The following is a 57671-nucleotide window of genomic DNA, read 5'->3' as shown; positions in this document are numbered from 1 at the left end:
CCGTCGCCTTGTTGGAACCAAGGAGGCCGTAGCTGTCGTTATATCCGCTGCCGTCCACACTCTCCGTCATAATGTCGTCGAGGGAAAGAACCTTAACGGCGCCCGCCTTAAGCAGCATGTTCTTTGTCCTTTTCCTGGTATGGATGTCACAGTTTAACACGGTCTTTGTATAGTCCAGAATCGCTTTTGCGTTATTGGCAAAAATAATCTCGACTTCAGCCCCTGTTTCCTCAATCAGTTTCTTATAGTAATCCACATAATCCACGCCTGTAAACTCGTGTTTTCTGTAGCCGAACAGCTCACGGTATTTCTCCTCCGTCAGCACGTCGCTCCACGGATTCACTCCGCTCTCATCCATCTGCTCCGGGGTAATCAGATGATTGCCCACTTCATCGGAAGGATAGCTGAGCATCAGAATCACCTTCTTGCAGCCCATGGCAATTCCTTTTAAACAGATGGAAAAACGGTTTCTGCTCAGGATTGGGAAGATGATTCCCACTGTCTCGTCGCCGAATTTATTGTGCACATCCTTTGCGATCTGCTCTATGGTCGCATAGTTGCCCTGCGCTCTCGCCACTACGGCCTCCGTCACAGCCACCACATCTTTATCGCGCAGTGAAAAGCCCTCGCTCTCTGCTGCTTCCAATACTGAATCTGCCACAATCTGAACCAGATCGTCCCCCTGTCTGATAATCGGGGCACGGACGCCTCTGGAAACGGTACCAATCAGTCTATCCATCTTCCATTCCTCCATACGTATAGTGTTCGCAGCCATCCAATCTGCACCGCGGGGCACGCTCCGGGATAATCCCCGCGAACCGCAGCACTCCGGCGGAAACCGGACAGTTGCTTTATCTTCAATATTATCTCCCTCTATCAGGGATTTTCACAAGAATAACTCTACCATATTTTAGAAAGGTTGTCACGTCCTTTATGTGAGGAATCCCAGTCTTAAGTCCCCTCTCCTCATTTACTGGAAAATAGGGCGATAAAATGTTACAATAACAGGGGCAATTAAATCCGCTTATAACCGGGGACCGCTTAACGGCGGGCGCCGGCTCTGCATACAAAGGAGTTAAAATATGAAAAAACTGGCAATCGTGGCGTATCAGGAATATACGGGCCATCAATACGCGGAGACGCTTAAAAAGCTGTTCGGAACTTCCGTGGAGGTGGCTTTTTATTCCATCTACAGCGATCTTTTAAAAAACCTGGAGGCCGATATTGTCGTGGCTTCCACCTATACCGTCTGCGAACTGTTGAAACAGTATGTACCCGATTTTGACAACATCACCATCGCCAACATCACGCTGCAAAAAAAGTCTGTTGCCCGGCTCCGGGCGATTCCGGAGGGGACGCAGGCTCTGCTTGTGAACGTTTCCCTGCAGGACGCCATTGATACTATCTCCCTGATCCACCGATGCGGCATCAAGCATATTGATTTTATCCCGGCCTACCCGCCCATTTCACCGGATCTCTCCTGTGGCCTGGCCGTCACTCCCGGTGAGATAGACCTGGTTCCGCCAGGGGTAAAAAAAGTGATCGATCTGGGCGAGCGGGTGCTGTCGATGAAGACCATCATTGAAATCGCCATCCGCCTGAATACCATCGAAGTACTCCACCGCCCCATTTTCCGGCAGTACTTCGACAGCATTATTTCCACCGACACCAGTGTCCTGGGAATGCTCGATCAGATCAATTTCCTGGAACAGCAGCTCAAATTTGTGACGCAGGTGTTCGATTCCGGCATCATGAGCCTGAGTGAACAGGGAGACATCATCTACGTCAACGATTCCGCCGCAAGGCTCATCGGGCAGCCTCCCCAGTATATGATAAGAAAACACCTGCACCAGGCTCTGCCCTCACTCTGGGACAGCAAAACCCCAATGGCCATTAAGGACAAGGTCGTCACTTTAAATTCCAATGTGCTTATCGTATCCGTTTATCCGGTCGAATATACCTCTGTACAGCAGGGCTTTATTGTCCTTTTAAAGAAATTTACGGATCTGGAGCAGGAGCAGTATAAGATTCGCAGGCAGATTATGGCCAGAGGGCATGTAGCAAAATACACGTTTGATGATATTGCCGGCGACAGCCTGGTAATCCGCCAGACCAAACAGCTCGCCGCCAAAATGGCGCGCTCCAATTCCTCCGTATTGATCTATGGCCAGACCGGAACCGGGAAAGAGCTGTTCGCCCAGTCGATCCACAATGCATCGCCGCGCAGGAACTTTCCGTTTATTGCCATCAACTGTTCGGCCATTCCCGAAAGTCTCCTGGAAAGCGAGCTGTTCGGCTATGCGGAGGGAGCTTTTACCGGAGCCAGAAAAGGCGGGAAATCCGGTTATTTTGAACAGGCCCACGGAGGCACGCTCTTCCTGGATGAGATCAGCGAGATGAATATCCACCTTCAGACCCGCCTGCTGCGCGTCCTTCAGGAAAAGGAGATTACGCGCATCGGCGGCGATTCCGTGATTAATGTGGATGTCCGTATTATCGCGGCCTCCAATATCAAACTGAAAACACTGGTCAACCAGTCGGCCTTCCGAAAGGATCTCTACTATCGTCTAAACGTACTGAGCATCCAGATTCCCACGCTGGATGAGCGCAGGGATGATATCCCGATTCTGGTTGAAAAGATGAAGGAGGGGCTGCATGCCGGTTTTTCCCTGACGCAGGATGCCGTAGAACTCCTTCAGAGCGTTCATTTTGAGGGTAATATCAGGGAACTTCAGAATCTGGTGGAACGGCTCAATTACTCCGATCGTCAGGTCATCGATGCCGATGAATTAAAACGGTATCTGGATCAGGACGTATTCGGGACAGACAGCGCCAGCCTGCAGGACATAGAAATAATCGAACGCTTTATTAAGGAAAACAGCCATCAGACAGACCGCATTCTCCCTATCCTTTCCATACTTCAGACAACGTGTCACAGCAGCCGTAAGCTGGGCCGGAAGACAGTTTTGCTGGAACTGGAAAAAAGCGGGATCTATTTATCCGAGCAGGAGATACGGACCATTTTCCAGACCCTTGCCTTCTACCGCCTGATCCGGATCACGCGCGGCCGGGGCGGAACATGCATTACAGATCTTGGGATGAAGGCGTACTACTATATCATGGAAAAAGGAGCGGCTCAGACCGAGTCGCCCCAATAACGGTAAAAGAAGTTTTCTGCATTGCGGTAACAGATAAGCTCTGTCAGCCGTTCGGAAAAGCCGTCCCTCTCCATGGCTTCGGCAAGTTTTACTATCTCTTTTACCCCATCGATTTCCAGTTCAATATCCATACCGTCAAAGTCGGCGCCGATTCCCAGCACTTCCTCGCCGCCGATGTTGATGATATGGCGGCAGTGGCGGAGCAGATCCGGGATGCGGCTCACCGGATCCTCAGATAAAAAGTCGGAGTAGAAATTTAATCCGATTATGCCTCCGCGGTCTGCAATCCGGCGTATCATATCGTCGCTTAAGTTGCGGCTCACCGGCCGCAGGGCGCGGGCATTGGAATGCGTTGCCATCACCGGCCTGTTTCCATACCGCATGACATCCTCAAATCCTTCGTCCGACAGGTGGGATACATCCGCTATGATTCCCAGCTCATCCATCCTGTTTAACACCTCCAGGCCGAATGCCTTTAACCCTCTGGGCTGGGACCGCGCCGCGCAGTGGGGGTAGCCCAGGCAGTTTTCGTGATTCCAGGTCATGTTAATCACCCGTATGCCTTTTTCATACAGTTCATCCAGGCGCTCTATCCTGTTTTCCAGAACCCCGCCTTCCTCCAGCGTCAAAAATCCCGATATCACTCCCTGTTTCTTATTCTCAGCATAGTCCTGAAAACTTCCTGCAAAACGCACCTTATCTTCGTATTCACAGGCCTGCTGCCGGAACAGATCGATCATGCCGAGCACATCCTGATAATGGCTCCCCAGACGCGGAGGCCTTTTAAGATTCAGAAAGCAGGCAAACATCTGAGCGGTATAGCCGCTCTGCTGCAGTGTTTTAAGCGATACGTGGCATTTATTTTCCCATAAATCCCCCAGCTCCGTTCCCTCCTGGTAAAACAGGCGGTTTAAGGTATCCGCATGAAAATCAATGAAATGCATTTCTTACTGCTCCTCTCCCATTTTTAAAATGTGAATTGATCTCTGGCCGGAAACAGACCGAACAGGCCGCCCGTATGGATAAACAGGATATTCTTACTGTCGGAAAAACGTCCCTTTTCGAACTCCTTCGTAAATCCGTACAGACATTTACCCGTGTAGACCGGATCTAATATGACGCCCTCCTTGCGGGCAAAGTCGCGTATAAAGTCGAGTTCTTCCTTACGGCTGAGCGCATATCCCCTTCCGACATAGCCGTCCAGAATTTCAACTTCCTCCGGGCGGATCTCAACCGGTTCATCCAGATACCGCCCGGCCTCCTCCACGATCTCGGAGACACGTTTCTGAAAGAATTCTGCGTCGTCGCAGACATTCACTCCTGCGATCCGTTTGTTCAGTCCGTACAACCGGTTTGCGAGACAAAGTCCGGCAAATGTCCCGCCCGATCCCACGGCGTCTATGATGGTGTCAAAGGTGACGCCCAGCAGTTTCTCCTGTTCCATGATTTCCTGCATACAGGTAAGGTAGCCGAAGGTGCCGATTCCGTTTGACGCGCCCTCGGGAATTATGTATGCCTTATGTCCTGCGGCGTTGTATTCCTCCGCTATTTCTCCCATAATTTCACCGCGTCTGGAGCGGTAGCTCTCCGCATCGATAATGCGCACATCCGCCCCCAGAATCTTATCTATAAAGTAATTTCCGTCTGCCGGCGGTTCCGGCTCACCGTTTCTGAGCACCAGACAGCAGCGAAGTCCCAGCTTGACTGCGACCGCCGCCGTGGCGCGGCAATGGTTGGACTGGAGCCCTCCGCAGGTGATAAGTGTGTCGGCTCCCATATTGACTGCCTCACCGACGGAATATTCCAGCTTGCGGATTTTATTGCCCGAAAACTCCATTCCCGTCAAATCGTCACGCTTGATAAAGACAGAAACGCCAAGCTCCTGTGAAAACCGGTTCAGCATTTCAATTCTGGTCGGCAGATTCGCCATTGGAATCCTGTTTGGAAAAGGTTTCATCATTATTCCCTCCTGTTATACTGATTCGCCTCCTGAACGGCGCCGCACCCAAATTCACGGTTACAGCACAAAATGGAAAAACCGGAGGACTTCATAATAGTCATTATGTTTAAATTCAACGGTATGTGCATCCGTTTTATATGCGCCCGGGTAATAGGAGGCGTGTTCCGCGTCAAAATGTTTCTGATAGGCAACAGTGACCCGGAATTCAGGGGGCAGGGGACTCATCGGACCGTCATGGCCCATCCTCAGCGCCCTCTCGGCGGCGTCCTCCAGCATCCGTTCCACCACCGCCGGATGCAGGCTGGCAACGGCTCCTCCGATTCCTATTTTCGTGCAGCACGTTACAATCTTTGGATTCGCAAGCGACGCCTTGTCGCAGATTCCGGCATCTCCTGATACAAAGACCGTGGGAATTCCAAGATATGCGGCCGCATAGGAAAACAGAGTCATCTCCGACGCCGGGGCTCCGTTAATGGTAATCTCCCTGATTCTCCTGCTGCTGATCGTGTGGGCCATCGGGTTTCCATTCTGTCCGGCTGCGTCGTGGTAGCCCACGAACATCACGGCATCATAGCTTTTATTAATGCCTCCCACCATGGAATACGGGTTTTTCACTTCCCCGCGTATCAGCGTGACCGGTTCCGGCAGATACTCATGCATAATATTAAGTCCATATCCGTGCGCATCCTTGACCGCCACAAAATCAGCCCCGGCAGACAGCGCTCCGCGGCATACGGCGCCCACCTCTTTACTCATCTGAATCATGCCCCTTGTATAGAGCTGCGGATTGTCGTTTCCGGCCTCCGTAAAGGACGCCAAATCCGCAATGCCCTCGATGTCTGCGCTGATAAATACTTTCATCGTTTTTCTCCTTCCCATGGAATCCGGCAAATCTCCAGGATCTCATGTTTTATCTCATACTCGTCTGCCCTTAAGGCCCGATGTCCGTACTCGCACTCCCCGTACTGGTTATCGGTCGGATCCTGGCGCATATGCTTTTTCGGCGGCGTAAACTCGTGCTGGAATGCAGAATTGGCGGGCATGCGGAACGGATCCAGATTTCCGAAGTAAAAGCGTCTTCTCTCTTCGTTGCCAACCCGGTGGGAACTCCCCCCGAACGACAAATCGGCAAACAGCCAGCCGTAGGGAGCGACATAGAACTGCGCCCAGTCATGGCCGCCGATATCATACGGCGCCGCAAACAGGCCAGATTGCCACCCGGCTGGAACCCCGCCGTAGCGGCACAGCGTGATGAACAGTAACGCCTGAATGCCGCAGTCTCCTTTTTGGTTTATGCCGGCATACTCTGCGATATTCCTGATGATGCTGTATTTTCTCACATAGGAATATCTGACGTTCAGCGTAATATAGTCATAAATTTTCCGGGCCTTTAAAAGCGGATTTGTCTCTTCCCCCACAATCTCCTCATACAGACTGCGGATAAACGGCGTAAACAGGATATGAGGAGCCTGTTCTTCCAGACAGAAGTCCGGCTGCTCCGCCTCCACGATGCCGGGATCCGGTTCCGTGTACGCCACATGGTTCTCATATTCATACTCCACGGTAAACGTGTCTCCCTTTACATAAGGCCTCTGAAAGCAGACGGTCCGGCTCCCAAAATCCTCCGGGGCAATTACCGCGTCGGACGGGATCCCTATCAGGCGGATCTTTCTCACCTGCGTTCCCGCATTTGGTATGGGCAGGTGCACGGTAATCCGGTCCCCTGTGTCCTCCTCCCCCTTTACCTTCAGGGTGCTCCTGATATGAATGCGGTAAGCATTTCCCCCGTGCTCCTTCATATCGTTCATATTCCGGTTGAGAACCGCCTGCTTTTCCTCCTGCTCCTCCTGATTCTGCGGCACCACCAGCCTGTCTGTTACGGGATGCTGCACCTTCAGAAGGTTCTCATAGAACGTGCGGATAAAGTACATCTGTCCGTCCCTGTAAATCCAGTCGAATACGCTCTGTTCAATCAGCTCCTCAAACTCCTCCCTGGTAAAATCACGGATGTTCAGGCAGAGGATGGCCAACGCCTCCTCATAGGAAACGGAATATTCAGCCTCCCAGATTGGGAGTTGGGCTTTCTGAAGCTCCAGGCACTTTCTGAGCGCCAGGGGAAGTTCTCCCTCAAGCCGTCTGTCGATCAGCTTAACCGCTTTCGAAAAATACCCTGCCTCCAACTGCCTTCTGATATCTTCCGGAAGCTGCACCGCCAAATACTTTATATTTTCCAACATGTCAAGTTACCTCCCTTTCTTAAAACTGGGTGAACAGCGCGCCAAAACCGCCCGAATGAAGGTAGCAGGCGCTGCCGTTTACGGTTCCTTTTTGCACCGAATCCACCATTCCGTACAGGGTTTTACCGGTATAAACTTTTTCGACAAAAATGCCCTCTTCCTTTGCCAGCTCATAGATCTGATTCACTGATTCTTTCGTGGGCCTGCCCCATCCTTCTCCTCTGTACTCCTCATGGACGGTAAACAGCGGTTCAAAACAGAATCCTTCGAGCTGTCCGGTCAACTGCTGCAGTTCTCCCAGAAAACCGTTGAGGATTTTTTCCAGCTCTGCTTTTTCATGCTCAACCGTCACAACATGTACGTGAAAGGGCGCCCCGGTCAGCGCTGCGCCGAATATGACGCCGGCCGCCAGCCCTCCGTTCCCGCCCGGGACAAAGAGATGGTCAAGCTGCAGTTCCTGGGCCTCGCACTGATCACAAAGTTCCACAACGGCCTGGACATATCCCAGGGAGCCAAGAGCTGTCGACGCCCCGTTTTTAATCAGGTAAGGATGCCTGCCCTGATTCTCCAGCTCACGGCAGAACTCCTCTACATACGCTTCCCTCTCATGATCCGGCATATCTCCGATATAGCGCATGTCCGCGCCGGAAAGAACATTGAGAAGCTGGTTTCCTTCCATCCGCTCCGGCCTGGCGTCATTGTGAATAATGATGCAGTCCAGATTCGCCTTATTGCATGCGGATACGGCGAGGGCGCAGAGATTCGACTGGCATTTTCCGGACGCTATCACAACGTCCGCTTTTTTTTGTACCGCGTCACCCAGAAGATATTCCAGGTTTCTGATCTTATTTCCTCCCGCTCCCAGTCCGGTGAGGTCATCCCTCTTGATATACAGGGGAAAACGGGATCCTGTTTTTTTCTGTATGTTTTTCACCTGGTGAAGCGGGGTTGGGAACGTTCCTAACTCCAGACGGTGAAAATCAGCCAAAACATTTTTTGCTTGCCGGGTATTCATATCCATCTCCATTCCGCCGCTGACGCAGGCGGCCTGATTATTTCATATTATTTAGTCGCGTCTTAAATTACCGGTTCATCCAGGGTCCGGACCGTGTCACACCAGATGGCAGGCCACAAAATGGCCCCTGGCAACTTCTTTGAACTCCGGCGCTCTTTCCCTGCACTCATTCTTTGCATAAGGACATCGGCTGGCAAATTTGCAGCCTGCCGGTGAATTCAGGGGACTCGGAACATCCCCTTCTAAAAGTATCTGGCTGGACTGCCTGGACAGGACGGGATCCGCAATCGGGATCGCGGAAAGCAGGGCCTTTGTATAGGGGTGCTGATTATGGTTATACAGTTCCTCCGTTTCGGCTATCTCCACCAGACTTCCCAGGTACATAACGCCGACACGGTCCGATATATGGCGCACCATGGAAAGATCGTGGGCCACAAACAGATAGGTTAATCCAAGTTCTTCCTGCAGATCCTCCAGCATATTGATTACCTGCGCCTGAATTGACACATCCAGTGCCGAGATCGGCTCATCGCAGATAATAAACTCCGGATTGACCGCCAGTGCCCTGGCTATGCCCACGCGCTGGCGCTGGCCCCCGGAAAATTCATGGGGGTAACGGCTGGCGTGATCCTTGTTCAGCCCCACCCGTCTCAACAGTTCCAGAATATATTCCTCCCTCTGCTTTCCGGAGCAGATGTGGTGGATATCCAAGGGTTCTCCCACGATGTCCGCCACCGTCATACGCGGGTTCAGGGATGCATACGGATCCTGGAAAATCATCTGTATTTTTTTACGGTACGGCATGAACTCTTTTGCATTTAAATGGGTGATATCGGCGCCGCCATACCGTACGCTTCCCCCGGTCGGTTCATAAAGGCGGCAGATGGCGCGGCCCGTGGTCGTCTTTCCGCACCCCGATTCGCCTACCAGGCCGAATGTTTCACCTTTGTCGATAAAAAATGATACGTTGTCAACGGCTTTTACATAGGAAATCTTCTGCTTCACCACGCCCTTGACCTTTTTAAAATACATGCTGAGGTTTTCCGCTTCAATCAGGTGATGCTGTTCCACGCCTCACACCTCCCTTCTGATTTTCATACTTAGCTACGGCAGGCGCCTTGGGATGACAGAGCCAACACCGAACGGCATGCTCTTCCCCTCTGTGGAATTCCGGTACCGTCCGCTCCCTGCAGACACCCATGGCGAATTCACAGCGGGGGTAGAATGGGCAGCCGGCGGGAGGCTGCAGCATATCCGGGGGAGTTCCTGCAATCGACTGCAGCCGTTCTCTGCTGCCTCCGGCCTTGGGAATAGATTTTAACAGCCCCATGGTATACGGATGAAGCGGAGAATAAAAAATGTCCTCCACCGTCCCTGTCTCCATAATCTGTCCCCCGTACATGACAATAATGCGGCTGCATGAACTTGCCACGACTCCCAGATCATGCGTGATCAGGATAATCGAAGTATTCGTGCGCTCCTTCAGGTCATTCAGGAGGCGGAGGATCTGCGCCTGGATCGTCACATCCAGCGCCGTGGTCGGTTCGTCCGCAATCAGAAGTTCGGGATTGCAGGACAACGCCATGGCAATCATGACGCGCTGACGCATACCACCGGAAAATTCATGGGGATAACAGTGGATGCGTTCCTCCGGATCGGGGATTCCGACCAGGCGCAGCATCTCAACCGCCCTCTCCATCGCCTGTTTTTTGGTCAGCTTCTCATGTTCTAATATGGCCTCGCTGATCTGGCTCCCAATCGTGAGAAGAGCATTCAGGGAGGTCATGGGATCCTGGAAAATCATCGCGATTTTGCTGCTGCGCATTTTCCGCATCTCTTTTTTATTCTTTTTAAGCAAGTCCTCACCGTGAAAGAGAATTTCCCCTCCCATAATCCTGCCCGGGTGCTGTAACTGCATAATCGACAGGGAGGTCACGCTTTTGCCGCTGCCGGATTCGCCGACGATGCCTACCGCCTCTCCTTTCCGGACCGAAAAGCTTATATCACGGATTGCCTTGACCTCTCCCACATGGGTAAAGAAAGAGGTTCTAAGGTTTTTTACCTCTAATAATTGTTCTTCCATGAAAATCACCTCTCTTTACTTTCTCTGTTTCGGGTCAAAGGCATCGCGCAGACCGTCGCTGAACAGGTTGAATGCCAGGATTGTGACGGAGATGGCAATGGCGGGAGTGAGCATCTGGTACGGATAGACGTATATTCCCGGAAGCGCATCGTTACAGAGTGTACCCCAGGAGGCCATCGGAGCGGAAACACCGAGTCCGACAAAGCTTAAAAAAGCCTCCGTGAAAATTGCATTTGGAATCTGCATAGCAATGGCTACCATGATGGCTCCCATCATATTGGGGATCAGGTGCTTGGCGAAAATGCGGCGCGTGGACGCTCCCAGTATTTTCGCCGCCAGTACAAACTCATTGTTTTTCAGGCTCAGGACCTGCCCGCGCACAATCCGGGCCATTCTGACCCAGTAGGTGAGTCCGAGGGCAATGATAATGGATTTCATGCCGGGTCCGATCACAACCATGATGAGAATTACATACAGCATCATCGGAACGGAATCCACCACATCCACGATACGCATCATCACATTGTCTACCGTGCCGCCCTTATAACCGGCAAAGCAGCCGTAAAAGACGCCTATCACAAAGTTGACGAGGGCGGCAAAGACGCCGACCGTCAGGGACATCCTGGCTCCGTATATCACGCGGATAAAAAGATCCCGCCCCAGCGAATCGCTTCCCAGAAGATACGTCTTATTCCGCATGGTGCGCGTTTCGGTCATAGCGTGGCCATCGTATGTAATACTGCATTTTTCTATCTCTTCTTCCAGGATTCTCTTGGCTTCCGCCAGGGAGATGAACGGAGTTTCCTCCCTGCCGTCAAAATAACCTGCCAGATAAGAGGCGGCCGACGTGGGAACGCAGTCTCCCTCCGACGCCGAGTACTTCTTTTCCAGTTTCCGGTATTCTTTCAATGCCTGTGTGTACATACTGTAATCGATTGACAGTATTTTCCCGTTCAGGTCAAAGGTGCTCTTCCTGGCTATCGTATCTTTATATGTGGGCTGCAGAAGCTCTATCAGAGTGCCGTCGGCCGCCACTTCAACCACGTCGTAGTTCTGTGTAATATAGATATTGCGCTCATTGGCCTCATCGGAGAGAGGATAAACCTCAAGTACCGGAGGGATATTAGAGAGCGTCAGGTTCTGTTCTTCGTAACTGTATTTCCAGAAAAAAGGAATAAAGACCGCGCAGAGAACCAGAATAATGATGACGACCATTGATATCATTGCTGTTTTGTTTTGTTTAAGCCGTCTCCAGCCATCCTGCAAAAAGGTCAGGCTCGGTTTTTCAATTTTTTCAGAATTCTTTTCACCCAATTCCAGAGGCTCCCAAAGAGAGTCCGGAATCTGTTCTATGTTATTATCCATGTGCACTCTCCTAGTCGTATTTGATTCTCGGGTCTACAAAAACATACATGATATCCACAATAAGCGTGCATACCACTAAAAATACGGCGAAAAACACCGTGATTCCCATGATCAGCGTATAGTCACGGCTGAGGATACTCGTTGTAAACAGGCTGCCGATGCCCGGAATTCCAAACACCTTTTCAATGACAAATGAACCTGTGACAACCATGGCAACCATCGGGCCGATATAGGTTACAACAGGCAGAATTGCATTGCGCAGCGCGTGCCTGGTGACAACTTTAAACTCGGAGATTCCCTTGGCTCTGGCCGTCCTTATGTAATCCTGGTTCAACTCCTCTATCATGGAAGTCCTCATCAGACGGGTGACAAAGGCCATGGAAAATACGGAGGTCACCAGGACGGGGCCGATATATCCCTTCCAGTCCGCCACGCCGAAGGCGGGAACCAGTCCCAGAATCTTGCTGAACAAAAACAGATACAGTGTCGCAAATACGAAGCTCGGAATTGTGGATCCCAGGGTCGATAACACCATCAGAAAGCGGTCCACAAACCGGTTCTGTCTGAGCGCGGCCAAAATTCCTGCCGCGATACCGAAAATAATAATCAGTATGGAAGAATAAATGCCAATCCGCAGGGAATAGGGGAAACCGGCCGCAATGATTTCATTGGTGGAAAGTCCCACTTTAATATAGGAAATACCAAAGTCACCGTGAAAATAATCCACCAGGTATTTAAAATACCGTTCATACAACGGCCGATCCAGGCCGTACTTTGCCTTCATGGCCTGTTGGAGTGTCACATCGAGAAATTTTTCGGAATCCAGAGGGCTGCCTGGAATTGCGTTCATCAGTACGAAAGTAATCGTCATGATAAACCATATGGTTATAAGAGCCGCCAGCACCCTCTTTATTATATATCTGGCCAAATCATTCCCTCCCTCAAAAGAGATCGGGAGCGCCCGCCCGGCGGGCGCTCCCAAACCTTCCTTTACAATCAGTCTACAAATTCTGCATTGCGGAAAATCCAGTTACCGGTCTTGGAAAACTCCACATTTGTAACAACATCCTCATTAATCAGCGCTTTCATTACATAGTAGTATATCGGGCAGGCGGGAGCCTCTTCCATCAGAATGGTCTCGGCCTGTGCCCAAAGCTCGTCTCTCTCTGTTCCCTGTGCCGCCATGGCCGCCTGATAAGTATCCTCAAACGCCTTCTGTCCCGGGTTCAGAGTATGGTCGTGGGGAGCGCTTGGATGTTCCGCATATCTCCACTGTGCATAGCATCCGGAGTCCAGCTTAAACTGTTTCATCATCTGGCTGGCGTCATAATAGCCTGCGCTCCAGCCCGAAAGGCTGATATCATATTTGCCGTCTGCTTTTGTCTGCAGAGCTACGCTCTTATCCTCATTGCGGAGTTTTACGGTAATGCCGAGATTTTCCTTCCACATCTGCTGGATTGCCTCACAAATCTTTTTATCACTCTCCCCGGTGTAGTATAAAAGCTCAAGTTCAGGGAATCCCTCTCCGTCCGGGAAACCGGCTTCCGCCAGAAGCTGTTTTGCCGTATCGACATCCGCTGAATCAGGTGAAATGCCGAATGCCGGTTCAGGCAGGCCGTTGGCCTGCAGCGTGCGGTAGGAACTGCCGTCCGTCTTCTGTGTCGTAATCGGAAGGAAACCGCTGGCAGGTATTTCTCCGGAGCGTGTAATCTGATCCGTGATCAGCTTGCGGTTAATGGCAAGGGTGAGGGCGCGGCGGACCTTGACGTCGCTTACCGGATCCCTGTCCACGTTGAAATCAAGGTATTTTGTTCCCGTAAGCGGTGAAACATACAGGTTGGGATCTTCCGCCAGGAGCGTTGGTATCTCTTCCGCCGGGATTACTTCGGTACAATGGATATCCCCTGCTTTATAGCCCTGAAGGGATGTGTTTTCATCATTGATCATGATTCCTTTGATGGCCGGCATCTTGATACTGTCTGCATCATAATAGGCTTCGTTCTTCACCATCAGAATATGGGAGCCGATCTGGTATTCACTGAGGATGAACGGTCCGTTACAAATAAAGGTTTCCGGGCGTTTTTCCCATCCCTCGCCAAGATCAACGCATTTTTTATTTACCGGACAGTAAATATCGGCTGAAATACGGTTCAAAAAGAATGGAGCCGGGTTCTTAAGTACCACTTCAAAGGTATAATCATCCAGGGCATGCGCCATCACTTCGTCGGCCGTGCCGGTTCCGGCCAGATACTCGGCGGCTCCGACCACATAGTCGGTCACGCCGGCTGCGGAAGGTGATGCTACGGCCGGGTCACAGAGACGTCTCCAGGTATATTCAAAGTCGTGGGCCGTCAGAGGAGTTCCATCCGACCAGTTGGACTTACGCAGGTGGAACGTATAGGTCAGGCCGTCATCGGAGACATCCCAGCTCTCGGCGACACCCGGTTCAATTCCATCCACACTCTGCCTGGTCAGTCCCTCGAACATTGAAATGGTAATATACTCGGAAAGAGTTTCCGAACTGAGGGTGGGATCCCAGGTTTTAGGCTCGCTTCCCATATTCCATACGAGAGCCTGCGGCTTCTCTGCCGCAGAAGCTGCCGGAGCTGCGGTAGATTCCGCCGGAGCCTGCCCGGAAGTCTCGGGAGCGGACGATTTCTGGCTGCATCCCGCCAGCACACCGCCAAATACCATAATTGCAAAAACACCGATTAACATACTGCTTTTTCTCATAAAAACCTCCTTGTTTGTTTTTGATAAAGGGAGACCTATGGTCTCCGCAACATCCTTTCTCATATCTGTAAACAAAGCAATATGTGTGCCAATTTTGTCTATTTTTTTATAACAAATACAAATATTATTCAAAAACAGCGTATTTTATTATTATTTTAATAGGCAAAATTATTTTCTATATGTATGTTAAATAATAATTTCCCTAAATAAAAGGAAAAAAAATTATGCTTTTTATAATTTAATTGGTTATTATTTTAAAAATAATAACCAATTAAGGCCATTCTGATACTCCACAGCCTCTCGCATCTCATCGTCTGACGGCAGCAGGATAACAGAGAACCCGGATACCGCCACATTCAAAAATGTGTGCGGTATCCGGGTTCTCTGTTATCCTGCCGACAGCACGCGTTTTCCACGCTACTCTTCCAGTACCTGAATTTCCAGATAATCGAAATCAATGGACTCTATAAAGTTGTCACTCGTAAACCGGGCCTTGTCATGGCGTTTGAATTCCCCGACCGTAGCGTCCAGCCAGACCGGATGCCCCAGGTCAAACTGGTAGCATATCTGATCCACGGCGTCAAAAATCATGGCCGTCCTGGACATGGAATAGTCGCCGTTGCAGATTACCGTGTCCTGCAGCATTCTGTTATCTTTAAATATTTTTCCCCACAAGCGGAACATGGCAGGTCTCCTTCTGTTGTGTAGTTTTGATAGAATAGTATCAGTCTTCTTCCGGCGCCATATCCATCCATTCTTTTCCCTCTACCATGCGTGTTACCATCATGGATGCAACCGTATCGCCCGTGGCATTGATCCAGGTTGCAGGAGGATCCACAAGGAATCCAATCGTTGCAATGATTGGGAATGCTTCCGGCGGGAAGCCGAACAGGTTGACAATCAGCATCTCTCCGATGAGGCCGCCGCCCGGAACGCCGGACATAACGACACCGCCCAGGATTGCGATACAGACACAGGTAATGTAAGTGCCGATCCCCGAGAAATCCTGGCCGAAGATGCCGAACAGGAACGATATCTTTAAGATAGAGGAAAGACAGGTTCCGTCCATATGCATCGTCGCTCCGATGGGAAGCACAATATCCCTGATATCCTTCGGCACGCCGATGGTTTTCGCCGCATCCAGATTAACCGGCAGCGTGGCGATGGAACTCTGGGTAGCCAGGGAAGTTACCGAGGCATTCAGAATATTCTTGAAGAACTTTCTCGTCCCCTTCTTCCCTCCGGCAAAATACGAGTATGCCGCAAATGCCACAAAGAAATACACGATGCACAACGGATAGTAAATAACCATCGCTTTTGCATAGGAGCCCAGAAGCTGAGGGCCAAACTCGCCAATCAGGGATGCAAAATACGCTCCCAGTCCGATCGGTGCATAATACATAATCAGTGAAATCATTTTCATCATGACTGCTGAGAGGGCCTCCAGGCCTTTGGCAACCATGCTGTTATTCTCTTTTCCCGTAAGGCTGACGCATACGCCGAACAGAACGGAAAAACAGATTAGCGGCAGCATATTAGCCTTGGAAAGCAGGCCGGAGAAATCATTCACCGTGAGCGCTTTTACGATCTGTTCGCCCAAGTTGACGCTGTCCAGCGAATCCGGAGCCGTGAGGGCGATGTTGACTCCCTCTGCCGGCGGGAATATCTTCACCATCACAATAATGGCGACAGACGCGATCGCTCCCGTCACAATAAAAACTCCCAGCATATAGCCCAGGATTTTCCCGAGCCGCCTCATACTGAGCATATTTCCGACCGCACTGGAGATCGTGATAAATACTAACGGCACCACCGCACAGAACATCAGATTGATAAAAATATCCCCGAACGGTTTTAATATTACCGCTTTGTCGCCAAATACAATACCTATGATACTGCCGATTGCGATACCCGCAATCAGCGTCAGAGGAAAACGATAATTTTCCCAGAATGTAGATTTACTTTTCTCCATCCCCCTGATACCTCCCTTTTCATCATGGCCGCCCTGCTACTGCCGGCCGGCGCGTTCCCGGGCAACGGCATCCTTAAGCTGTTCCATTGCCTTTTCCAATACCTGTCTCGGGCAGGCGGCGTTCAGACGCATATATCCGCTCAGTTCCCGGTCAAAATCACATCCGGCATTTAAACCGATACCGGCTTTCTCTATCATAAAACGGTTCAGCTCATCGTCCGGCAGTCCAAGTCCGCGGCAGTCCAGCCAGACAAGGTAGGTGCATTCCGGAAGATTTGCCTTAATCTCAGGGATATTTTTCTCACAGTATTCCTGTATATACTTCATGTTTCCTTCCAAATAGGGAAGTAACTGATCAAGCCACTCCTCCCCCTCGTTGTAGGCGGCAATTGTGGCTACCAGACTGAAGCAGTTATTCCTGTGTATCTCCAGATTGTGCCAGAACCTCTCAAACCTGGCCCGCTCCTCCTGGTTGTTGAAGATCACGGAGGATGCCTGCAGCCCGGCCAGATTGAACGTCTTGCTGACCGCCGTGCAGGTGATGGTGTTTGCGGCAATCCCGGGTGAAATGGATGCCATCGGCGTATGGCGGTTTCCCCACAGCATCAGGTCGGCATGGATCTCATCCGACAGGATTGGAACATGGTATGAAACGCAAAGCTCACCCATCCGTTTCAGTTCCTCCCTGCTCCAGGAACGTCCCACCGGATTCTGCGGGTTGCACAGGATAAATGCCTTCGGTCCCTGTTTCAGCTTCTCCTCAAAATCCTCAAAATTAATCTCGTAGCGGCCGTTCTTCTCGATCAGGCGGTTCGTAACAACACTGCGCCCCGCATTCTCCACCACCTCATAAAATTCAGGGTAGACCGGAGTCTGAATCAGGATGGTTTCACCCTCTCTGCTGAACTGGCGTACCAGGGCAGCCAGCGACGGAACCACTCCGCAGTTAAAGCTCAGGAGCGATTTGTCCACGTCCCAGCCGTTTCTTCTCTTCTGCCATCCCGCCAGGGCGTCCCAGTATTCCTCAGTCCTGGATACATACCCGAAAATACCCTGGTGGGCTTTCTCCACCAGAGCGTCCTCTATCGGTTTTGCAACCCTGAAATCCATATCAGCAATCCACAGCGGAATCACATTGTCAGTACCGAATTTTTTAATTCTTTCGTCATATTTGGCAGCATTATTGTGAGTTCTGTCAACGATCTCATCAAAATTATATATCACACGCACCGCCTCCCTTCCTGTTATAGTATATCAAGTTCGGTGTCCAATCACAATGTGAATTTTTCACGGAATTAATCCATAATACTGTTTTATGTCACTCTGTGCCAGGCGGAGCGCTTTGCAGGATATCTCATGTGTAAAAAGTATATAAATTTTTTTCCCGGCCTCCCGGAATTGCTTGAACCGCGTTCCTGCATATGATACTATTTAGGATAGCTGTCACATTAAAAATGGACGGGAATAAACAAAGACGCGCGCAATCTGCCGCTCAGGAAAGGCACCCTATGTATAAATACACACTGCCCGTCAGCAATAAGGATATTGTAGAAATTGTAAAGAGAGCGTTCAATCTGGTCGACAAGAGGCTCATCGGCCACGGTTCCCGCGTCTCCTATATTGTATTTCAGATGTTGAAAGCTTCCAGTGATTATACGCCAAGGGAAGTCCGCAACCTTTTGATTCTGGCCGCCCTCCATGATATCGGCGCCTATAAGACGGATGAGATTGACCGCATGGTGGAGTTTGAAACACGCAACGTCTGGAACCACTCCATTTATGGCTATATGTTTTTCAAGTATTTTACCCCATTTAAGGATGAGGCATCCGTTGTCCTGTTCCATCACACGCCCTGGAAGAAATTAAAGGATCTGGAACAGGTTCCGCTGGCTGCCCGAAGAGCCACACAGCTTATCAATCTGGCCGACCGCTTTGATATCTATCTCTCCCAGACAAAAGGGAAGAGGGACTATCACAATTTTCAAAATTATGTTAACAGAAATACACCGGGTATTTTCAGTCCCGAGGCATGTACTCTCTTTAACCATGCCGATTTTTCTTTTCTGTTCAGCGCGGCGACCGACTCTCAGACTGCCTTTCTCCTGTCCGATCTTCTGGAAAAAGAATTTGACCGGGTTCTGGAAGACGTTCCCTTTACGGAGGAAGAGAGAAATGCCCTGCTCAGGATGATGACTTATGCAATCGATTTCCGGAGCCCCCATACCGTCACCCACACGATCACGACAACGGTAATCAGCACCGAACTGGCCAAGATCTTCTGCAACACCGAGGAGGATATCAATGATATCACCTGCGGCGCCATGCTCCACGATCTGGGTAAACTCGGAATTCCCTCTGAGATACTTGAGTTTCCCGGCAAGCTGAGTCCCCAGGCCATGACCGTGATGAGAACCCATGTGGATTTGACGGAAATGATCCTGGGCGACAGTGTTACGCCGAAGGTGAGGGATATTGCGCTCCGCCACCACGAAAAACTGGACGGCTCCGGCTATCCCCGCGGACTGGACGGAAGCGGACTGACGACGCCGCAGCGGATCGTCGCCGTCGCCGACATCGTCAGCGCCCTCTCCGGCACCAGAAGCTACAAGGACTCGTTTTCCAAGGAAAAAACATGCTCCATTCTAAACGATATGGCCGGACACGGGCTGATCGACCCTGTCATTGTGGCAAGAATTGTCGAAAACTATGATGGAATCATGGGAACCGTCCGCGAGAAGGCGGAACCGATCCTGAAAATTTATCAGGAAATGCAGACGGGATATATGGCATTGCTGAAACAGCTTACGGAATATATGTAAAACAATGAAAAGCACGCTTCGCGGACTTTTCATTACCACTCAATAAGTCCCCGCGGCCAGGACTGAATACCTGGCTGCGGGGACTTATCTTACTTTTAATATTGACTCTTCAGGCTTGCTTTCGCTGTCTTGATTGTCTTTCTCTGTGAAATTACAGTCTCTTTAAAAGTTCTTCTCTTACCTTCTCATATCCCGGTTTTCCAAGGAGTGCGAACATGTTGCTCTTGTAGCTTTCAACGCCCGGCTGGTTGAACGGATTTACGCCCAGAAGGTATCCGCTGACTCCGCAGGCAAACTCGAAGAAATAGAAAAGCTGGCCAAGGCAGAATTCATTCTGCTCCGGAATGTTCACCTTCAGGTTCGGCACATCGCCGTCCGTGTGAGCCAGGATTGTTCCGTTCATGGCGCTCTTGTTTACAAAGTCCACATTCTTTCCGGCCAGGTAGTTCATACCGTCCGTATCCACTTCTTCCTCTTCCAGAATAATCTCGGCAGGGGAATCCTCCACATTCAGAACCGTTTCAAACATAATTCTGGAGCCGTCCTGGATGAACTGTCCCATGGAGTGGAGATCTGTGGTCAGGTCAACGGATGCAGGCATAATGCCTCTTCTGTCCTTGCCCTCGCTCTCGCCGTAAAGCTGTTTCCACCACTCGGATACATAGTGGAGGCTGGGTTCGTAGTTTGCTACGATCTCGACCATTTTTCCTTTTCTGTGGAGAATGTTTCTGATGGCGGCATACAAAAGGGCCGGGTTCTCCTCATATGGGGTTTCCAGGGCTTTTTTCCTTCCGTAAGCCGCGCCTTCCATCAACTGATCGATATCGGCTCCGCTCACTGCGATTGGAAGCAGTCCTACCGCAGTCAGAACGGAATAACGTCCGCCCACGTCGTCCGGGACAACGAAGGATTCATATCCCTCCTCATTTGCCAGATTTTTGAGAGCGCCTCTGGATTTATCGGTTGTTGCATAAATTCTCTTATTTGCCTCTTCTTTCCCGTATTTTTCAATCAGCATTTTCTTGAATACTCGGAACGCGATAGCAGGCTCTGTCGTTGTGCCGGATTTGGAGATAATATTGATGGAGAAATCCTTGCCCTCCAGCATATCCTGCAGATCTTTGATATATTTGCTGCTGATGCTGTTGCCTACAAAGTAAATCTCCGGTGATTTTCTCTTGTCTTTCGGCAGGTTATTGTAAAAACTATGGGATAAGAAATCGATGGCTGCTCTTGCACCGAGGTAAGAACCGCCGATACCTACCACCAGAAGTACATCTGAATCATCCTGAATCTTCTTTGCGGCTTCTTTAATTCTCGCAAATTCCTCTTTATCGTAATCTGTCGGCAGGTCAATCCAGCCCAAGAAGTCATTACCTGCGCCTGTCCTGTTTACGAGGATATCCCTGGCAAAAAGAACTGTGTCCTTTAAATTATCCATCTCCTCCTGATTTACAAATCCGGCTGCCTTCGAATAATCGAAGCTTACTTCTCTTCCCATTGTCTTCGTCTCCTTTACACATGCTGTGCGGACGCCCGGAGGGACCGCTCAACTTTGATAAAAACTTGTCTATGTTTCTTTCTTATTATATCAATGTGAGGGGTATTTATCAATGGGGAAATTTTGATGAAAAACGGGGACGCCGACAAGGAGGCCAGCATCCCGTTCTTGACTTTAGTACGGTACAACGGTACAATGGATGGAACCGGCGGGGATGGGTGGGCACAGGCCTGTTCCGACTGTTTTGGGTTGAGGCCGGGGCTTTAGGGGAGCTAACGTGAGTAAGAGGAGGATATGTGTTATGTCGTACGTTGATGAAGTTTACAGAAGGACGGTGGAGGATAACCCCGGTGAATTCGAGTTTCACCAGGCTGTCAGGGAGATTCTGGAATCTCTTAAACTTGTTATTGATCCAGATGAAAAAAAATACCGGGATGTCTCTCTATTAGAGCGGCTGATTGAGCCGGAACGGATTATATCTTTCCGTGTGCCCTGGGTGGATGACAGGGGCCGTCTCCAGATCAATAAGGGATACCGCATCCAATATAACAGCGCAATTGGGCCTTACAAGGGAGGGCTGCGTTTTCATTCATCCGTCAACCTGAACCTGCTTAAATTCGTGGGTTTTGAGCAGACATTTAAGAATGCCCTGACCGGACTTCCAATCGGCGGAGCAAAGGGCGGCTCCAATTTTGACCGCAAAGGCAAATCCGATCGTGAAATTATGGCATTCTGCCAGAGTTTTATGTCGGAACTTTTCAAATATATTGGGGATGATCTGGATATCCTGGGCGGTGACATTGGAGCCGGGGCCAGGGAAATCGGTTATCTCTTTGGACAATATAAACGGCTGGCCGGGCTGCACTGCGGCGCCATGACCGGGAAAGGCCCCTCCTTTGGAGGCTCTCCTATCCGCACCCAGGCTACGGGATACGGCCTTGTTTACATGCTGGAAAACCTGCTGCGCCGCCATGGAAAAGGACTGGACGGCAAGGTCGTGGTGATATCGGGAGCGGGCAGCGTAGCCGTCCACACCATCGAGAAAATACAGCAGTACGGAGCCAAAGTCGTGACATTAAGCGACTCTGACGGCTATATCTATGATAAGGACGGTATCCGTCTGGATGTGGTAAAACAGATTAAAGAAGTGAGACGCGGACGTATTAAGGAATATTTGGATGAAGTTCCCTCCGCTGTTTACGAGGAAAAGAAAAGTATATGGGATATCCCATGCCATATAGCCCTTCCCTGCGCAACGCAGAACGAAATCAACCTGAACGCTGCCAAAACCCTGGTGCGTAACGGGTGTATGGCATTAGCCGAGGGAGCCAATATGCCCTGTGATCGCGAAGCAACTGAATTTTTCCAGAGAAACGGCGTCCTGTTTATGCCCGGTAAGGCGGCCAACGGCGGCGGCGTAGCTGTCTCAACCCTGGAGATGCGCCAGAACAGCATGCGGATGAGCTGGTCCTTTGATGAGGTGGATAAACAGCTCCGCAAGATTATGTCGGAGATCTATGATAAGACATCTGATACGGCTGAGCGGTTCGGTGTGAAAGGTAATTTTGTCGCAGGAGCCAATATTGCGGCCTTTGAGAAGATTGCCGATGCCATGATGGCGCAGGGATATGTATAAAAAGCATCCAGTTCCAACCGTTTACACAGAAGGAAAAAGAGCCGAAGCTGCAGTTAATGGTATGCAGTTCCGGCTCTTTTTCTTACTATTTATATTTTTTCATCTGTTCCAATTTTTCCGCACTGTTCAACAATTCCCTACATATTCTCCTGAAGTGAATAAGTAAGATAATCCGCCAGCTCCCGTAAAATCTGAACCCTGGGAAATGATCTTCTGGCCAGCATGACAAGCGAATACTCGAGAATCGGCTCCTTGAACGGAACAAGCTTGATATTCGGGTAATGATCAAGCATCCTGTCTGCTATAAATGAAATTATGATCCCGGTCATGCCGTCCGTGTTGCAGAGTTCACACATGTAAATTGTATCGCTGGTCCTCTTGACATCCGGGACAAATCCGTTTTCCCTGCAGAGCCGTATGAATTCCCTGTATGCAAAGTCATTGATATACAGGATAAACTTCTCATTCTTCAACTCTTTTATTTCTACGCTTTCCCGATCTGCCAGTGGATTTGACTTTGCTACTACAAGGCGGCGGCTGGAACTGGGAAGTTCAAAAAGCACGTAGTCATCAATCTGCTCAACCTGTTCCAAATCGGAAATAATTACTGCGTCGATTTCTCCGCTTTTCAGCAGGCTCAGACTCTCCTTATAGCTGTATTCCGCCGCTTCTATCTGGACATTCGGATAAAATTCCTGAAAATCCGACCAAATCTTATTGGAGCCAAGATACATAATTCCTCCGGCAACACCAACTCTCAGCCGTCCGCTGTTTAACCGGAGCGCTTTTTCCATATTTGTATTCAGGTGCTCTACGCTGTCCAGGACAGGCCCGCAGTTCCTCCTGAATTCCTGTCCAAACTGGGTCAGAAATACTCCCTTGGCCGTTCGGTAAAAAAGAGGAGCGCCCATCTCCCGTTCGAGCGATGCGATTGATTTACTGACTGCCTGCTGTGTCATAAATAGCTTATTGGCCGCTTTCTGAATGCTTCCACTCTCACATATCTGCATGAAATACTCCAGCTGTCTTAGTTCCATAGCATCCTCCCCCTGTTTTTCCTACTATTTTATCAAACTTCGGTGTGTGATACAACTTTTAGATGTATCAATTCAAAATTTTATTCGTTATTTTTATATAATTTAATATTATATAATCTAATTACCAAAAAACAAACCATTTGTTTTCCTGAGCCGATACTATTTTATCATTCTGTTAAAAAAATCCGGGCGCGCCGGTTTTTGATAAACAATCAAACAACTAAAGGAGGAAGGATATGAGCCATATATTATCAGATGATATGCTCGACATTCAGAAAATGGCACGTAAATTTGCCGATGCCAAGATCCGCCCCATCTCAAAGGAATGGGATATAAAGGGTGAGACCCCGGTGAAAGTTTATCAGGAGGCCGCAGACTTGGGATATACCTCCATTGATATTCCCGAAGAATTTGGAGGCGCCGGACTGGGCGCCATGGCAAATGCCCTTGTTGCAGAGGAATTTGCCCGCGGAGACGCCGGTTTTTCCATTACAATCCAGTCCAGTAACCTGGCCTTAAAACCTGTGCTTCTGGCCGGAACCGAAGAACAGAAAAGGTTTGCTTCCGAAGTTGTGGTTTCGGGAGGATTGGCTGCATTTTGCCTTACAGAACCCAATGCTGGTTCCGATGCCGCCTCCATTAAAACCAAAGCAGTCAAACAGGGCAGAGAATATGTCATTACAGGACGCAAATGTTTCATCACCAACGCTCCACATGCCCAGTTCTATATTGTATTTGCAAAAACCGATGTGGACGCCGGAACGAGAGGAATCTCCGCCTTTCTGGTAGAGCGCGGGCTCCCCGGACTGTCCGTCGGCAAACACGAGGATAAAATGGGAATTCGGCTGTCCACTACGGCAGACGTGATACTGGAAGACGTCCACGTCCCCGAAGATCACCTTCTCGGGAAGGAGGGCCGAGGATTTCATCTTGCCATGCAGACGTTGGACCGCACACGCCTCGACTGTGCCGCGGCAGCTCTTGGAATTGCCCAGAGAGCTTTGGATCTGAGTGTTGAATACGCCAAAACCCGTGTCACATTCGGAAAGCCCATTGCCGATCTCCAGGCGATTCAGTTCATGCTGGCTGACATGGACATTCGCTGCCAGACCGCCAGAAGTCTTGTCTACCAGTGCGCACAGATGATCGATGCAGGCTCGGTTGACGGGAAAATGAATTCCATTGCCAAGGCCTACGTTTCAGAGGCCGCCATGCAGAACGCGCTGGATGCCGTCCAGATCTTTTCGGGCTATGGCTATTCCAGGGAATATGAAGTTGAAAAACTGATGCGCGACGCCAAGATCTTTATGATATTTGAGGGGACCAATCAGATACAGAGAGTCGTTATCGCCGGCCATCTGTTGAAAGAATGATTTACGAAAAGGAGAACACTATGAGTGATTTACTATATGAAAAACAGGGTGAGATCGCCTGGATTACCATCAACCGGCCCGCCAAACGCAACGCATTGAATTCGGCCGTTATTAACGGAATCGACGAATCCTTAAAAATAGCGGCGGATGATCCGCAGGTGCGCGTAGTCATTCTCTGCGGCGCCGGTGAAAAAGCGTTTACCGCAGGTTTTGACTTAAAAGAATCCATGAAAAACGACATCACCGGCATTGTGGAGCGGCGCGCCGACACCGCCCATGAGATTGAGTTCTTTATGCGGATGTGGCGGTTTCCCAAGCCAATCGTAGCAGCCATCCAGGGATATTGTATCGGCGGAGGAGTCACCCTCGCCATGCTCAGCGATATCATCATCGCATCGGAAGACGCCACCTTTGGTAACCCTGAAATTCTTCTGGGCTACACCCCTGAAATACCGATGGAGGTCTGGAAAATGCCGTTTAACAAGGTCAGGGAGTTCTTTTATCTAAGTAAATATTTTACCGCCAAAGAGATGGCGGAGATGGGGGTCGTCAATACGGTGGTTCCTTTCGAAAGACTCCGGAACGAGGCATTAAAAACGGCTGAACGGATTGCCCTCGTACCGCCCGAAAGCATGAAAATGATCAAGCACTCCCTGAATAAATGTTATGAGCTTCAGGGGTTCCATTCAACAATCGATTTCGTTTCCGAGATGTTTAACCTCGGTCGGACCTACATGCAGACATCCCAGGTGGATGAATTCAAAACCGATATCCAAAACGGCGGCCTGAAACAGGCCCTGAGTAAAAAATATGATAAATAACTCCGGAGGTTTTTATGGGACGTTTATGGGAACAGGAATATGAAAATAAAAAAATCAGCGCCGAAAAAGCGGCATCCCTTATCAAAGACGGCGACAGTCTTACCTCCGGAGCCAGGGAACCGGCGACATTTCTGGAGAAGCTGGGACTGAGAACGGATCTGAAAGATGTGGTTTATTTTTGTGCCGAAGCCAATTTTCTACATCTTCTTAAAAACCTGGGAAAAGGAATCACCGTTTATACCAGTTTTCTGGACAGCCTGAACCGTGGCTATGCGGAACGCGGCCTGGTAAAGTATCTCCCCAGCGGCTTTTCGGGGTACAGAAAAAATGCAATGAAAGGCCTGAAGTGCAATGTTGCCCTTCCAACGGTTTCGAAACCCGATAAAGACGGATATGTATCATTCGGCAACTCTGCGGATCTGATTCCAGATGTATGCCGTGAAGCAGAGCTTGTCATTGCGGAAATCAATGAATATATTCCCTTTGTGTACGGTGATAATGTGATGCACATTTCAGAATTCGACTTCATCGTAGAAGGACGCGGCTATCCGATGAATGTCCGCCAGATTGACGATTCGGATGACCGCAGGGACGTTTACAAACGGATCGGCAGCTATCTTTCCGAATTGATTGAGACCGGAGCTACTTTAGAGGTTGGCATCGGCAGGCTGAATTCTTCTTCTCTGATGTATCTGGAAAATGCACGCGATCTGGGGGTTCATACCGAGGTTTACGGCGATATTTTCATGGAACTTACGAAAAAAGGGATTGTTACGAATCAGAAAAAAGCGCTGAACCCCGGCGTCTCTGTCTGCACACAACTTGTCGGTTCCCGGGAACTTTTAGATTATGCGGCAAATAATCTGGAAATACGGCTGGATCGGTGCAATAACGTACTGAATCCCGGAGCCATAGCCCGAAATAATAAAATGACCGCAATCAACAATGCAATCCAGATGGATCTGCTGGGTCAGGGAAATGCCGAATACCTGAAGGGAGTCCAGTATTCCGGAATGGGCGGCATCGCGGATTTTGCCGTCGGCGCGGCCAACTGCCCGGATGGTAAATCCATCATTGTAATAGAATCGACCACACGAAACGGAAAATATTCCAAGATTGTGCCGTATTTCACCCCCGGCACTCCCGTTTCACTGAGCCGTGTTTCGGTTGAGTATGTCGTGACGGAATACGGCATTGCAACCCTGATAGGAAAATCACTTCAGGAGCGGGCAAAAGAAATGATACGAATCGCACACCCCGGTTTCCGTGAGGAACTGGAGTATGAAGCAGAGAAACTCGGATTATAACCCGGGTCTTCCCTGCCAAGCTGCCATGCAGGCTTAACTTCTGTGGATATTCACAGATTCATTGCAGGCGCTGCCTATCTATTACCGTATTTTACGGCACAGGAATAATATGGCAGTGCGTTGCAGAAAGGGGAATTATATGAGTAATCTTACTATCGTTCTGATTATCCTGGTTATTTATATGGCTTTGATGGTCCTGATCGGCCTTCAGGGGAGAAAACACAGCTCAAACATGCAGGACTTTCTTACCGCCGGCAAGCAGGGAACACTCCTGCTTGTCACCGGTTCCTATATGGGCTCCCACATTGGTAACGGCATTGTTGTAGGCGGCGCCGAATACGGAGCCACCTACGGAATCGGAGGCATGTGGTACGGTGTCGGGGCTGCAATCTCTTTCTATCTCTTTGCCATCTTCATGGCCCGCGTCGTATACCGCAATAATTACGTAACTCTGTCGGATCTTCTTGAACAACGGTACGGCGATAAGATGACCTCTATTGCGGTCGCCCTGTTAAATGCGGTTTCTAATATCGCCGTTATGGCCGGGCAGATTATGGCCGGTGAACGTCTTTTCCAATACATCGGACTGAATCCTCTGGCCGGCGCCATCGCCACCACGACCATTGTCATTATCTATTCTTCTCTCTCCGGCCTGTGGGGCGTTATGATGACGGATGTAATCCAGGTTACGGTTATTGTGATTTCTGTCATTGCCACCATGATTTTTATTGCCACCCAGGGCGGTTTTGCCATCATGGCCCAGAATCTTCCGGCTACAAGTTTTGAGATGATCCCGTTCGACGGAGAAACCTTCATCATGATGCTGGGGCCGACCGCCTTATTTGGACTTGTATCTTCCACCGGTTTCCAGCGTACCGTCTCGTGCAAAAAGGAAAAAACCGCAATTATGGCGCCAATCCTGGGAGCCAGCCTGATTCTGCTGTTTGTTCCCCTCCCTGTAATGATTGGAATGTACGGCAAGGCATTATGGCCGGACGCAGCCAGCGGCACAATCATTTTCCAGGTACTGTTTGAAGCTATGCCTCCGCTCCTGGCAGGTCTTTTAATCGCCTCCATCTGCGCAGCCGTCATGTCCACCAGCGACGGTATTCTTGTAACCGTTACGGCAAATATCGTGAGTGACATTTATCACAAACACATTAACCCGGATGCGGATGAAAAAAGCCTTGGCCGGCTGAGCCGGATTTCTTCCGTTGTCATTGGAATTTTTGCGCTGATTATCGCGCTTCAGTTCAGCAGCCTTATCTCTCTCCTCTCACTGTCCTATACACTGATTACGGCCGGCGGACTCGTCATGATTGTCGGGGCTATATTCTGGAAGAAAGCGACCAGACAGGGCGCGCTGGCAAGCTTTATCGCCGGAGTTGCCTGTGTCGTTATCAATAAGATGGGGGTTTCTCTTCCTTACGCCTCCGTTTTCCCACTGATTCCTTCGTTTCTGGCTTATGTAATTGTAAGTCTCATGACACAGAATAAAAATGAAGCGGCGGTTTAACCAAAACAGAGATAATTCAGCATAAAATACAGCATAAATGATAGCACGAATAAATGAGCAGACTCACAGGAGGCATCATGATACATTCTGTCATGCCTAAAGCAGGTTCCCGGCACGACGGTGTGATTGCAAAACGCGAAAGCGAGGACGGCTATAATCGGGTTTTCTGCGGGGTGGATGACTACGGAATTGTGGGGGAGTTTTTGAAGGTTATTAAGGATTTAACTGAGGTGAGGAGGACGCGTCCGGAACGGACCATGTCCGGTGTGGTGAGGGGGATGGTCCTGTCGCGGCCACTACGAAGCTGCGATACTGTTACGGTCTGATGGTATCTCACTAAACCAGTCAGAGATCGGATAGCAGATATTTTGAAGCATTCGGAGGAACATAGTGGTTGCGACGATCCCCCTCCCCCTCTGAAGGGATAAGAACAGAACAGCGGCCGCAGGCCGGGATTCGGGATGCGAAAACCTACGCGTCTTCAGTCCCGGATCATAATCTGCCTGTGGGGAAGAAGGGAGAAAAAGATTCCGCAGGGAACCTGAAGTCCATCGGCACTTACCGAGGTTTTTTCGAGGTTAGTACCGCTATGTACTTCGAAGAGCGCAAGCGTTTCCCGGAGGAACTTTTTCTGCCCGGATTCCCCACCCGCGACAACCTACAGCCCGGGACTGAAGACTCACAAACTCCCCCGGCACCCCATCTTTTATTCTACTTTTCTTGCTCTTACAATTATAATGTCGGGAATTTCTTTACTCCCAAAACATTCTTCATAAAAACCATCAATCACAAATCCATTTTTAAAACAGAGATGAAAGATATCCTGCAGGGAACGGTGATAATAGCATTGTTCCCGTGGCTGTCCCTTGATTGCGTCACCGTAATAACTGTGCGGAGTCATATATTGTTCCGTCAATGTAACAAAACAGGGATGCTGGGTGGCAAATACAAAAATGCCGTTATCGGAAATCATCCGGTTGACGCAGTAAAACAGGTCTGTAACCTCCTGGATATCCATAATCGCCATATTGGAAACCGCTTTGGTAAACAGTCTCTGCCGTTTCAGCGACATCAAACTGCTTTCGCTCGCTGCATCAGCAACACAAAATTCAATCTTATCGCAGAAACGCGCCTGCCGTTTTTTTGCCAGCTCAATCATTTTGGGTGAGTAGTCAAAGGCAACAACACTTGCACCGCGTTCTGCCAAATAAGCGGAATAATTTCCATTTCCGCATGCTATATCTAAAATATAATCATCCGGCTGAATCTCCAGCAGCTCATTCACTTTGGGCCGCACTGTTTTTCTGTGAAACTCATTCGAATTGTCTCCCATCGCGGAGTCCCAGAATTCTGCATTTGCTTCCCACGCCTTCAGGCTGTCTTCCAGTGTATACTTCATCTTTATTCACCTCAATTTCAGATTTACTCCAGTATAACACAGATAAAAACGGAAATGAAACACTGCCTGTTCATTATTACAATATACACTCTTCAACGCAAACAACTTTTTCCGCCGTCTAAAACGGGAGGGTATCTTTACAGATATCCCTCCCTGTTCCATATGTTCCCGCCGCTCTATTCCCAACTGAAATCATACACATTATAGAATGACCACGGGCTGACAACAACGCCTTTCAGTCCCTTTTTAATCGCTATATTATTGAATCCGCTCACCGTTGGGATAACCGGCACATCCTCGCTGAGTTTGATAAGAAGTTTTTCATAAATCGCAGCCCGCTCGTCCTCGTTAAGGGTGACACGCGCCTCTTCCAGATACTGATCGGCCAGCGGGTCGGCGTACTTGCTGAAGTTCTGGACTTCAATCTGGTCAGAGTGAATGGTCGGGTACAATGTTTCGTCGACCGTCGGAGCCGTATAGGTTCCGCTGCCTACAATCAGGTTGGCTTCGCCGTTTAAGCAGGCTGCCTCATAGGCGGAACGTTCCATCTGGGAGATTTTCAGCTCTATGCCGATTTCTGCCAGGGAATTCTGAAGAATCTGAGCAAATTTGGAATCCTGCGGGGAATAGAGGATGGCCGTAAGAGGCTCACTTCCGTCAATTCCCTCCGCTGCCAGCAGCGTCTTTGCCTTTTCCAGATCGTAAGGATATTTTACCACTTTGTCGGTATATCCCAGGTAGTTTTCCGTCACAAAGGTGTCCATTATCATGCCATTGCCGTCGAGAATTCCGTCCAGCATTGCTTCTTTATCGATTGCATAGCAGAGGGCCTGACGTGCTTTTACATTATCAAACGGAGGCTTTTCCGTATTAACCTGGATAAAGGAAAGGCCAAAGGTTGGTCCCTGCAGCATTTCCAGCTTCTCATTTTCCTCGATACGTTTTACGCTGGACTGCTGTACCAGTATATAGGTATCGATGTCGCCCGCCTCCAGGCTCAATATCGCCGAGTTCGGATCCGTGATCACCCGGTACTGTAAATTCTTAATCGGAGCCGCTCCCAGATGGTAATTCTCATTTGCCACCATTGTAAGCAGTTCCCCGCGTTTCCAGTCTACCACCTTGTATGGCCCGGTCGTAACCGGATTGTTGAAAAATTCACTTTCCCCCTGTGCCTCATACGCCGTCTTGCTGAAAATACCAGCCGTCGGAAGAGCCATGGCGAATAAAAATTCCGGGTACGGTCCGTCCAGCGTTACTTTGACGTGGCTGTCATCCACTTTATCAACTGCCGTCACGCGGGCAAAACTCGGTACTGCCAGCGGTTTCGTCATTCCTCTCTGTAGGGAGAATACCACATCGTCCACGGTCATATCGCTGCCGTCGGAAAATTTGACGCCCTGCTTAATCTGGAAAACGTATTCCGTACCGTCGTCGGAAATTTCCCATGACTCGGCCAGACACGGTCTGATTTCATAAGTCTCATTGTCCATCCTGAGAAGCGGATCATAGAGTACCGTGTTAACGCGCATTCCGTTTCCGTCCAGGTTATTATGTGTGTCAAGGTTTGGCGTGTCCCCCGGCTGGCCCATGATAATGGTATCCTTTACAGTCCCGTCTTTCACTTCCGCCTCGCCGCTGCCCGTTTTTGCCTGGCACCCTGCCAAAGATAATGCCATTGCTGCTGCCAAAATGATTAAAATAGCTTTTTTCATGTCCCTCTCCTTTTCCTGTTACTGTCTTGATATCTCTTGTTAAATTTTCCAGGTTCCCTGTTCCATCAACACCACGGAATCCCCATTTCCATCCTCGGCCGTCACTTTGAGTTCCTCCGAGCCTATCATGAAATCCACGTGAATACTGCACTGGTTCAGCCCTGCTGTTTCCAGCTCCTCCTCCGTCATCGACGAAGCCCCCGGCACGCCGCTGGTAAGCGCACGCCCCAGAGCCATGTGGCATACCGCGTTCTCATCCAGAATGGTATTATAGTAAATCGTCCCGGTCTGATAAATAGGTGAAGTGACGGCAACCAGAGCCGTTTCCCCAAAATAACGGGAACCCTCATCGGTCTCCAATATCCCCTTTAATGCCTCCAGCCCCGAATCCGCTCCATATTCCACCACTCTGCCGTCCTTAATTACAAGCCGCATCCCCTCAATCAGGGAACCGTTATAATTTAACGGCATTGTCGCAGCTACCGTTCCGTTGATCCGGTGTTTATGAGGCGCTGCAAACAGTTCTTCCGTGGGAATATTGGGAATGTATTCCCTCCCCGTCCTCTTGTTCCTGTCACAGCCGCCGGTCCAGCCGGAATTTTCCGCCAGCTCCACGGTCAATTCCGTACCCGGGCCCTCAAACCTGAGTTTTCTGAGATGCATCGCATCCAGCGCCGCCTTTTTCTCCTGCAGCCCGCGCTTATGGTCCAGCCAGGCCTGTACCGGGTCTTCCCTGTCCAGGCGCAGGATCGGGATCAGGGCCTCCCACAGCCTTTGTATTGCTTCCTCTCCCTTTAATCCGGGATATACCGTCTCCGCCCATCCGACGGAGGGCAGAGAGCTCTTGACCCAGGTAACTCCCTTTGCCGACCTGGCCTTATTGTAACGGTCCCCCGACCTGGCCCGGAGTTTCCGGACTGCCGCCAGCTTTTCCGTCAGCGCAGAATCTGCGGCGCCAAATACGGGCGGCAGCAAATCCAGGATCGCCACGCCCTGTTCCGCATAACTGCACATGTAATCCGTCACCCACTCCGGATAGTAATCCAGATATTCTTCCCGCGAATGGAGACACCGCTGCCGGTCTTCCTCCGGATCCACATAATCGCAGCGCACATAGGCCGCGCCCGCCTCATAAGCGGCCTCCGTCACCGTCCGGACAAATTCGCAGTCCCATGGAGCCGCATTGATCACAAGCACTTCCCCCGGCTGTAAATCCAGGGCCGCCCGGATCAATACTCCTGCATATTTTCTGTAATAATCTGTGTACAGAATGCTTCCCCCTCTCTTCTCCCGTAGGTTCAGACAAAAAACCTACCGTATTTTCTCACTGCTCCGTATTATACATACGTGTATGTTTGCATATTAACATTTCCATTTTTATTTGTCAATTACTTTCATTCAATATTGCAAGTAAACTGTATACATCATTATTTTTCCATATATTTACATGCTTTTTCTGTTTTTTTGTCTTTTTATCCGGCCGTTCTCCGTTTAAAGGCGGTTCCATTTAATAGAAACTCTGAACGCATAGAGATGAAAATGGACGTAAAATAAGAATGGATGCAAAAATGAGAGCGGACGCAAAAAAAAGAATAGACGCAAAAAAAGAATAGACGCAAAAAGAGGCATTGTTCACCCAAACAATGTCTCTTTTTATCTATGATCAATTACACTATGTAATTATTTAATCCACGATATTCAGTTTTTAACAGCAGCGCGCCTGCCTGTCCATTCAAATCCTGTTATAACCGCCTCATAACCGGTTATTTCTATATGATTTTACTCTATGTTTTAAGCTCCGGTAAAATACTGGCGCATAATCTCCCCGATGATTTTCATCTCATCGCCATTCAGATTCTTCATCCAGTCCTTGTCATCCCGATCTTTTTCCTTGCTCGCCGCTATCTGATCCAGGCTGTGCTTCAGATAGTCGATATCCCTGCGGACGGTATTGTCGCTCTCCCGGTTTCTGGATGGACCTTCATTATCGCTGTCCCGCATCATACTGTCCCTGTTTCTGCCGCGTAACGGTACGGTGTCGGCCCTGGATGCGGAGGGCTTGTCCACGGCGGAGTTCTCTTCCTCCTCCGGGCGCAGATCATCATCTTTCATATTGCGCACCGTCCTGAGCAGTTCCTCCGCCTTGGAGTTCCTGCCTCTTATATTTCTCGGAGACAGCTGGCGGGGTTCTTCCTCTCTTACCAGACCGTCTTTGATTTCATTTTCACGTGTCAGCCGTTCTCTGCTCTGCGCCGTGGCAGCCGCACGGACCTGTCCGGCCGTCTCCCTGGCCGAGTTATCTCTGGCTGCTCTCACAAATACGGAATTATCCACATATTCCAGTAAAACCGTCTCCAGCTTCTGCTGTTTTCCCGTAATATTAAAACTGCTGTCCATAAATGTAAGTAACAGGCCGCCCAGCGCACCCATTGCCGCATACAGTACAATATAGTAGGAATCCAGTCTGTACCAGTAGGACATAAAGGAACCGGCTCCACCGGCCAAAAGGCCCAGGATCGTCATCTGTAAAGACAGATTGTTCCATGTTTCCAGGGAAATGTGCATAAACTTAAACCCATACAGCTGCTTGTCCAGATACGCCTGGGTATTGACGATATTCTGATTTAAACGGTACGCATTCTCCAACTTCTGCTTCAGTACTTTCAGATTCTTGTTCTTGGTCATTGCCATGTTATCAGTTTCTTTTAATAATCTTTTGTAGAGGCTCCGTGTGATTAATTTACTGACGATTCCTATAATTCCGATCGCCGCAAGCACGGTCAATGCTTTTCCGGTTTGTAATAATTCCAGCATAAAAAGCTCCCCTTTCTTCTCCAGATTGTTCCAGATGACATTTATTATAGCCGCCCGTTCCTGGTTTGGGAAGATGAGAATGGCATAAATCGATCGTCAAATATAGCCACAATTCGATTATTAAGTTAAGAAACCCAGGCCTTATCCCGTTTATAGAAGGCCGGAAAACGCTGCATCTTACGGGCTAAACTACGCTCTGGACACCATTTCCAGCAGGAGCCGTACCGAATGCCGGATTGCCTGCGCCTCGAATACGGGGTAATCCATTCCGGCGCTGTCGTCGGCTTTATCGGAGATTGCCCTGATTACAAGATACGGTATCTGATTCAGATAGGCCGCCTGTGCGATGGCCGCTCCCTCCATCTCCGTACAGCTTGCGTCAAATGTCTCGATCAGCCATTTTTTCTTATCTTTATCTGAAATAAACTGATCCCCGCTCACAACGCGGCCCTTAAACGTCTGAATATCGGGATTCACTTCCCGGTTGCACTGAAGCGCCAGTTCAATCAGTCCCTCATCCGCCTTAAATGCAAAGGTGTCGACTCTGGGAATCTGTCCCTTCTTATAACCAAAGCCGCTGGCATCCATATCGTGCTGCACGGCATCGGTGGAAAGTACAATATCACCGATATTGATCTCGTTCCTCAGTGAACCTGCAATCCCCGTGTTGACAATCGCGTCAACATGGAAGCGGTCGGCCAGAATCTGGCTGCACATGCCAGCATTGACTTTGCCGATACCGGAGCGGACCACAACCGCGTCCTTCCCGTTCAGTTTTCCTTCATAAAAATCCATGCCGGCCACGGTTGTGATCGTGACATCCGTCATCTCTTCTTTAATTTTAGCAACTTCCTCATTCATTGCGCCAATAATTCCAAACATTACAATTCCTCCATCTCGTTCTTATTTACTCCGGCTCTGTACCACAATCTTCATTATATAAGCGCCTGCTTTGTCACCGACGTCTTGTCCTTCGCATATCTGATCATTATAATGTATTTTTACAATCTTGACAATTCCTTTAGCACGGGGCTATAATCAATTGTTACCGTTCACAACGGATGTATTCCGCAAAACATGCGGCCGAACACGGGGCGAACCGTAACACTGATGCGGGGAAACGGAATTCAAAACCGTTCCATGCTGCACAATCCGGGTTTTCATTCAAACATGGAAACATGCCCGCAGAATGCAACCAGGCCTTAGTTATAATCGTAATATACATAATTTCATGCGGCTTTGCATGATTCAGAACGTAAATCAGGCGCGATAGCAACGCGTATTACAGAACATGGCTGTGTCTGTTTTGACAGTCTGCAAACACATTATTATGGAGGTTAATCAGTTATGAAGTTTAAAACGCAGGGAGTCTGTTCCCGTGAAATCAGTTTCGATGTGGAGAATAACAAGCTTAAAAATGTACATTTTATCGGCGGCTGTTCCGGTAATACCCAGGGCGTGGCCCGTCTTGTAGAAGGCATGGATATCGACGATGTAATTGCCCGCACAGAGGGTATCAACTGCGGATTCCGCCCTACTTCCTGTCCGGATCAGCTTGCCAGGGCGTTAAAGCAGTATAAAGCCGAACAGGCCGGCCGCTAATACGCTGGTATAGGGTTGTAATCCTTAATATTTTATAGATTCATAATACTTTTTCTTCCATATACATGATATAATGGGGATACGTGATACGGCATCGCAGGAACGGATTTTTTTAAATGATGCCGTTTGGCAGGGCACCCAGCGACATGTTACCGGACATAGCCCGCGGGATTTATACTCAGTAACTATTATCATATTTGAAGGGAGAAGTAAGAATGAACGATAAGACAATGTTTAAACTGACTTATGGCCTGTTTGTACTGACGGCCAGACAGGATGAGAAAGACAATGGATGTATTATTAATACGGCAGGCCAGGTAACGGCTGTTCCCAACCGAATCAGCATTGCTGTAAATAAAGCCAACTATACACATGACATGATCAAAGCAACCGGGAAATTCAACGTTTCCATATTAAGTGAGGAAGCTAAATTTTCCACATTCCAGAGATTCGGATTCCAGTCCGGAAAAGATGTGAACAAGTTTGAAGGTTATGATCAGGTAAAACGCAGTGAGAATGGAATCTATTATGTGACTGAAGGCACCAACGGATTTATTTCCGCCACCGTGGAAAACACCATGGACCTTGGAAGCCACACACTGTTTATCGCCGCTGTCGATGACATGGACGTTCTCAGTGAAGTTCCTTCCACCACCTATAACTTCTATCAGAGTAATATTAAACCAAAACCAGCCGCACCTGCTGTAAAGACAGGAAAGACCATCTGGCGCTGCCGGATCTGCGGATATGAGTATGAGGGTGAAGAGCTTCCGGCCGACTTTGTTTGTCCGATCTGTAAGCATCCTGCATCCGATTTCGAGAAAGTGATTGTTTAAAACCGTATCAATATAACAACGAAAAGTACGCTTCGCGAACTTCTCATTGCCACTCAATAAAGTCCTCCGTATTCAGTCACGGCTAATGCGGAGGATTTTTCTTTTTCTGCCGGCTGTCCTTCTTCTGCTCCACTCCGGCCTCTTCCGCCTTAACCGCCCCGTTCGGATCCACGCCGCCGGCCGCCTGTTCCCCTGCCTGATCCAGTTCTTTCATTTTAAAGCACAGTTCCATAAAATCTTTTGCCGGTTTGTTCAAAAATTTATTCTGATGATAAACGATATAAAATTCCCGTTTCAGGTTGACCCCGCTTACATAAAACTGCATGACTTTCCCCGACTTAAGGTATTCTTTTGCCGCCTGATAGGAGATGGCCGCGATTCCCAGGTTCTTTTCGACCGCCTTCAGAATCGCCTGGTAACTTACGCTCTGCCATGCCGTGTGAAACTGTATCTTATTCATCTGAAGAAGATCGTTCAGGAGCTTGCGTTCAAAGGAATCCTTTTCCCTCACTATAAAACTGCAGTCGGCCAGCCGTTCCATTTCCACCGCCTGCCCGGCCCACGGATGCTCCGCCGCACAGATAAAGACAAGGGAATTATCCATGAAAAGCTCACTTTTAATAAAATGGTTGTACACCGGCCCTTCAATGAGGGCAAAATCCAGTTTGCTGTTTAAGATAAGCTGTTCAATCTTCGCGGAATTGTCAACAATTACCTCAATCTCAATGTCGGGATATATTTCCTTAAAGGCCTTCACGCATTGGGGCAGGAAGCTGTTGCCGATTGTTACATTACTTCCGATTCTTAAGGAGCCAAGGCAGTCCCAATTCTTAATTTCAAACTCCATTTCATCAAAGAGAATCACAATCTGTCTCGAATATTCCAGAAAGCGCCGTCCCGCCTCCGTAATCCTGAGCCGGTTGGAAATGCGGTCAAATAATTTTTGTCCATAATAATGTTCCAGCTCCGCGACGGCGAAACTCACCGCAGGCTGCGCAATATAAAGTTCCCTGGCCGCCGCAGTCGTGCTTCCGGTGTCGCAGACCGCTATGAAAATCTTAATGTGTCTCAAAGTCATAAAATCTCCCCGATCCTTCAGGCTTTCTAAATGCCGGTCCCCATACTGTTAGATGCATATCCTGATTCTATCATATTTCCTTACCAAATTAGTATACAGATTCCATATAGTCTGTATACTTTTATATTATTTTACATATAGTCCGTCAAGATATACAATATTTCCATAATTCAACACCTTCGGGAAGGAGACACTTATGGATATCCTGAATCTGGCTTCTGAGGCAGAAAACTATATCATCGGACAGCGCCGGTATTTTCACCGTTTTCCCGAACCGGCCTGGGAAGAGGTGAAGACAACACTGGCAATTGAAAAACAGCTGAAAGAGATCGGCCTGGAACCGATCCGGTTTGACGATATCTCGGGCGTTTATGCCTATATTCACGGCAAAAACGCCGGTAAAGACGCTAGAACCATTCTGCTCCGGGCAGATATAGACGGTGTATCCGTGCAGGAGAAGACCGGCCTCGATTTTGCAAGCGAGAATACCGGCATGATGCACGCCTGCGGACGTGACTGCCACATCGCAATGCTGCTCGGAGCCGCAAAGCTCTTAAAGGGACTTGAAGATTCACTGGCAGGCCATGTAAAGCTCTTTTTCCAGGCCGCCGAGGAGAGCGCCCGCGCCTCCCAGGAATATATCAGGCGCGGATTTCTGCAGGATGTGGATGCCATCTGTGCCGCCCATGTATACGGCGGGCTGGAGGCTCCGTTTATCGATATTGCCCCTGGATACAGAATGGCCAGCGCCGACAAGTTTGATATTGAGGTAACGGGCCTTGCCGCGCACGGGAGCCTCCCTCATACCGGAAAGGACGCCATTGTTGCCGCAGCGGCCATTATAAACGGCCTTCAGGCCTGCGTCTCCAGGGATAACGATCCTCTGAACCCCCTCGTCATCAATATCGGCACAATTCACGGCGGGACACAGCGCAATATCATCGCCGGTAAGGTAAAAATGGAAGGCACGGTCCGGATGCACTCCGCCGAGAGGAGGAAACAGCTTGAAAAAACGTTGGAAAAAATAGTGACGGACACCGCCAAGGCCCTGGGCTGCGAGGCAAAACTTTCTTATCAGTACATGCTGCCTCCTCTGTATAATTCTCCCGAACTGAGCGTCATTGCCGATAAGGCGCTTCACAAACTTTTTGGCGGTGAGATCAGAAAAGACGTGCCCCCGGTGATGGCCAGCGAGGACTTCGCCTGTCTGACGGAACACATTCCGGGCCTTTATATCAATATAGGATGCGCCAATAAACGGCTCGGATACACGGAAAATAACTACAGCAGCCGTTTTATGGTGGATGAACGTATTCTTAAGAACGGAACCGCCCTCTGTACGCAGATCGCGGTGGATTATCTGGGCGGCGGGTTACCCGGGTGAATGACCGTCAGAAACTACAAGGAGGAAAAAGGATGGCCAGAAGACTGAAGTATTTTAATGAAGTTCAAATTATGAGAAACAACATGGAGCAGGTGAAGGAAAATAACGGAACCGTCCGGGTGGAACCGGAGGAGATCACCGTCGGCGGGAGCGGAACCTTTACCGTAACCTATACGGTAGGGGATGAGACGATCTATATCGGCGGTGTGCTGCGCTTTACCATTCCGTTCGGCTTTACAAAGCCCCAGATTGCCATGCCCATCTATCCGGGCTACACCACGGCTGCCGTATCGCGGAAGAATGCTTCGGTGAAAACCTTTATCGTGGAAAACGACTGGTGGAAACGGGGTCCCGACCGCTCCAAGACGGAGAATGTCTCCGAACACGTCGGATCCCATGTCTGGGTCAGGGTGCTGGGCCATGCACTGACAAAAGGGGATCAGGTGGTTCTCACCTACGGCGACACCTCCTACTCCCCTCAGGCCGCCGCCCGGTACTGCCGCACCACCGGACCGGTCCAGTTTGATGTGGCAACCGACCAGAGAGGAACGCTGGAAGCTCCCTACAGCGGCTATTATCTGACCTCGGATCCTCCCACCGTAATGGTACATCCCGAAGCGGCCTCCTTTTTTGAGGTGTACATCCCATCCGACCTGCAGGCGGGAATCGAGGCCGAGTGTACCGTCGCAGCCATTGATTCATACCGCAACCTGGCCGAGCACCATACCGGAGAGCTGAGATGCCGACTGGAAGATACGGTTATTTATGAAGGGGAATTTGAACCAGATGACTGCGGTATTAAAAAGATAAAATTTACTCCTGGTAGAAAAGGCCCCCTGAGGGTATACGCGGAAAACCGGGATGGGAACCTGTTGGGAGAGAGTAATCCCGGGATCTGTTCTGTACAGGCAGGTAACTGTCAGGTAAGCGGACTGTCAGGTGACCCGGCAAATGAGCCCGCGGACGGACAGGCTGACAGACCGGCAAATGCTCAGGCCGATGGACAAACGAATGAGCCGGAAAGCAGGCCGCTCCGTCATTTCTGGGGTGACATGCACGGACACACCGGGATCCAGTGGGGCCGCGGAAGCGGCCGCTCCTATTATGAATATGCCAGAGAAGCGGCGGCCGTTGATTTCTGTGCGCTGACCGACCCTGATTCCGGCAGATACACAAATAACAACAAAACCGCCCATCTGTCTCTGAGCTGCTACATGACGGACGCACAGTGGAAAGAGATTCAGGATATTAATAAGGCATTTTATGAGGAAGGACGCTTTGTCCCGATTCTGGGCTATGAGTATCATAACGATGCCCCCAATCCGGAATTCGGAGGCGACCGCAATGTCTACTATGAGTCATATGACGAGCCAATCCGCCGCTGTGTCGACGAAGGGAGCTACTGCCCGGAGGAACTCTGGGCCCAGCTTAAGAACCAGAATGTCAGGGCAATCACGGTTCCGCATCACACCGCCAAGAAGGTGATGCTGGGAAGTTTTGAAATCCACGATGAGGAAATTCAGCGTCTGGTGGAAATCTATTCCTGCTGGGGCAGCTCGGAAGGGGAAGGATGTGAGCGGCCGATCATCGGCGGTTCCGTCTATGAAAACCACTCCGTCCAATATGCCCTCGGCAAGGGCTACCGCCTCGGCTTTGTGGCCGGCAGCGATACGCATGCGGGTAATCCCGGCTATTCCCACTGGGTATTCTCATCCGAACTGATGAGCTACCGGGGAGGACTGACCTGCATCATGGCGGACCGTCTCGACCGGCACAGCCTGTTTGACGCGTTGTGGAACCGGAGAGTCTACGCCACGACGGGTGAGCGCATTATTCTTGATTTTACGGTAAACGGAGCCATGATGGGGCAGGAAATCAGCCTGTCGGAAAATCCGGTCCGCACTCTGTCGGTCCGGGTGACAGGAACCGCCGACATCGAATCCGTTGAGATTATTTCAATGGGACATACCGTTTACAGAAAAGAAGGGAGTGGAAGAGAAATCGAATTCAGCTGGCAGGATGGGAACCTGCCCGAAGCCGGATGGCTTTACTATTACGTTCGAGTATACCAGAAAGATAAGGCCATTGCCTGGTCAAGTCCAATCTGGGTAAGTTGATAAGGGGGAAATACAATGGAAAGTGAGAAAAGGGAAAGAACAAGTCAGAAAGAAGAAAGAAAAGAGTTACCTGCGTCCAGGTCGTTCATCATCTTATTAGTGTCCCTGGCAATCCTGTTGTACTGTGTTGCCATCTTAAAGGCAAATCCCGGCGTCAGCCTGATTCTTTCGGCGCTGTCGGCCGTCTATCTGGGCATGGCCTTCGGCTGTCCCTGGAAACAGTTTGAAAATGACATCGGAGACACGTTTAAAACCATGTTCATGGGAATGCTGATCATGATGTTCGTAGGAATTCTCATCGGTTCCTGGATGATTTCCGGCACCGTTCCGCTGATGATGTATTACGGCCTCAAACTGCTCCCGGCCCCCATTTTTCTGGTTGCCAGCTGTCTTCTCTGCTGCCTGATGTCACTGATGACCGGAACCTCATGGGGTACGATGGGAACGGTAGGCGTAGCGCTGATCGGCGTGGCCGAGGGCCTTGGGATCCCGGTGGCCTATGCGGCCGGTTCCATCGTGGTGGGCGCCATCTTCGGCGACAAGCTCTCTCCGCTCTCGGATACGACGATTATGGCTCCCTACGTCTCGGGCGTAGACATTATCGACCATATAAAGTCTATGCTCTATACGACCATCCCCTGTCTGGTTATCTCCCTGATCCTCTATGCGGTGCTGGGGATGAAGTTCCAGGGCGGTCACATCGACAGTGAAGCTTATACTCAGATTTTAACGACACTGCAGGGTACTTTTACCTTAAATCCCATCCTTTTGCTGCCTCCGGTCGTCGTGCTGGTCCTCATCTTCCTGAGAAAACCGACGATTCCCGTCTTCGGAATCGGAATTCTCCTTGCGGCAATACTTGCCATCACCGTACAGGGGAAGGGGATCAAGGAAGTGCTGACCGCCCTCACAAGCGGGCTCGGCATGTCAACCGGAGTTGCCCTGGTGGACTCGATGATTAACCGCGGCGGACTCCTGAGTATGATGCCATCGGTAGCCCTGATTATCGGAGCGGCGGTGTTCAGTTCCGCCCTGAAGGCCACCAATGTGTTCCAGATGTTCCTCGACGCCATCCAGAAATACGCCACCGGACGCAAATCGCTGCTGGGCTTCAGCTACCTCCTTCACCTGATCCTGGCATCCTTCACCGGCGTATATCTGGTAACCTTCTCCATCGTCGGGCCAATACTGGGGCCGATGTTTGATAAATACGACCTGCACAGAAAGAACCTCTCCCGGATGCTGGAAGACACCGGAACCGCGTTCTCCCCGATCGTGCCATGGAGCAATATCTCCATCTTCATACTGGGCACATTGGGCGTCAGCTCCTTCCAGTACGTTTTATATGCGCCGATTACCTATCTGGGGGTTGTATTCGCGGCTGTCTACATATTTACGGGATTCGGGATATTCAACAGTAAGGGGGAGATGCTGATTAAGGAGAGAAAATGACGGCCTGTGTATGAAAAACCTTCCTGTTGAAAAAAGAAGACCAGCCGTCACCGGCTGATCTTCTAATCATTGGTTTGCAGAAAAAAATCCATATTACAGTTCCGCAGCACACTCCACTTCTACCAGTCCGCCAAGCGGCAGCTTAGCTACCTGGACACAGGAACGCGCAGGGAAGTCTCCTCCAAAGTAGGACTCATAAATTTTATTTACAACTGCAAAATCGTTCATATCAGTTAAAAATATTGTGGTTTTAACAACTCTCTTATAATCGGTTCCCGCTTCATGGAGAATCGCTCCCAGATTCTTCATGGAGCAGTGGGCCTGTGCCTCAACTCCGTCCGCAAGGCCTCCCGCCGTTACATCAATTCCCAACTGACCGGAAACATAGACCATGCCGTTTGATTTCACGGCCTGTACATAAGGTCCTACCGCCTTCGGCGCTTTTTCCGTAAATACAATCTCCCTGGCCATTTATCTGATTACCTCTTTTCCTTTTTTTCTGAGCACCACGCCATTTCTTCTTCCGGTGTGTTTTCCCTTTTCAACGGCCAGCTCGCCGCCGACAATAACGTATTCAATTCCCTCCGGATACTGTACCGGATCGACAAAGGTTCCCTTGTCGATGACCGTCTCCGGATTGAAGATACAAAGGTCGGCCTGATAGCCCTCCTTCACCTCTCCCCTGCCCGTCATGTTGAAGGTCGTGGCGGGTTTCTTCGTCATCTTATAAACGGCTTCCTCCAGCGTCAGGGCTTTTTCTTCCCTCACGTATTTTCCGAGGATTCTCGGGAATGCGCCGTATACACGCGGATGCGGTTTCCCGCCTAACAGGCCGTCGGTGCATGCGTTCATCTCGGGACGTTTCATAATACGGATTACGTGCTCCTCGGTCCCGTAGAAATCCACCATGCCCACGGCGTTTTCCTCTTCATAGAGGAGGTCGAAGGTGGCGTCATACGGATCTTTCCCCCTCAGCGTTCCGAGTTCAACCAGGTTCAGGCCGATGGCGTCTTTGTTCTTATCCGTCTTAACACTGGTAACAAATATCTGATCCAGGCCCGCAAACTCCACGAAGTTATCCCAGCCCGGGATGCCGTGTTCGATATCGTAGACCATCTTTTTTCTCAGCTCCGGATCCGCCAGACGCTCCAACACCTTGTCTGTTCCGCCGTCGTGCACCCACGGCGGGAGAATAACGCCCAGCATCGTGCTGCCCGCCACATACGGATACTGGTCGAAGGATACGCGGATTCCCTCTTTTTTAGCCTCTTCCAGGAGTTCAATCACCTTGTCAACTTTATCCCAGTTCTTCTTTCCACAGACCTTAAAATGGGAATAGTGGATTTTCACGCCGGACTCGCGGCCAATTTTAATAACCTCTTCCATGGAGTCCAGGATTGTGTCCGCCTCGCTTCTCTGGTGAATGACGAAAAGTCCGTCGTACTCCGCAACCACCTTGCACATCTCGATTATTTCCTTCGATTCAGAATAAGCGCACGGCATGTAAATGAGTCCCGTGGAAAGTCCTACGGCTCCCGCCTCCATCTCCCGTCTGGTGATGGCGCACATTTTTTCAAGCTCCTCGTCGTTTGGAAGACGGTTCTCAAGACCCATGGCCTCCATTCTGATATTGCCGTGAGGCACGAGATAACATTCATTAAGACCCGGTTTCACCTCATCGATCATGTTCAGGTAATTTTCCGTTGTCTCATAATTCCAGTCAATCTGGTCGCTGTCGCCGTCCAGGCCGGCCAGGTTTTTTCTCCAGGGGCTGATGTACTCCTTCGGGAGCGGGGCCATGGAAATTCCGTCCTGTCCCAGGATTTCCGTTGTGATACCCTGCATGACCTTGGGGGCAACCTCCGGTTCCACCAGCACCCGGAGGTCACTGTGGCTGTGAGTATCGATAAAACCCGGAGCCACAACAAGGCCCTCCGCATCAATCACCTGCGCCCCTTCGGCTTCGGCCGATGCTGCATCGATTGTCGGCGCTATTTTTTCAATTATTCCGGCATTTATTAAAACATCCGCTTTATATCCCGGATTTCCGCTTCCGTCAGCGATAAATCCGTTCTTAATCAGTTTTTTCACTGTTCTCACCTCTGTTTTTTATGGTTTCCATCATTTATTCCCGGAACGGGATATCCTGTCCTAATTTCTGGTCATATTTCTTAAGGGTAAAATTCTTCATCAGCACCACATAAATTACTACACTGATGGCAAGGCCTGCGAAGAAGGAGTAGTCTCCCGCCAGCAGCGACAGGCCGAAGGAAAGGATCATGGTTACCACCGAACTCATATTGAAACCGCTTGTATAATGGTACTGTCCGCCTACATTGTAAAGGTCGTCCACGTTAATTGTACATTTACGTACCAGGAAATAGTCTGCCAGCATGATACCGATAATCGGCCCCAAAAGTGTTGAGAAATTCGACTGGATTACGACCAGGAAATCTCCTCCCTGCTGTTTCCACGGCATCATCAGAAGACCGATCACGCCCGAAATAATCGTTGTCATCCAGAATTTCATTTTCGGGAAAATATTCAGCAGGATGTATGCCGGAGGCATCAGGTTGGCCGCCGTATTGGTTGACCACTGTGCAAATGCAATGGCGATGAAACAGAACACAAGCACCAGCATATTGTTGGAGAACAAGCTGTAAACCACGTTGTTTAAATCCCACTCGTGTGTGTAGATGCCTGCCGCCATGCCAACCATCATTGCGATGATTCCGACTGCCATAAGGCCGACAAGCTGTCCCACGATGGCATTCTTGTTACGTTTTATAAGACCTTCATTCTTATAGTTGTCGCTGCGTCTGATCTGTCTTGCAAGGTCGGGGCCGTTAAGCGCCATGGTAATCCATCCGCCTGCAATACCGGAAATGGCAAATGCCATGGAATAGTTGCCCGCCGCTTTGACACCCATGATATCGGGGATGGATACCCCGTATTTGTTACATACGGTGACTACGATGGCGGCAAACATGATGCCCAGCATCGGAACCGCGATCCAGTCGAATTTAGCCATGGCCTCCATGCCAAAGAGGGCATTGACAATCTGGAATGTCGCAAAGAGAATCAGCATCAGGGTAACATTGTTAAAGGACGGGAACATAATTCCCATTATCATGTTGAGAGCGTTTGCCCCTACCCATGTCTGGAATCCGAACCAGTAAAAACAGGGGACACACCGGACAAGTCCCGCAAAGAAGGAACCTTTGTATCCAAATGCAGCTCTGCTGTATACGGCAAACGGAACGCCGTATTTTGTTCCGATATCTCCGGCCAGAACGGTCAGAACCGTAACAAGGCCGTAGCCGAGGAAAACCACCAGGACCAGCATCCAGGGGGAGAGTCCGTCTCCCCCGTTGAAATACTGCGCGCCTAAACTGAATGCTACTATATTAATCGTCATACCTGCCCAAAGAATCGTATAATCCCACAGGGACAGGGTTCTTTCGCTGTCTTTTGTCGGGAGCAGTTCCGGGCTCCTTAAACTCTGTGACTTTTCGTTCTGCATAAGAAAATAACCTCCACCCATTATTGTTTTAGTTCAGACCGTATCGTTCCAGGTAAGCAGGATTTATTTTTCTCTTAATAAATTCTCCTTTGCCCTTTTCCCCTTTAAATTCCCCATTCTCAACAATGACTCTGCCCTTTGCAATCGTCATTACCGGGTAGCCCTTTACCTTAAATCCTTCATGGAGGCAGTAGCTGATGTTATTGTGAAGCACGTCTTTGGAGAGCGTAACCTCTTTGTCCATATCCACCAGGACAAGATCCGCGTCGGATCCCGGTGCGATAATTCCCTTCTGCGGATAGCAGCCGTAAATCTTCGCAATGTTGGTGCTCGTCAGTTCACAGACTTTATTAATGGAAATGCGTCCCTTGGACACACCCTCGGAGAGCATCAGCGGAAGTCTGATTTCAATGCCGCTCATACCATTAACAACCTTTGTGAAATCCTGTTTCCAGGTTCCGTCCGGATTTTTTTCAAGGAACAGGGATTTTTCATCCACATCAAAGGTACAGTCGTCGGAACCGGTCAGCAGGATGGTGCCGTCCTTTAATCCCTCCCATAACTCCTCGGCCTCTTTTGGTGTGCGCAGAGGCGGGGAGCAGATGGCCAGATGGCCGTTCTCGCCTTTGTAAAGATCATCAAACAGGGTCAGGTAGTGAGGTCCCGTCTCCACGTAAAGCGGAAGTCCCTTGCCATGGGCTCTTCTGGCGGTGCCCAGAGCTTCTCCATTGGTTGTATGTACAACCAGCAGTGCATTTCCTACATACTCCTGAAAATAGACGGCCCGGGCAAATGCCTCGGCCTCGCAGAGCACCGGTTTACATTTTGCGAAATTCACCCAGCTTAAGTCGTTTTCCGCCATGCACTTTTCAATATTGGTCTCAGCAATCGCATTGCTCTCACAGTGGACCATCGGAAGGCCGTTTACGGATTTTGCCTTTTCAAATACCTTAAGCATCGTCTCGTCGTCACTCATAACGCCTTCTTTTTTATACGTCATGAACATTTTAAAGGTGGGAATTCCGTAGTCGGCCATCTTTTCAATATCGGCAATCGCCTCCGGTGTGGATTCCACAAACTTGCCGTGAACGCTGTAGTCAATGGCGGACTCCTTCATCTCATCGGCCCTTGCAAGCGCCTGTGTATACGGGGAATCGCCTTTTCCCATGTTGGCAAAATCCATATACATCGTCACGCCGCCGTATGCGGCGCTGACACTCTGCTCATAGAAACTGTTGGCGCCGAGGCAGCCCTGGAACGGAGCCTGGCAGTGCATGTGCGCCTCAATGACTCCGGGCAGGACGTATTTTCCTTCTGCATCAATTACCCGTTTTCCTTCAGACTCATCATAAGTCCCAAGTCCGGCAACCGTTTTTCCGTTGACGGCGATATCGCATTTTACTGTGGATGACGGAGATACTACATAACCATTTTTGATAATCAAATCATACATAAAATAACCCTCCTCAATACTCTTCACCTCTGCCTCAAACAGATGATTGTGTTTTATTTTAAAAGCGCTTCCATAACCCCATAGTAGCACTCTGTTACTTTTGTAAGCTGATCAAGTTCAACGTACTCGTTCAGTGTATGGGCCAGATTTTCTTTGGACGGCCCGAGGCCAAATGTTTTAATGCCCGCCTCACCCGCGTAGTGGCTGCCGTTGGTGCAGAAATTGTACTGTGTAATTTCAGGGGTAAATCCCTTTTCCTGCAGCTTCTTATAGACGTCCTGAACAAACTCGTCTTCTTTGTCATATAACCATCCCGGGAAGAACCGCTCTCCCTCGATCTCATTGCCCGTATGGCACTTTTCTTTCCCCAGCGCATAGGAGGCCTTTACCTTTAACTGCGGGTCTTCCGCCATCAGTTTTTCAAGCAGCTCATTGATGGGGGCCAGGACGCTCTCTTTCGTTTCGCCTACGAGAAGACGTCTGTCATAGGTTGCGCGGCAGTACTCCGGTACTACGGATGCCCCGGGATACGGCGCGGATTTGATATCCGTCAGCTCCAGAATTCCGTCGCCCAATACCGGGTGGTGGGTCGGTGTAAGAGTGCGGATTGCCTCGATGACCTTTGCCATCTTATAGACCGCGTTAATTCCCTTTTCCGGATTGGCCGAATGACACGGTTTTCCAAAGGTTTCAACCACAATCTCGGCTCTTCCCCTCTGTCCAATCTTCAGGTTGAGCTCGGATGCCTCACCGATCACTACGTAGTCCGGACGGACGTTTTTACTGATTTCCCTGGCGGCAACGCCCTCAAAGCACTCCTCGTGCACCACGCCCGCCACATATATTTCTCCGGCAAAGTCTTTTTCCGTATCTTTCGCAAAACTGGAGGCCGCGCATGTCATTGCCGCCACAGCGCCCTTCATATCACTGGTTCCTCTGCCGTAAATCTTTCCGTCATGGATTTCCGCTGCAAACGGGGGATGAATCCACTCTGTTTCCTCTGTAACGGGTACTGTATCAATGTGGCCGTCAAATAATATCTTCCTGCCCGGTCTTTTTCCTTTGATGCAGCCGATGATGTTGCCATACTTATCCACCGTGACCTCGTCAAATCCCATCTGCTTCATGTTTTCCGAAAGAACGCTCACCACTCCGCTCTCCTCGCCGGAATAACTCTTCTGCTGAACCAGTTTCTGACACAGTGAAATTACCTGCTCTTCTCTCTCTTTATCCATTATCCTGTCCTCCTGCTTTGAATTCTGTTATTGCCTTTGAATGCCGTTATTGTCTTTGAGTACCAATATAGCCTTTGAATTCCGTTATTGACTTTAACAACTGCTATTGACTTTGATCGCCGATACTGTTATGTGTTTTACTTTCTGGGATATGCTCCGTCCCAGACGATTGATTTATAATTTTCTTTGTCCGTGTCCCCCTCCGTACTGAAGAATAACACTCTGGAGTTTTCATCCAGTTTCAGCTTTGCCCTCAGTTCGGCAAGTGAAGGATCCCTCATAATCTCTGCTACACAGCCAAAGGCGGATGCTCCGCTCTCTCCCGATATCACCTTCGTGTCTCCGGCCTCCGGGTTCCCAAGAAGTCTCATTCCCTGTGCCGCCGTGTAATCTGGACACGAGATAAAGTTGTCGGCGTAATCTCTCAGGACGTTCCAGCCGATGCTGCACGGTTCTCCGCAGGCCAGTCCCGCCATGATGGTATCCATATCTCCCGTCACAAAATGGAGGGTTCCGTCTGCCGCTTCCGCCGTCCTGAAGATACAGTCGGCCTTATTGGGCTCTACAATTGTGATAATAGGCCTATCCTCGCCGTAAGCCGCTGCAAAAAATCCTGCCACCGCCCCGGCCATGGAGCCAACTCCGGCCTGTAAAAAAATGTGGGTCGGTTTTTCGGGAAGCTGTGTATATGCCTCATATCCCATCGTTCCGTATCCCTGCATAATCCAGCCGGGAATATCCTCATATCCTTCCCATGCCGTATCCTGGACCATCACCCAGCCCTTCTGATCCGCCTGCGTGTTGGCAAGGCGGACCGCTTCGTCATAGTTTAAGTCGGTTATGGATGCATCTGCCCCCTCCGCCCTGATATTCATCAGGCGTTCCTCTGCGCTGCCCTTCGGCATGTAAACAACAGATTTCTGCTGTAACTGTTTTGCGGTCCAGGCAACTCCACGGCCATGATTGCCGTCTGTTGCCGTTACGAATGTGATGTCACCCAGTTCTTTTCTGACCTCTTCAGAAATCAGTTTATCATATGGCATTTCAGTAATGCTCTTGCCCAGGCGTTTCGCCAGGTAATTGCCAATGGCATAACTGCCGCCCAATACCTTAAATGCATTCAGCCCGAACCGGTAGGATTCATCCTTAACATAAATGTTACCAAGCCCTATTGCTTTTGCCGTATTTTTCAGTTCTACCAGGGGTGTCTCTCTATATACCGGAAAGCTCGCATGGAAACTTCTTACTTTCTTTGCACTCTCAAGATTCAGGAAATTCAGGTTAAACTTTGGGCCTGCTTTGCGCTCATATTGAACAACTTTAAATTCCTCTCTCATTACATTCCTCTCCTTTGGGTTTATTCACCTTTATTTAAAGCAATCTGCGTGCCAACATTTACACCAAATCATAACCTTTTCTCTCCTTTCTCTTTACATTTGTGCATAATATCTAAAACCATATTGGAACAACCCACTAAATACGTTGGCCGTTTAGTGAATTTTATCATAAATAAAAACGCACCAAAATCTCGGAATTGATTTTAATGCGTTTTTAAACTATTTCTTTCTTTTTTGACGCGAATTAAGATGAATTTTTATCCGTTTTTTCATTCTCATTATGAGAATTTTTCTCAATTCGAGAATTCATTTTCTCATTATGAGAATTCCTTTGTGCTGCCACACTAAGGAGCCATAATTTTTATTGCATCGGAAATTTTATGATTTTATTGTTTTTTATTATTCCAATACGTTCCATATCACTCCGTAAAAAATTCTTAGGTTCATTATAATCTTCAAACCCGCTGGGTGAACAAATATCTCTGTTCATCCGCCAGCAGTGCGCCGCCTGAAATTTCCTCTCCTTATCCAGAGATTCAGGCACATAGTACATATATTCAATTGCTTTATTCAATCCTGCCACCGGTTTTCTTCCGTGCGTCTTTGTCAATACAGGCGGTCCTGCAATATTGAAGTAGGCGTCTATCTCCTCCCTGGAAAATCCTTCCATATACATTCCAGCTTCAATCCCCTCTTCCACCAGCTTCGGGAGGTTCTTCCACTCCGATGCTTTTATTCCGCTCATAACAATCCCAAAACGGTTATTGGCGTTTACTGCCACCAGAGTGTTGCAGCCCTCATATTTAACCCTGTGAACTTCCCAGCAGAAAAACAAATCTTCAGGCTCTCCATATGATTGTTTCGGGAGCTTTAACGTTTTCTGCAATGGTATCGTGATTCCTAACTGCATCTTTCTCCTCCTTAATATTCCGAAACATTCCGTCATCCGGCCAGATACTGATATGCAATTCTCGGACTTCCGTCTTCCATATAAACAATACCGCATTTCTCAAAACCGTTTTTCTCAATCAGGTGCTGCATCGTGAGATTATTGTGATGTGTGTCGATTCTCAGGTTGGCAATTTGAGATTTGCAAAAATCGAGGCACTTCTCAAATACCCCTTTTGCTACACCGTCCCCGGCAATGCGGTGAATGGTTCCATAAACCTCGTCATTGAGCCACGCACCGTCTTCTATATAAGTGTAGATTGGGTCGTGGCCAATGATGAAGGCAAAAACTCCGTGTATTTGAGTCCTTTTTAAATCCTCCGTCTGAGCCTCATCATTTTCCGTATACACATAAAGTTGGCCCTTTTCGATATCTTCCTCCAGAAGTTGTCTCGGCGGATGATTTTTCCCCCACTGGTCCGGATTTCCGTTGGCCTCCATATAATTTCTTGCTTCCTGGTAAATTTCCATTATCCTGTTTAAATCATCGTATTTTGCCAGACGTATCATCCATTCCCTCCACTTTCCGATACAAAGTCGCCAGTCCAATTCCCAGTTTTTTTGCCGCCTGCTTTTTCCCCTCCGTATCATTGCCGCAGAGACGCAGAGCCTTCAGAATTTCACTGCGTTCCAGCTCTTTGAGAGGAATCACCGCTTCCTGTAACGCCGTGTCATTCTGTATAACGGTTCCCGTTTCCGTCTGCGGTTCCGAAATATTGGCCGGCAGCGTCCCCGTATCCAGAACGCCGTCCTCCTCCATCATATTAATCATAAATTCAACCGTATTTTCCAGCTCACGGATATTTCCGTACCAGGGATACTCATAGAGGCGGTCCATCGTCTCCTCGGATATTTTTAAGAGATTCTTATCGAACAGGCTGGCATAGCGGTTGGCAAAATAGTAAACCAGATCCTTAATATCCTCGCGCCGTTCCCTTAATGGGGCAATCTTAAGCGGTATGACATTCAGCCGGTAATAAAGGTCCTCCCTGAATTTATTGTTTGCCATCATCTCTTTCAGATCTTTATTGGTCGCCGCAATGATTCTGACATCAATCGGAATCACCTGATTCGAACCGATACGGATAATCTTACGTTCCTGTATTACCCTCAACAGCTTAACTTGAAGATAAAGAGGCATATCTCCTATCTCATCCAGGAAAATCACGCCTTTATTAGCCAGTTCAAACTTCCCCATACGCCCATTCGGATCAGCACCGGTAAACGCGCCCTTCACATAACCGAACAATTCCGACTCCAGGAGCGGTTCCGGAATTGCTCCGCAGTTGATGGCAATAAAACGGTTTTCCCTCCGGTCGCTTGCCTTCCAGATGGCAGTCGCCACCAGCTCCTTTCCCGTTCCACTTTCTCCGGTAATCAGGACGGTGGAGGTGCTCCGCGCTATCTTTTTAATCTCTTCCTGCATTTGAAGTGTCTGCGGGCTGGTTCCTATAATATTAAATGTACTGAGAGGATTAACTGTGTTCGTAATTTCATAAAACCGCTCCTGCATTACCCTGGTGCTCTCAAATATCAGTACCTTGGAGTACCGTCTGGGATCCTGATCCAGATCATAGAGATGGCCCATAACAAAATATTCCTTGTCATTTAACAGCACCTTAAATTCATTCTGACGGCTGAAGTTATCACCGGTCGGTGTGACAACCGCCATCTGCCCCTCCGGCATATCGATAGAAAGCTGCCGTTTGGCCGGTTCGTTTGCCATCGTAACAACATTATCGCCGCCCAGAATTAAAATGCCCTTCTCCACATGGTTAATCACACAGTCCAGGGCATCCAGCAGCACCGCCCTCTTTTTGGACTCCGTCAATTCGCCTGCCTTCACTGCGATGAAATCTGCAATCTGTTCCAGGAGTTCCAGATACATTTTTTCATTGGAAAGAACCCGCTCTTTTTGCTCCAGACTGCTCCCTACCAGGCCAATTACTCCAATAATCTCACCACCCAGCCGGATGGGCATGGAAATCTCGATTTCTTCACTGCAGCTGTCCTTTTTCGGACATTTCTGGCACAAACGCTCTTTGCCCGGGTTGTAAATAATTTCTACACTTCCCGTACGGAGCAGGTGCTCATAGACATATCCCTCCTGAGCCATATCCTCATTAACATGCTGTTTGAAAAGCCCTGTTCCTGCTACACGGAATAGATTCTTGTCCACAACCTCCACTTCCACCTGGGCGATTTTGGACATGATATCTGCATATTTCATTACTGTTTCCTGGATTTCTAGGAGGATACTTGGCATGGGAGGGAGGTCCTTTCTTGTGGAGTGGGAGATTTATTAGTTGTCTGAGTAAAAACAATTAGATTAAGCCGCCTATGAATTAATACCTTTATATTATTTACAATAGGATAAATTGTCAATAAACATTTACTTACACTTACTTATCCACTATTACCTAGCATAAAACGTTTAAGCTGTCGTGGAAACCACGGCAGCTTAAACGTTTTATGCAAGTCTATTATTTAGTAATCTGAATACCTTGAGTTTTTGATGTGTAACCTTCATATTCTGTTCCAAGATATACTGCGTGAAAACCGCGTGCCCTATATGTACCTGATTGTACATTTTCAACATCTACTCCATTTATTAATATAACCAAATCCTCCTCTGGATTATCTTCTTTAAGAGCCTCGAATTCATAAAAAAAGAGTTCTTCCCAATCTTCCGTGGTTTTGTTCCACTTCTGAAAAGAAATACCATTACAAATTCTGTCGCAAGGAACATGAGCCCATGTTTCAACAGTCAACGCTACTTTTCCCTCTCCCTTGTCCACTATACTAACTATCCCAGTAGATATAATATCGCCTCTCGTTTGTCCAGTAGAGCGATCTATGCTTTCTGGAAGAATAGCAGACGCTTCATCATTATTCTCTTGAATTTTCATACCATTCCAATAAAAAGTTTCAGATGCATATATTGGCATTACATTAATACACATAAATATAATAATACATACTAGTATCCTTTTCCATTTATCTTTCACGTTCAATCTTCTCCTTTTTCTAAATATAAATTCTCAATAATTTTATCAAAGTCTTCCCGTTCCATAATCCCCGCTAAATAATAGTATGAATTCTGTCTTATAAACTCAGCACTGTATTCTGTCTCCCCCTCATTTGTAATTCTCTTTTGAACTTCAATATATTGATTAATCCACTTACTAAAGACCATATCTTTTTCTTTTCTATCTGAAATGATATTTGTAGAATCCGTTACGTCCTTTATCTTTTGTTTTATAAAAAAACTGTTGCCTTGATAATCAAAAGTCATAGTCGCAGCTTGCTCACTTATATATGTTTTTGAATATACCATACCTGAAGGCATCCAAGCCATACGTATAGCCACTATTCCAATCTCTTCTTCAATCTCTAAATAGGCATCTTCCAGCTTTCCCGTTTTATCGACATTTCTGTCATTATCTAGAACCACATCATTTCTAATACTCGGCCTTACTGTCTTCCTATAAACAAAATATTTCTTAGCCCCAGCAGTGATAGTCGTCGCCAACAAAATCATCACAATAACTCCGGCCACCATAGCAACTTTAAAAATCGGCTTAAGCCTGCGAATCTTCCTGAATTTCTTTTCAGGAGTGCTATCCCTGGTGTATCTCGGCTCTATTTTTTCCAACAACCGTTCAAAACCATCTTCTGGTTCCGGAGGTATCTGGCTATCGTCTATTTCAGTCTGTGCGCGCTGAAACCTCTCCAGGAGCGTTTTATCGTCCATTCTAAATGACTCTTTCAGAAGCTGATCCAAATCATATTCTGTTTTGTGTCTGTCCCGGTCCTTGCTCACTGTTTGCCTCCTGCTTAATCATAGCTATATGATAATCTCTATTTTTTTCCATGGCTTTTCCCGCCGCTTTCCCTGGCTTTGGGGTTGACTTTTTGTCATTTAAGTTTACTATACTAATATAAATATTAATTTAGTATAATAGTTTAGTCGTCCTGCGGCCTGTCGCTGCAGGCAACATTCCACTGTTCGGAAGTTGAGTTTGCCGGACGGTTAAATTTATGGAGGAAAACCCTATGAAAAAAATCATCCTGACCGGAGGCGGTACAGCCGGCCATGTCACCCCCAATCTTGCCCTTCTACCGTCTCTTCAAAAAGAAGAATTCGAAGTACGCTACGTTGGTTCCTACAATGGGATCGAACGCCGTCTGATTGAGGAGACTGGTATTCCCTATGACGGAATTTCGTCCGGAAAACTCCGCCGTTATTTTGACATCAAAAATTTCTCTGATCCCCTAAGAGTCCTCAAAGGTTATGCAGAGGCTCTGAAAATTATAAAAAAATTCAAACCTGACATTGTATTTTCAAAAGGAGGGTTTGTCGCCGTCCCCGTAGTCTTAGCCGCCAGGCATCATAAAATTCCTGTGATTATACACGAATCAGATATGACACCCGGCCTGGCCAATAAAATATGTATTCCTTCTGCTAAAAAAGTTTGTTGTAATTTTCCTGAAACATTGAAGTATCTCCCTGAAGACAAAGCTGTGTTAACCGGCTCTCCTATTCGTGAAGAGCTCTTGAGCGGCGATCGCCTGGCTGGGCTGCAATATACCCATCTGTCCTCCAGTCGTCCGATTATCCTGGTAATTGGAGGCAGTCTCGGTTCTGTGACCGTAAACCAGGCGGTCCGCAGCATTCTTCCTGAACTGTTAGAGCATTTCCAGATTATACATATCTGTGGCAAAGGTAATCTGGATGAAAACCTGATTGGCAAAGAAGGTTATGTTCAGTATGAATATGTAGATAAACCACTGAGGCATCTCCTTGCTGCTGCTGATCTTGTTCTTTCCAGAGCGGGGGCAAATTCCATCTGTGAAATTCTTGCTCTCAGAAAACCGAATATTCTGATTCCGCTTTCCGCCGCCGCGAGCCGCGGAGATCAAATCCTGAATGCCAATTCCTTTGCAAAACAGGGCTTTAGCACCGTTCTGGAGGAAGAGGCGCTGACAGGCGACTCTCTCCTGCAGGCAATTACCGAAACCTATAAAAACCGCCAGGCCTTTATAGACAAAATGGCTGAAAGCCAGCTTAATAACGCTGTTTCTACTATCATCAACCTGATCGATGAATGTATCAACGCTTAAAATAGCCGTCATCAATCAAACCGGCTTCCAGAATTCTTTTGCGCAACTCTTTTCTGGCTCTTGACAACCGGGTTCGGCAAACCGTTCCCGGTATGTTCAGGATTTCACATGTCTCTTCTGTCGACAATTCCTGTATTACTCTGAGAAGAATCACATCACGCCAATCCTTCTTCATACCCTCAACAAGTTTCCATATTTCACGGTACATTTCATTATCCATAATATAGGTTAATGTATCAGCTCCAAGCAGTTTGGTCATAAACAGAAATTCCTCGTCCTGAGCGTCGATGCTCGTTACACAACGTGAATTCTTCCTGTAACAATCTCTCCATCTGCTGTATAATATCTTGATAAGTATGGTTGTCTTCAGTTTTGCATCCCAATCCATTGGATAACGATAATAGTATCCCATGATTGTGTCATGCACTATATCTTCAATGTCATCATAATGTACGCCTATACTGGCGGCAAACCTTTTCAGTGGAACAGAGTAGTCTTCGTAAAGTTCCTTTAAAAGCCTGCGTTCATCCTGCCGCATACATGTCTCCTATGATTTCATTGCTTCTTTTAAGCTGTTACTAATTTCAGCAAGTTCCGTTGAATCAGCATTCCCCGGCGTCCAGGTGACCATAGCCGGTCCGCCTTCGTATCTTGGAATGATATGCACATGAAAATGAAAAACTGTCTGTCCTGCTGTCTCCCCATTATTCTGCACCACATTAAATCCTGAACATCCCAGAACCTTTTTCATTGCTGCTCCGATTTTACCGGCTAGCGGAAGCACCTTTGCTGCGACTGATTCATCCAGTTCACAGAGATCTTTAAAATGTTCTTTTGGCAAGATCAGGGCATGTCCCCTGGATGCCGGACCCAGATCCAGAATTACTCTAAAATCTGAATCTTCGTACACTGTGGCTGATGGTATCTCCCCTCCTGCGATTTTGCAAAAAATGCAATTGTTATCTGTCATTTTCACCACTCCTTATTTTCTGCATTATATATGCATCTTTTATTTTTACCAGGCTTTCTATAAAAAATCATGCCCAGAAAAATACCAATTATCAGGCCGCCCACATGCGCAGCGTTGTCTACTCCGACACTCGTAAAACCGTGATAGAGCG

Annotated in this window: 51 protein-coding genes (2 of these 51 running past the window's edge); 15 read left to right on the top strand and 36 right to left on the bottom strand. The window is 48.8% G+C overall.

Annotation, left to right across the window (positions count from 1 at the left end):
* On the bottom strand, nucleotides 1-739 hold the 5' portion of the coding sequence (locus tag V3C10_00865) for a coenzyme F420-0:L-glutamate ligase (protein WVP62410.1). Its footprint begins 461 nt before the window's first position; the window shows 739 of its 1200 coding nt (coding positions 1-739); its start codon is at nucleotides 737-739; its stop codon lies beyond the left edge, outside the window.
* Nucleotides 740-1082: 343 nt separating this feature from the next.
* On the opposite strand from V3C10_00865, the gene V3C10_00860 reads away from it, so the two are divergent.
* The gene (locus V3C10_00860; GenBank protein WVP62409.1) at nucleotides 1083-3158 is read left to right on the top strand and encodes a sigma 54-interacting transcriptional regulator; all 2076 of its coding nucleotides are present in this window, start codon (nucleotides 1083-1085) and stop codon (nucleotides 3156-3158) included.
* On the opposite strand, the gene V3C10_00855 is transcribed toward V3C10_00860, so the two are convergent.
* The 13 genes from V3C10_00855 to V3C10_00795 all read right to left on the bottom strand — a co-directional run bounded on the left by V3C10_00855 (nucleotide 3137) and on the right by V3C10_00795 (nucleotide 17747).
* The gene (locus V3C10_00855) at nucleotides 3137-4102 is read right to left on the bottom strand and encodes a membrane dipeptidase (GenBank protein WVP62408.1); all 966 of its coding nucleotides are present in this window, start codon (nucleotides 4100-4102) and stop codon (nucleotides 3137-3139) included. The two genes, V3C10_00860 and V3C10_00855, sit on opposite strands and share 22 nt — an antisense overlap.
* Before the next feature lie 23 nt (nucleotides 4103-4125).
* Nucleotides 4126-5115, bottom strand: coding sequence for a D-cysteine desulfhydrase family protein (locus V3C10_00850; protein ID WVP64551.1), 990 nt, complete (start codon nucleotides 5113-5115; stop codon nucleotides 4126-4128).
* Between the two features lie 60 nt (nucleotides 5116-5175).
* On the bottom strand, nucleotides 5176-5979 hold the full coding sequence (locus V3C10_00845; GenBank protein WVP62407.1) for a M55 family metallopeptidase: 804 nt from the start codon (nucleotides 5977-5979) through the stop codon (nucleotides 5176-5178).
* Nucleotides 5976-7355, bottom strand: coding sequence for a transglutaminase domain-containing protein (locus V3C10_00840; protein WVP62406.1), 1380 nt, complete (start codon nucleotides 7353-7355; stop codon nucleotides 5976-5978). The genes V3C10_00845 and V3C10_00840 overlap by 4 nt, the downstream gene beginning before the upstream one ends.
* Nucleotides 7356-7374: 19 nt before the next feature.
* Entirely contained in the window at nucleotides 7375-8370 is a 996-nt protein-coding gene (locus tag V3C10_00835) for a pyridoxal-phosphate dependent enzyme (protein WVP62405.1), read from the bottom strand.
* Nucleotides 8371-8466: 96 nt separating this feature from the next.
* The gene (locus tag V3C10_00830; GenBank protein ID WVP62404.1) at nucleotides 8467-9441 is read right to left on the bottom strand and encodes an ABC transporter ATP-binding protein; all 975 of its coding nucleotides are present in this window, start codon (nucleotides 9439-9441) and stop codon (nucleotides 8467-8469) included.
* Nucleotides 9419-10453, bottom strand: a complete 1035-nt coding sequence (locus tag V3C10_00825; GenBank protein WVP62403.1) for an ABC transporter ATP-binding protein — start codon at nucleotides 10451-10453, stop codon at nucleotides 9419-9421. Before V3C10_00825 ends, V3C10_00830 begins: the two co-directional genes overlap by 23 nt.
* Before the next feature lie 15 nt (nucleotides 10454-10468).
* Entirely contained in the window at nucleotides 10469-11818 is a 1350-nt protein-coding gene (locus V3C10_00820; GenBank protein WVP62402.1) for an ABC transporter permease, read from the bottom strand.
* A gap of 10 nt (nucleotides 11819-11828) precedes the next feature.
* Nucleotides 11829-12746 carry an ABC transporter permease gene (locus V3C10_00815; protein WVP62401.1) on the bottom strand — a complete coding sequence of 306 codons (918 nt, stop codon included), beginning with the start codon at nucleotides 12744-12746 and terminating at the stop codon, nucleotides 11829-11831.
* Between the two features lie 68 nt (nucleotides 12747-12814).
* Nucleotides 12815-14551, bottom strand: coding sequence for a peptide ABC transporter substrate-binding protein (locus V3C10_00810; protein ID WVP62400.1), 1737 nt, complete (start codon nucleotides 14549-14551; stop codon nucleotides 12815-12817).
* A gap of 417 nt (nucleotides 14552-14968) precedes the next feature.
* Complete coding sequence (locus V3C10_00805; GenBank protein WVP62399.1) at nucleotides 14969-15235, bottom strand: hypothetical protein; 267 nt, start codon at nucleotides 15233-15235, stop codon at nucleotides 14969-14971.
* Between the two features lie 40 nt (nucleotides 15236-15275).
* Nucleotides 15276-16523 (bottom strand): dicarboxylate/amino acid:cation symporter, encoded by a 1248-nt coding sequence (locus V3C10_00800; GenBank protein WVP62398.1) that lies wholly within the window; start codon nucleotides 16521-16523, stop codon nucleotides 15276-15278.
* 36 nt (nucleotides 16524-16559) lie between these two features.
* A complete protein-coding gene (locus tag V3C10_00795; protein WVP62397.1) occupies nucleotides 16560-17747 on the bottom strand; it encodes a PatB family C-S lyase in 1188 nt (395 codons plus the stop codon).
* A gap of 284 nt (nucleotides 17748-18031) precedes the next feature.
* Here V3C10_00795 and V3C10_00790 point away from each other — a divergent pair, with 284 nt between their 5' ends.
* Nucleotides 18032-19342, top strand: a complete 1311-nt coding sequence (locus tag V3C10_00790) for an HD domain-containing phosphohydrolase (protein ID WVP62396.1) — start codon at nucleotides 18032-18034, stop codon at nucleotides 19340-19342.
* 151 nt (nucleotides 19343-19493) lie between these two features.
* Here the strand turns inward: V3C10_00790 and V3C10_00785 are convergent, their stop codons facing one another.
* Nucleotides 19494-20843 (bottom strand): glucose-6-phosphate isomerase, encoded by a 1350-nt coding sequence (locus tag V3C10_00785; protein ID WVP62395.1) that lies wholly within the window; start codon nucleotides 20841-20843, stop codon nucleotides 19494-19496.
* A gap of 126 nt (nucleotides 20844-20969) precedes the next feature.
* On the opposite strand from V3C10_00785, the gene V3C10_00780 reads away from it, so the two are divergent.
* Both V3C10_00780 and gdhA read left to right on the top strand, forming a co-directional pair.
* Entirely contained in the window at nucleotides 20970-21110 is a 141-nt protein-coding gene (locus V3C10_00780; GenBank protein ID WVP62394.1) for a hypothetical protein, read from the top strand.
* 34 nt (nucleotides 21111-21144) lie between these two features.
* Nucleotides 21145-22479, top strand: a complete 1335-nt coding sequence (gdhA, locus tag V3C10_00775) for an NADP-specific glutamate dehydrogenase (protein WVP62393.1) — start codon at nucleotides 21145-21147, stop codon at nucleotides 22477-22479.
* Nucleotides 22480-22616: 137 nt separating this feature from the next.
* On the opposite strand, the gene V3C10_00770 is transcribed toward gdhA, so the two are convergent.
* Nucleotides 22617-23516 carry a LysR family transcriptional regulator gene (locus V3C10_00770; protein ID WVP62392.1) on the bottom strand — a complete coding sequence of 300 codons (900 nt, stop codon included), beginning with the start codon at nucleotides 23514-23516 and terminating at the stop codon, nucleotides 22617-22619.
* Nucleotides 23517-23752: 236 nt separating this feature from the next.
* Between V3C10_00770 and V3C10_00765 the strand changes: the two genes are divergently transcribed.
* The 5 genes from V3C10_00765 (at nucleotide 23753) to V3C10_00745 (ending at nucleotide 28859) form a co-directional block, all read left to right on the top strand.
* The gene (locus V3C10_00765; protein ID WVP62391.1) at nucleotides 23753-24889 is read left to right on the top strand and encodes an acyl-CoA dehydrogenase family protein; all 1137 of its coding nucleotides are present in this window, start codon (nucleotides 23753-23755) and stop codon (nucleotides 24887-24889) included.
* A 20-nt stretch (nucleotides 24890-24909) separates the two neighbouring features.
* Nucleotides 24910-25710 carry an enoyl-CoA hydratase/isomerase family protein gene (locus V3C10_00760; protein ID WVP62390.1) on the top strand — a complete coding sequence of 267 codons (801 nt, stop codon included), beginning with the start codon at nucleotides 24910-24912 and terminating at the stop codon, nucleotides 25708-25710.
* A gap of 14 nt (nucleotides 25711-25724) precedes the next feature.
* Nucleotides 25725-27017 (top strand): acetyl-CoA hydrolase/transferase C-terminal domain-containing protein, encoded by a 1293-nt coding sequence (locus tag V3C10_00755; protein WVP62389.1) that lies wholly within the window; start codon nucleotides 25725-25727, stop codon nucleotides 27015-27017.
* 139 nt (nucleotides 27018-27156) lie between these two features.
* A complete protein-coding gene (locus V3C10_00750) occupies nucleotides 27157-28533 on the top strand; it encodes a sodium:solute symporter family protein (GenBank protein ID WVP62388.1) in 1377 nt (458 codons plus the stop codon).
* A gap of 77 nt (nucleotides 28534-28610) precedes the next feature.
* The gene (locus tag V3C10_00745) at nucleotides 28611-28859 is read left to right on the top strand and encodes a hypothetical protein (GenBank protein WVP62387.1); all 249 of its coding nucleotides are present in this window, start codon (nucleotides 28611-28613) and stop codon (nucleotides 28857-28859) included.
* Between the two features lie 380 nt (nucleotides 28860-29239).
* Here V3C10_00745 and V3C10_00740 read toward each other — a convergent pair whose 3' ends face one another.
* From V3C10_00740 to V3C10_00720, 5 genes are all read right to left on the bottom strand, one after another.
* The gene (locus tag V3C10_00740; protein WVP62386.1) at nucleotides 29240-29932 is read right to left on the bottom strand and encodes a class I SAM-dependent methyltransferase; all 693 of its coding nucleotides are present in this window, start codon (nucleotides 29930-29932) and stop codon (nucleotides 29240-29242) included.
* A gap of 176 nt (nucleotides 29933-30108) precedes the next feature.
* Nucleotides 30109-31647 carry an ABC transporter substrate-binding protein gene (locus tag V3C10_00735; GenBank protein WVP62385.1) on the bottom strand — a complete coding sequence of 513 codons (1539 nt, stop codon included), beginning with the start codon at nucleotides 31645-31647 and terminating at the stop codon, nucleotides 30109-30111.
* A 39-nt stretch (nucleotides 31648-31686) separates the two neighbouring features.
* Nucleotides 31687-32916 carry an aminopeptidase gene (locus V3C10_00730; protein ID WVP64550.1) on the bottom strand — a complete coding sequence of 410 codons (1230 nt, stop codon included), beginning with the start codon at nucleotides 32914-32916 and terminating at the stop codon, nucleotides 31687-31689.
* Between the two features lie 522 nt (nucleotides 32917-33438).
* Complete coding sequence (locus V3C10_00725; protein WVP62384.1) at nucleotides 33439-34461, bottom strand: hypothetical protein; 1023 nt, start codon at nucleotides 34459-34461, stop codon at nucleotides 33439-33441.
* 189 nt (nucleotides 34462-34650) lie between these two features.
* Nucleotides 34651-35343, bottom strand: coding sequence for a 5'-methylthioadenosine/adenosylhomocysteine nucleosidase (locus tag V3C10_00720; protein WVP62383.1), 693 nt, complete (start codon nucleotides 35341-35343; stop codon nucleotides 34651-34653).
* Between the two features lie 465 nt (nucleotides 35344-35808).
* Here V3C10_00720 and V3C10_00715 point away from each other — a divergent pair, with 465 nt between their 5' ends.
* On the top strand, nucleotides 35809-36063 hold the full coding sequence (locus tag V3C10_00715) for a TIGR03905 family TSCPD domain-containing protein (GenBank protein ID WVP62382.1): 255 nt from the start codon (nucleotides 35809-35811) through the stop codon (nucleotides 36061-36063).
* A gap of 215 nt (nucleotides 36064-36278) precedes the next feature.
* Entirely contained in the window at nucleotides 36279-36899 is a 621-nt protein-coding gene (locus V3C10_00710) for a flavin reductase (protein ID WVP62381.1), read from the top strand.
* 82 nt (nucleotides 36900-36981) lie between these two features.
* On the opposite strand, the gene V3C10_00705 is transcribed toward V3C10_00710, so the two are convergent.
* Entirely contained in the window at nucleotides 36982-37977 is a 996-nt protein-coding gene (locus V3C10_00705) for a LysR family transcriptional regulator (protein ID WVP62380.1), read from the bottom strand.
* A 196-nt stretch (nucleotides 37978-38173) separates the two neighbouring features.
* Here V3C10_00705 and V3C10_00700 point away from each other — a divergent pair, with 196 nt between their 5' ends.
* Genes V3C10_00700 through nhaC form a run of 3 tightly spaced genes read left to right on the top strand, consistent with a single transcriptional unit; the run spans nucleotide 38174 to nucleotide 42930 of the window.
* Complete coding sequence (locus V3C10_00700) at nucleotides 38174-39361, top strand: amidohydrolase (GenBank protein WVP62379.1); 1188 nt, start codon at nucleotides 38174-38176, stop codon at nucleotides 39359-39361.
* 32 nt (nucleotides 39362-39393) lie between these two features.
* Entirely contained in the window at nucleotides 39394-41478 is a 2085-nt protein-coding gene (locus V3C10_00695; GenBank protein ID WVP62378.1) for a DUF3604 domain-containing protein, read from the top strand.
* Nucleotides 41479-41493: 15 nt separating this feature from the next.
* Nucleotides 41494-42930 carry a Na+/H+ antiporter NhaC gene (nhaC, locus tag V3C10_00690; GenBank protein ID WVP62377.1) on the top strand — a complete coding sequence of 479 codons (1437 nt, stop codon included), beginning with the start codon at nucleotides 41494-41496 and terminating at the stop codon, nucleotides 42928-42930.
* Nucleotides 42931-43023: 93 nt separating this feature from the next.
* On the opposite strand, the gene V3C10_00685 is transcribed toward nhaC, so the two are convergent.
* The 11 genes from V3C10_00685 to V3C10_00635 all read right to left on the bottom strand — a co-directional run bounded on the left by V3C10_00685 (nucleotide 43024) and on the right by V3C10_00635 (nucleotide 55249).
* Nucleotides 43024-43401, bottom strand: a complete 378-nt coding sequence (locus tag V3C10_00685) for a RidA family protein (protein ID WVP62376.1) — start codon at nucleotides 43399-43401, stop codon at nucleotides 43024-43026.
* Nucleotides 43402-45021: a D-aminoacylase gene (locus V3C10_00680; GenBank protein WVP62375.1), complete on the bottom strand. Its 1620-nt coding sequence runs from the start codon at nucleotides 45019-45021 to the stop codon at nucleotides 43402-43404. It abuts the gene before it with no gap.
* Nucleotides 45022-45055: 34 nt separating this feature from the next.
* The gene (locus V3C10_00675; GenBank protein WVP62374.1) at nucleotides 45056-46453 is read right to left on the bottom strand and encodes a cytosine permease; all 1398 of its coding nucleotides are present in this window, start codon (nucleotides 46451-46453) and stop codon (nucleotides 45056-45058) included.
* A 28-nt stretch (nucleotides 46454-46481) separates the two neighbouring features.
* A complete protein-coding gene (hydA, locus tag V3C10_00670; protein ID WVP62373.1) occupies nucleotides 46482-47906 on the bottom strand; it encodes a dihydropyrimidinase in 1425 nt (474 codons plus the stop codon).
* A gap of 53 nt (nucleotides 47907-47959) precedes the next feature.
* Nucleotides 47960-49141 (bottom strand): YgeY family selenium metabolism-linked hydrolase, encoded by a 1182-nt coding sequence (locus tag V3C10_00665; GenBank protein ID WVP62372.1) that lies wholly within the window; start codon nucleotides 49139-49141, stop codon nucleotides 47960-47962.
* Nucleotides 49142-49278: 137 nt separating this feature from the next.
* Nucleotides 49279-50478, bottom strand: a complete 1200-nt coding sequence (gene dpaL / locus V3C10_00660) for a diaminopropionate ammonia-lyase (protein WVP62371.1) — start codon at nucleotides 50476-50478, stop codon at nucleotides 49279-49281.
* Between the two features lie 361 nt (nucleotides 50479-50839).
* Nucleotides 50840-51388, bottom strand: a complete 549-nt coding sequence (locus V3C10_00655; protein ID WVP62370.1) for a hypothetical protein — start codon at nucleotides 51386-51388, stop codon at nucleotides 50840-50842.
* A gap of 32 nt (nucleotides 51389-51420) precedes the next feature.
* Entirely contained in the window at nucleotides 51421-51936 is a 516-nt protein-coding gene (locus tag V3C10_00650; protein ID WVP62369.1) for an N-acetyltransferase, read from the bottom strand.
* Nucleotides 51911-53692 carry a sigma 54-interacting transcriptional regulator gene (locus tag V3C10_00645; protein ID WVP62368.1) on the bottom strand — a complete coding sequence of 594 codons (1782 nt, stop codon included), beginning with the start codon at nucleotides 53690-53692 and terminating at the stop codon, nucleotides 51911-51913. Before V3C10_00645 ends, V3C10_00650 begins: the two co-directional genes overlap by 26 nt.
* A gap of 217 nt (nucleotides 53693-53909) precedes the next feature.
* Nucleotides 53910-54434, bottom strand: coding sequence for a DUF6147 family protein (locus tag V3C10_00640; protein WVP62367.1), 525 nt, complete (start codon nucleotides 54432-54434; stop codon nucleotides 53910-53912).
* Between the two features lie 2 nt (nucleotides 54435-54436).
* Complete coding sequence (locus tag V3C10_00635; GenBank protein ID WVP62366.1) at nucleotides 54437-55249, bottom strand: DUF4367 domain-containing protein; 813 nt, start codon at nucleotides 55247-55249, stop codon at nucleotides 54437-54439.
* A gap of 233 nt (nucleotides 55250-55482) precedes the next feature.
* Between V3C10_00635 and V3C10_00630 the strand changes: the two genes are divergently transcribed.
* Complete coding sequence (locus V3C10_00630; GenBank protein WVP62365.1) at nucleotides 55483-56550, top strand: undecaprenyldiphospho-muramoylpentapeptide beta-N-acetylglucosaminyltransferase; 1068 nt, start codon at nucleotides 55483-55485, stop codon at nucleotides 56548-56550.
* Here V3C10_00630 and V3C10_00625 read toward each other — a convergent pair.
* The 3 genes in view from V3C10_00625 to V3C10_00615 are tightly spaced (at most 9 nt apart) and all read right to left on the bottom strand, a layout consistent with a single transcriptional unit that may run on beyond the window.
* Complete coding sequence (locus V3C10_00625) at nucleotides 56540-57088, bottom strand: RNA polymerase sigma factor (GenBank protein WVP62364.1); 549 nt, start codon at nucleotides 57086-57088, stop codon at nucleotides 56540-56542. The two genes, V3C10_00630 and V3C10_00625, sit on opposite strands and share 11 nt — an antisense overlap.
* A 9-nt stretch (nucleotides 57089-57097) precedes the next feature.
* Entirely contained in the window at nucleotides 57098-57520 is a 423-nt protein-coding gene (locus tag V3C10_00620; protein ID WVP64549.1) for an HIT family protein, read from the bottom strand.
* Nucleotides 57521-57522: 2 nt separating this feature from the next.
* Nucleotides 57523-57671: the 3' portion of a rhomboid family intramembrane serine protease gene (locus tag V3C10_00615; protein WVP62363.1), read on the bottom strand. The gene runs 481 nt beyond the window's last position; the window shows 149 of its 630 coding nt (coding positions 482-630); its start codon lies beyond the right edge, outside the window; its stop codon occupies nucleotides 57523-57525.

This window comes from [Clostridium] symbiosum (genome assembly GCA_036419695.1).
Classification (GTDB): Bacteria; Bacillota; Clostridia; order Lachnospirales; family Lachnospiraceae; genus Otoolea; species Otoolea symbiosa_A.
This window is presented reverse-complemented; position numbering and strand designations above follow the sequence as displayed.

Coding starts and splice junctions, on each gene's coding strand:
- V3C10_00755 (WVP62389.1), top strand. CDS start 25,725: ATGGGACGTTTATGGGAACAGGAATATGAAAATAAAAAAATCAGCGCC.
- V3C10_00625 (WVP62364.1), bottom strand. CDS start 57,088: ATGCGGCAGGATGAACGCAGGCTTTTAAAGGAACTTTACGAAGACTAC.
- V3C10_00750 (WVP62388.1), top strand. CDS start 27,157: ATGAGTAATCTTACTATCGTTCTGATTATCCTGGTTATTTATATGGCT.
- V3C10_00765 (WVP62391.1), top strand. CDS start 23,753: ATGAGCCATATATTATCAGATGATATGCTCGACATTCAGAAAATGGCA.
- hydA (WVP62373.1), bottom strand. CDS start 47,906: ATGTATGATTTGATTATCAAAAATGGTTATGTAGTATCTCCGTCATCC.
- V3C10_00820 (WVP62402.1), bottom strand. CDS start 11,818: ATGGATAATAACATAGAACAGATTCCGGACTCTCTTTGGGAGCCTCTG.
- V3C10_00860 (WVP62409.1), top strand. CDS start 1,083: ATGAAAAAACTGGCAATCGTGGCGTATCAGGAATATACGGGCCATCAA.
- V3C10_00850 (WVP64551.1), bottom strand. CDS start 5,115: ATGAAACCTTTTCCAAACAGGATTCCAATGGCGAATCTGCCGACCAGA.
- V3C10_00745 (WVP62387.1), top strand. CDS start 28,611: ATGATACATTCTGTCATGCCTAAAGCAGGTTCCCGGCACGACGGTGTG.
- V3C10_00780 (WVP62394.1), top strand. CDS start 20,970: ATGAAAAACGGGGACGCCGACAAGGAGGCCAGCATCCCGTTCTTGACT.
- V3C10_00620 (WVP64549.1), bottom strand. CDS start 57,520: ATGACAGATAACAATTGCATTTTTTGCAAAATCGCAGGAGGGGAGATA.
- V3C10_00665 (WVP62372.1), bottom strand. CDS start 49,141: ATGGATAAAGAGAGAGAAGAGCAGGTAATTTCACTGTGTCAGAAACTG.
- V3C10_00695 (WVP62378.1), top strand. CDS start 39,394: ATGGCCAGAAGACTGAAGTATTTTAATGAAGTTCAAATTATGAGAAAC.
- V3C10_00725 (WVP62384.1), bottom strand. CDS start 34,461: ATGCTGGAATTATTACAAACCGGAAAAGCATTGACCGTGCTTGCGGCG.
- V3C10_00800 (WVP62398.1), bottom strand. CDS start 16,523: ATGGAGAAAAGTAAATCTACATTCTGGGAAAATTATCGTTTTCCTCTG.
- V3C10_00655 (WVP62370.1), bottom strand. CDS start 51,388: ATGCAGTTAGGAATCACGATACCATTGCAGAAAACGTTAAAGCTCCCG.
- V3C10_00630 (WVP62365.1), top strand. CDS start 55,483: ATGAAAAAAATCATCCTGACCGGAGGCGGTACAGCCGGCCATGTCACC.
- V3C10_00675 (WVP62374.1), bottom strand. CDS start 46,453: ATGCAGAACGAAAAGTCACAGAGTTTAAGGAGCCCGGAACTGCTCCCG.
- V3C10_00720 (WVP62383.1), bottom strand. CDS start 35,343: ATGTTTGGAATTATTGGCGCAATGAATGAGGAAGTTGCTAAAATTAAA.
- V3C10_00705 (WVP62380.1), bottom strand. CDS start 37,977: ATGACTTTGAGACACATTAAGATTTTCATAGCGGTCTGCGACACCGGA.
- V3C10_00650 (WVP62369.1), bottom strand. CDS start 51,936: ATGATACGTCTGGCAAAATACGATGATTTAAACAGGATAATGGAAATT.
- V3C10_00810 (WVP62400.1), bottom strand. CDS start 14,551: ATGAGAAAAAGCAGTATGTTAATCGGTGTTTTTGCAATTATGGTATTT.
- V3C10_00790 (WVP62396.1), top strand. CDS start 18,032: ATGTATAAATACACACTGCCCGTCAGCAATAAGGATATTGTAGAAATT.
- V3C10_00735 (WVP62385.1), bottom strand. CDS start 31,647: ATGAAAAAAGCTATTTTAATCATTTTGGCAGCAGCAATGGCATTATCT.
- V3C10_00740 (WVP62386.1), bottom strand. CDS start 29,932: ATGAAGTATACACTGGAAGACAGCCTGAAGGCGTGGGAAGCAAATGCA.
- V3C10_00715 (WVP62382.1), top strand. CDS start 35,809: ATGAAGTTTAAAACGCAGGGAGTCTGTTCCCGTGAAATCAGTTTCGAT.
- nhaC (WVP62377.1), top strand. CDS start 41,494: ATGGAAAGTGAGAAAAGGGAAAGAACAAGTCAGAAAGAAGAAAGAAAA.
- V3C10_00845 (WVP62407.1), bottom strand. CDS start 5,979: ATGAAAGTATTTATCAGCGCAGACATCGAGGGCATTGCGGATTTGGCG.
- V3C10_00760 (WVP62390.1), top strand. CDS start 24,910: ATGAGTGATTTACTATATGAAAAACAGGGTGAGATCGCCTGGATTACC.
- V3C10_00840 (WVP62406.1), bottom strand. CDS start 7,355: ATGTTGGAAAATATAAAGTATTTGGCGGTGCAGCTTCCGGAAGATATC.
- V3C10_00855 (WVP62408.1), bottom strand. CDS start 4,102: ATGCATTTCATTGATTTTCATGCGGATACCTTAAACCGCCTGTTTTAC.
- V3C10_00700 (WVP62379.1), top strand. CDS start 38,174: ATGGATATCCTGAATCTGGCTTCTGAGGCAGAAAACTATATCATCGGA.
- dpaL (WVP62371.1), bottom strand. CDS start 50,478: ATGAGAGAGGAATTTAAAGTTGTTCAATATGAGCGCAAAGCAGGCCCA.
- V3C10_00645 (WVP62368.1), bottom strand. CDS start 53,692: ATGCCAAGTATCCTCCTAGAAATCCAGGAAACAGTAATGAAATATGCA.
- V3C10_00805 (WVP62399.1), bottom strand. CDS start 15,235: ATGTTCCGCTTGTGGGGAAAAATATTTAAAGATAACAGAATGCTGCAG.
- V3C10_00825 (WVP62403.1), bottom strand. CDS start 10,453: ATGGAAGAACAATTATTAGAGGTAAAAAACCTTAGAACCTCTTTCTTT.
- V3C10_00685 (WVP62376.1), bottom strand. CDS start 43,401: ATGGCCAGGGAGATTGTATTTACGGAAAAAGCGCCGAAGGCGGTAGGA.
- V3C10_00785 (WVP62395.1), bottom strand. CDS start 20,843: ATGGGAAGAGAAGTAAGCTTCGATTATTCGAAGGCAGCCGGATTTGTA.
- V3C10_00770 (WVP62392.1), bottom strand. CDS start 23,516: ATGGAACTAAGACAGCTGGAGTATTTCATGCAGATATGTGAGAGTGGA.
- gdhA (WVP62393.1), top strand. CDS start 21,145: ATGTCGTACGTTGATGAAGTTTACAGAAGGACGGTGGAGGATAACCCC.
- V3C10_00710 (WVP62381.1), top strand. CDS start 36,279: ATGAACGATAAGACAATGTTTAAACTGACTTATGGCCTGTTTGTACTG.
- V3C10_00835 (WVP62405.1), bottom strand. CDS start 8,370: ATGAATACCCGGCAAGCAAAAAATGTTTTGGCTGATTTTCACCGTCTG.